The organism is Paenarthrobacter sp. NPDC089675 (assembly GCF_044749185.1).
GTDB lineage: Bacteria > Actinomycetota > Actinomycetes > Actinomycetales > Micrococcaceae > Arthrobacter.
This window is the reverse complement of sequence record NZ_JBIVHM010000011.1, coordinates 1-54,700: the sequence shown is the minus strand read 5'-3', so window position 1 is coordinate 54,700 and position 54,700 is coordinate 1. Positions and strand designations below refer to the sequence as shown.

The 54,700-nt window shown below is 63.6% G+C and carries 59 protein-coding genes (1 of these 59 cut by a window edge); 28 read left to right on the top strand and 31 right to left on the bottom strand.

The window, feature by feature from the left end:
- A protein-coding gene (locus tag ACIPY2_RS19335; RefSeq protein ID WP_400268018.1) for a phage holin family protein crosses the window boundary here: on the top strand, positions 1-324 show its 3' portion. Its footprint begins 105 nt before the window's first position; only the last 324 of its 429 coding nucleotides appear in the window; the start codon falls outside the window, past its left edge; its stop codon occupies positions 322-324.
- A gap of 54 nt (positions 325-378) precedes the next feature.
- On the opposite strand, the gene ACIPY2_RS19330 is transcribed toward ACIPY2_RS19335, so the two are convergent.
- Both ACIPY2_RS19330 and ACIPY2_RS19325 read right to left on the bottom strand, forming a co-directional pair.
- Entirely contained in the window at positions 379-1,800 is a 1,422-nt protein-coding gene (locus ACIPY2_RS19330; protein WP_400268017.1) for a hypothetical protein, read from the bottom strand.
- Entirely contained in the window at positions 1,800-2,111 is a 312-nt protein-coding gene (locus ACIPY2_RS19325; protein WP_400268016.1) for a hypothetical protein, read from the bottom strand. Before ACIPY2_RS19325 ends, ACIPY2_RS19330 begins: the two co-directional genes overlap by 1 nt.
- A gap of 170 nt (positions 2,112-2,281) precedes the next feature.
- Here ACIPY2_RS19325 and purB point away from each other — a divergent pair, with 170 nt between their 5' ends.
- The 4 genes from purB to ACIPY2_RS19305 all read left to right on the top strand — a co-directional run bounded on the left by purB (position 2,282) and on the right by ACIPY2_RS19305 (position 5,763).
- Positions 2,282-3,688, top strand: coding sequence for an adenylosuccinate lyase (gene purB / locus ACIPY2_RS19320; protein ID WP_400268015.1), 1,407 nt, complete (start codon positions 2,282-2,284; stop codon positions 3,686-3,688).
- Between the two features lie 229 nt (positions 3,689-3,917).
- The gene (locus ACIPY2_RS19315) at positions 3,918-4,574 is read left to right on the top strand and encodes a histidine phosphatase family protein (RefSeq protein WP_400268014.1); all 657 of its coding nucleotides are present in this window, start codon (positions 3,918-3,920) and stop codon (positions 4,572-4,574) included.
- Between the two features lie 191 nt (positions 4,575-4,765).
- Positions 4,766-5,269 (top strand): GNAT family N-acetyltransferase, encoded by a 504-nt coding sequence (locus ACIPY2_RS19310; RefSeq protein ID WP_400268013.1) that lies wholly within the window; start codon positions 4,766-4,768, stop codon positions 5,267-5,269.
- A gap of 59 nt (positions 5,270-5,328) precedes the next feature.
- Positions 5,329-5,763 (top strand): acyl-CoA thioesterase, encoded by a 435-nt coding sequence (locus ACIPY2_RS19305; protein WP_400268012.1) that lies wholly within the window; start codon positions 5,329-5,331, stop codon positions 5,761-5,763.
- A gap of 68 nt (positions 5,764-5,831) precedes the next feature.
- Here ACIPY2_RS19305 and ACIPY2_RS19300 read toward each other — a convergent pair whose 3' ends face one another.
- The 6 genes from ACIPY2_RS19300 to ACIPY2_RS19275 all read right to left on the bottom strand — a co-directional run bounded on the left by ACIPY2_RS19300 (position 5,832) and on the right by ACIPY2_RS19275 (position 10,981).
- Complete coding sequence (locus ACIPY2_RS19300) at positions 5,832-6,065, bottom strand: hypothetical protein (protein WP_400268011.1); 234 nt, start codon at positions 6,063-6,065, stop codon at positions 5,832-5,834.
- A 129-nt stretch (positions 6,066-6,194) separates the two neighbouring features.
- Positions 6,195-6,944: an SDR family oxidoreductase gene (locus ACIPY2_RS19295; protein ID WP_400268010.1), complete on the bottom strand. Its 750-nt coding sequence runs from the start codon at positions 6,942-6,944 to the stop codon at positions 6,195-6,197.
- Between the two features lie 101 nt (positions 6,945-7,045).
- Positions 7,046-8,386, bottom strand: coding sequence for an MFS transporter (locus ACIPY2_RS19290; RefSeq protein WP_400268009.1), 1,341 nt, complete (start codon positions 8,384-8,386; stop codon positions 7,046-7,048).
- A 57-nt stretch (positions 8,387-8,443) separates the two neighbouring features.
- Entirely contained in the window at positions 8,444-9,457 is a 1,014-nt protein-coding gene (locus ACIPY2_RS19285) for a biotin-dependent carboxyltransferase family protein (protein WP_400268008.1), read from the bottom strand.
- Entirely contained in the window at positions 9,454-10,191 is a 738-nt protein-coding gene (locus ACIPY2_RS19280; RefSeq protein WP_400268007.1) for an allophanate hydrolase subunit 1, read from the bottom strand. The genes ACIPY2_RS19285 and ACIPY2_RS19280 overlap by 4 nt, the downstream gene beginning before the upstream one ends.
- A 1-nt stretch (position 10,192) precedes the next feature.
- Complete coding sequence (locus ACIPY2_RS19275) at positions 10,193-10,981, bottom strand: LamB/YcsF family protein (RefSeq protein ID WP_400268006.1); 789 nt, start codon at positions 10,979-10,981, stop codon at positions 10,193-10,195.
- A gap of 333 nt (positions 10,982-11,314) precedes the next feature.
- Here ACIPY2_RS19275 and ACIPY2_RS19270 point away from each other — a divergent pair, with 333 nt between their 5' ends.
- Both ACIPY2_RS19270 and ACIPY2_RS19265 read left to right on the top strand, forming a co-directional pair.
- Positions 11,315-12,259, top strand: coding sequence for a LysR substrate-binding domain-containing protein (locus ACIPY2_RS19270; protein WP_400268005.1), 945 nt, complete (start codon positions 11,315-11,317; stop codon positions 12,257-12,259).
- Between the two features lie 125 nt (positions 12,260-12,384).
- The gene (locus ACIPY2_RS19265; RefSeq protein WP_400268004.1) at positions 12,385-12,606 is read left to right on the top strand and encodes a hypothetical protein; all 222 of its coding nucleotides are present in this window, start codon (positions 12,385-12,387) and stop codon (positions 12,604-12,606) included.
- A gap of 216 nt (positions 12,607-12,822) precedes the next feature.
- Here the strand turns inward: ACIPY2_RS19265 and ACIPY2_RS19260 are convergent, their stop codons facing one another.
- Positions 12,823-13,497, bottom strand: coding sequence for a 4-carboxy-4-hydroxy-2-oxoadipate aldolase/oxaloacetate decarboxylase (locus tag ACIPY2_RS19260; RefSeq protein ID WP_400268003.1), 675 nt, complete (start codon positions 13,495-13,497; stop codon positions 12,823-12,825).
- A gap of 13 nt (positions 13,498-13,510) precedes the next feature.
- Positions 13,511-14,719, bottom strand: coding sequence for an aspartate transaminase (locus tag ACIPY2_RS19255; RefSeq protein WP_400268002.1), 1,209 nt, complete (start codon positions 14,717-14,719; stop codon positions 13,511-13,513).
- Between the two features lie 287 nt (positions 14,720-15,006).
- Here ACIPY2_RS19255 and ACIPY2_RS19250 point away from each other — a divergent pair, with 287 nt between their 5' ends.
- Positions 15,007-15,519, top strand: coding sequence for a hypothetical protein (locus ACIPY2_RS19250; RefSeq protein ID WP_400268001.1), 513 nt, complete (start codon positions 15,007-15,009; stop codon positions 15,517-15,519).
- A gap of 166 nt (positions 15,520-15,685) precedes the next feature.
- On the opposite strand, the gene ACIPY2_RS19245 is transcribed toward ACIPY2_RS19250, so the two are convergent.
- The 6 genes from ACIPY2_RS19245 to ACIPY2_RS19220 are packed head-to-tail and all read right to left on the bottom strand — an operon-like array spanning position 15,686 to position 22,076.
- Positions 15,686-16,489, bottom strand: a complete 804-nt coding sequence (locus ACIPY2_RS19245; protein WP_400268000.1) for an HpcH/HpaI aldolase/citrate lyase family protein — start codon at positions 16,487-16,489, stop codon at positions 15,686-15,688.
- Positions 16,474-17,259, bottom strand: coding sequence for a 2-oxo-hept-4-ene-1,7-dioate hydratase (gene hpaH, locus ACIPY2_RS19240; RefSeq protein WP_400267999.1), 786 nt, complete (start codon positions 17,257-17,259; stop codon positions 16,474-16,476). Before hpaH ends, ACIPY2_RS19245 begins: the two co-directional genes overlap by 16 nt.
- Before the next feature lie 4 nt (positions 17,260-17,263).
- The gene (hpaD, locus tag ACIPY2_RS19235) at positions 17,264-18,355 is read right to left on the bottom strand and encodes a 3,4-dihydroxyphenylacetate 2,3-dioxygenase (RefSeq protein ID WP_347108852.1); all 1,092 of its coding nucleotides are present in this window, start codon (positions 18,353-18,355) and stop codon (positions 17,264-17,266) included.
- 25 nt (positions 18,356-18,380) lie between these two features.
- Positions 18,381-19,892: a 5-carboxymethyl-2-hydroxymuconate semialdehyde dehydrogenase gene (hpaE, locus tag ACIPY2_RS19230; RefSeq protein WP_400267998.1), complete on the bottom strand. Its 1,512-nt coding sequence runs from the start codon at positions 19,890-19,892 to the stop codon at positions 18,381-18,383.
- A gap of 26 nt (positions 19,893-19,918) precedes the next feature.
- Positions 19,919-20,587: a GntR family transcriptional regulator gene (locus ACIPY2_RS19225; protein WP_400267997.1), complete on the bottom strand. Its 669-nt coding sequence runs from the start codon at positions 20,585-20,587 to the stop codon at positions 19,919-19,921.
- The gene (locus tag ACIPY2_RS19220) at positions 20,580-22,076 is read right to left on the bottom strand and encodes a fumarylacetoacetate hydrolase family protein (RefSeq protein WP_400267996.1); all 1,497 of its coding nucleotides are present in this window, start codon (positions 22,074-22,076) and stop codon (positions 20,580-20,582) included. The genes ACIPY2_RS19225 and ACIPY2_RS19220 overlap by 8 nt, the downstream gene beginning before the upstream one ends.
- Before the next feature lie 251 nt (positions 22,077-22,327).
- Between ACIPY2_RS19220 and ACIPY2_RS19215 the strand changes: the two genes are divergently transcribed.
- Complete coding sequence (locus ACIPY2_RS19215; RefSeq protein WP_400267995.1) at positions 22,328-23,047, top strand: alpha/beta fold hydrolase; 720 nt, start codon at positions 22,328-22,330, stop codon at positions 23,045-23,047.
- 100 nt (positions 23,048-23,147) lie between these two features.
- On the opposite strand, the gene ACIPY2_RS19210 is transcribed toward ACIPY2_RS19215, so the two are convergent.
- Positions 23,148-23,564, bottom strand: a complete 417-nt coding sequence (locus ACIPY2_RS19210) for a hypothetical protein (protein WP_400267994.1) — start codon at positions 23,562-23,564, stop codon at positions 23,148-23,150.
- Between the two features lie 186 nt (positions 23,565-23,750).
- Between ACIPY2_RS19210 and ACIPY2_RS19205 the strand changes: the two genes are divergently transcribed.
- From ACIPY2_RS19205 to ACIPY2_RS19195, 3 genes are all read left to right on the top strand, one after another.
- The gene (locus ACIPY2_RS19205; RefSeq protein ID WP_400267993.1) at positions 23,751-23,936 is read left to right on the top strand and encodes a CsbD family protein; all 186 of its coding nucleotides are present in this window, start codon (positions 23,751-23,753) and stop codon (positions 23,934-23,936) included.
- A 325-nt stretch (positions 23,937-24,261) separates the two neighbouring features.
- The gene (locus tag ACIPY2_RS19200; protein WP_400267992.1) at positions 24,262-24,531 is read left to right on the top strand and encodes a GlsB/YeaQ/YmgE family stress response membrane protein; all 270 of its coding nucleotides are present in this window, start codon (positions 24,262-24,264) and stop codon (positions 24,529-24,531) included.
- A complete protein-coding gene (locus ACIPY2_RS19195) occupies positions 24,524-24,784 on the top strand; it encodes a hypothetical protein (RefSeq protein ID WP_400267991.1) in 261 nt (86 codons plus the stop codon). The genes ACIPY2_RS19200 and ACIPY2_RS19195 overlap by 8 nt, the downstream gene beginning before the upstream one ends.
- A gap of 81 nt (positions 24,785-24,865) precedes the next feature.
- On the opposite strand, the gene ACIPY2_RS19190 is transcribed toward ACIPY2_RS19195, so the two are convergent.
- From ACIPY2_RS19190 to ACIPY2_RS19170, 5 genes are all read right to left on the bottom strand, one after another.
- On the bottom strand, positions 24,866-25,420 hold the full coding sequence (locus tag ACIPY2_RS19190) for a cysteine hydrolase family protein (protein ID WP_400267990.1): 555 nt from the start codon (positions 25,418-25,420) through the stop codon (positions 24,866-24,868).
- Between the two features lie 49 nt (positions 25,421-25,469).
- Entirely contained in the window at positions 25,470-26,399 is a 930-nt protein-coding gene (locus ACIPY2_RS19185) for an SDR family oxidoreductase (RefSeq protein ID WP_400267989.1), read from the bottom strand.
- A 96-nt stretch (positions 26,400-26,495) separates the two neighbouring features.
- Entirely contained in the window at positions 26,496-27,329 is an 834-nt protein-coding gene (locus tag ACIPY2_RS19180; RefSeq protein ID WP_400267988.1) for a DUF1206 domain-containing protein, read from the bottom strand.
- 60 nt (positions 27,330-27,389) lie between these two features.
- On the bottom strand, positions 27,390-27,605 hold the full coding sequence (locus tag ACIPY2_RS19175; RefSeq protein WP_400267987.1) for a hypothetical protein: 216 nt from the start codon (positions 27,603-27,605) through the stop codon (positions 27,390-27,392).
- 331 nt (positions 27,606-27,936) lie between these two features.
- Positions 27,937-28,281, bottom strand: coding sequence for a GH32 C-terminal domain-containing protein (locus tag ACIPY2_RS19170; protein ID WP_400267986.1), 345 nt, complete (start codon positions 28,279-28,281; stop codon positions 27,937-27,939).
- A 354-nt stretch (positions 28,282-28,635) separates the two neighbouring features.
- Here ACIPY2_RS19170 and ACIPY2_RS19165 point away from each other — a divergent pair, with 354 nt between their 5' ends.
- From ACIPY2_RS19165 to ACIPY2_RS19135, 7 genes are all read left to right on the top strand, one after another.
- Positions 28,636-29,922: an ABC transporter substrate-binding protein gene (locus tag ACIPY2_RS19165; RefSeq protein ID WP_400267985.1), complete on the top strand. Its 1,287-nt coding sequence runs from the start codon at positions 28,636-28,638 to the stop codon at positions 29,920-29,922.
- Between the two features lie 99 nt (positions 29,923-30,021).
- The gene (locus tag ACIPY2_RS19160) at positions 30,022-30,909 is read left to right on the top strand and encodes a carbohydrate ABC transporter permease (RefSeq protein ID WP_400267984.1); all 888 of its coding nucleotides are present in this window, start codon (positions 30,022-30,024) and stop codon (positions 30,907-30,909) included.
- A 5-nt stretch (positions 30,910-30,914) separates the two neighbouring features.
- Positions 30,915-31,838, top strand: coding sequence for a carbohydrate ABC transporter permease (locus ACIPY2_RS19155; protein ID WP_400268071.1), 924 nt, complete (start codon positions 30,915-30,917; stop codon positions 31,836-31,838).
- 81 nt (positions 31,839-31,919) lie between these two features.
- A complete protein-coding gene (locus ACIPY2_RS19150) occupies positions 31,920-32,969 on the top strand; it encodes a LacI family DNA-binding transcriptional regulator (protein WP_400267983.1) in 1,050 nt (349 codons plus the stop codon).
- A gap of 41 nt (positions 32,970-33,010) precedes the next feature.
- On the top strand, positions 33,011-34,573 hold the full coding sequence (locus ACIPY2_RS19145; protein ID WP_400267982.1) for a glycoside hydrolase family 32 protein: 1,563 nt from the start codon (positions 33,011-33,013) through the stop codon (positions 34,571-34,573).
- Between the two features lie 11 nt (positions 34,574-34,584).
- Positions 34,585-35,535 carry a carbohydrate kinase gene (locus tag ACIPY2_RS19140; RefSeq protein WP_400267981.1) on the top strand — a complete coding sequence of 317 codons (951 nt, stop codon included), beginning with the start codon at positions 34,585-34,587 and terminating at the stop codon, positions 35,533-35,535.
- A gap of 59 nt (positions 35,536-35,594) precedes the next feature.
- On the top strand, positions 35,595-36,953 hold the full coding sequence (locus ACIPY2_RS19135; protein ID WP_400268070.1) for a NosD domain-containing protein: 1,359 nt from the start codon (positions 35,595-35,597) through the stop codon (positions 36,951-36,953).
- A 1-nt stretch (position 36,954) separates the two neighbouring features.
- On the opposite strand, the gene ACIPY2_RS19130 is transcribed toward ACIPY2_RS19135, so the two are convergent.
- Positions 36,955-37,416, bottom strand: coding sequence for a phage tail protein (locus ACIPY2_RS19130; protein WP_400267980.1), 462 nt, complete (start codon positions 37,414-37,416; stop codon positions 36,955-36,957).
- Positions 37,417-37,582: 166 nt separating this feature from the next.
- On the opposite strand from ACIPY2_RS19130, the gene ACIPY2_RS19125 reads away from it, so the two are divergent.
- Positions 37,583-38,812, top strand: a complete 1,230-nt coding sequence (locus ACIPY2_RS19125) for an ATP-binding protein (RefSeq protein ID WP_400267979.1) — start codon at positions 37,583-37,585, stop codon at positions 38,810-38,812.
- 335 nt (positions 38,813-39,147) lie between these two features.
- Here the strand turns inward: ACIPY2_RS19125 and ACIPY2_RS19120 are convergent, their stop codons facing one another.
- Together ACIPY2_RS19120 and ACIPY2_RS19115 are read right to left on the bottom strand one after the other, a co-directional pair.
- Entirely contained in the window at positions 39,148-40,563 is a 1,416-nt protein-coding gene (locus tag ACIPY2_RS19120; protein ID WP_400267978.1) for a protein kinase, read from the bottom strand.
- A 228-nt stretch (positions 40,564-40,791) separates the two neighbouring features.
- On the bottom strand, positions 40,792-41,436 hold the full coding sequence (locus ACIPY2_RS19115; protein ID WP_400267977.1) for a TetR family transcriptional regulator: 645 nt from the start codon (positions 41,434-41,436) through the stop codon (positions 40,792-40,794).
- A gap of 147 nt (positions 41,437-41,583) precedes the next feature.
- On the opposite strand from ACIPY2_RS19115, the gene ACIPY2_RS19110 reads away from it, so the two are divergent.
- Genes ACIPY2_RS19110 through ACIPY2_RS19100 form a run of 3 tightly spaced genes read left to right on the top strand, consistent with a single transcriptional unit; the run spans position 41,584 to position 45,838 of the window.
- On the top strand, positions 41,584-43,026 hold the full coding sequence (locus ACIPY2_RS19110; RefSeq protein ID WP_400267976.1) for a purine-cytosine permease family protein: 1,443 nt from the start codon (positions 41,584-41,586) through the stop codon (positions 43,024-43,026).
- Positions 43,023-44,213 carry a serine hydrolase domain-containing protein gene (locus tag ACIPY2_RS19105; protein WP_400267975.1) on the top strand — a complete coding sequence of 397 codons (1,191 nt, stop codon included), beginning with the start codon at positions 43,023-43,025 and terminating at the stop codon, positions 44,211-44,213. Before ACIPY2_RS19110 ends, ACIPY2_RS19105 begins: the two co-directional genes overlap by 4 nt.
- A complete protein-coding gene (locus ACIPY2_RS19100; RefSeq protein WP_400267974.1) occupies positions 44,210-45,838 on the top strand; it encodes an amidohydrolase in 1,629 nt (542 codons plus the stop codon). The genes ACIPY2_RS19105 and ACIPY2_RS19100 overlap by 4 nt, the downstream gene beginning before the upstream one ends.
- Here ACIPY2_RS19100 and ACIPY2_RS19095 read toward each other — a convergent pair.
- Both ACIPY2_RS19095 and ACIPY2_RS19090 read right to left on the bottom strand, forming a co-directional pair.
- Positions 45,835-46,569, bottom strand: coding sequence for an ANTAR domain-containing protein (locus ACIPY2_RS19095; protein ID WP_400267973.1), 735 nt, complete (start codon positions 46,567-46,569; stop codon positions 45,835-45,837). The two genes, ACIPY2_RS19100 and ACIPY2_RS19095, sit on opposite strands and share 4 nt — an antisense overlap.
- Before the next feature lie 198 nt (positions 46,570-46,767).
- Positions 46,768-47,046, bottom strand: a complete 279-nt coding sequence (locus ACIPY2_RS19090) for a hypothetical protein (protein WP_400267972.1) — start codon at positions 47,044-47,046, stop codon at positions 46,768-46,770.
- A 167-nt stretch (positions 47,047-47,213) separates the two neighbouring features.
- On the opposite strand from ACIPY2_RS19090, the gene ACIPY2_RS19085 reads away from it, so the two are divergent.
- A complete protein-coding gene (locus ACIPY2_RS19085; protein WP_400267971.1) occupies positions 47,214-47,807 on the top strand; it encodes a histidine phosphatase family protein in 594 nt (197 codons plus the stop codon).
- 108 nt (positions 47,808-47,915) lie between these two features.
- The gene (locus ACIPY2_RS19080; RefSeq protein WP_400267970.1) at positions 47,916-48,161 is read left to right on the top strand and encodes a hypothetical protein; all 246 of its coding nucleotides are present in this window, start codon (positions 47,916-47,918) and stop codon (positions 48,159-48,161) included.
- Positions 48,162-48,191: 30 nt separating this feature from the next.
- Here the strand turns inward: ACIPY2_RS19080 and ACIPY2_RS19075 are convergent, their stop codons facing one another.
- The 3 genes from ACIPY2_RS19075 to ACIPY2_RS19065 all read right to left on the bottom strand — a co-directional run bounded on the left by ACIPY2_RS19075 (position 48,192) and on the right by ACIPY2_RS19065 (position 49,877).
- A complete protein-coding gene (locus ACIPY2_RS19075; protein ID WP_400267969.1) occupies positions 48,192-48,476 on the bottom strand; it encodes a hypothetical protein in 285 nt (94 codons plus the stop codon).
- 73 nt (positions 48,477-48,549) lie between these two features.
- A complete protein-coding gene (locus tag ACIPY2_RS19070) occupies positions 48,550-48,780 on the bottom strand; it encodes a DUF6458 family protein (RefSeq protein WP_400267968.1) in 231 nt (76 codons plus the stop codon).
- A gap of 173 nt (positions 48,781-48,953) precedes the next feature.
- A complete protein-coding gene (locus ACIPY2_RS19065; protein ID WP_400267967.1) occupies positions 48,954-49,877 on the bottom strand; it encodes an SDR family oxidoreductase in 924 nt (307 codons plus the stop codon).
- A 130-nt stretch (positions 49,878-50,007) separates the two neighbouring features.
- Here ACIPY2_RS19065 and ACIPY2_RS19060 point away from each other — a divergent pair, with 130 nt between their 5' ends.
- On the top strand, positions 50,008-51,900 hold the full coding sequence (locus ACIPY2_RS19060) for a glycoside hydrolase family 15 protein (RefSeq protein ID WP_400268069.1): 1,893 nt from the start codon (positions 50,008-50,010) through the stop codon (positions 51,898-51,900).
- Between the two features lie 24 nt (positions 51,901-51,924).
- On the opposite strand, the gene ACIPY2_RS19055 is transcribed toward ACIPY2_RS19060, so the two are convergent.
- On the bottom strand, positions 51,925-52,143 hold the full coding sequence (locus tag ACIPY2_RS19055; RefSeq protein ID WP_400267966.1) for a hypothetical protein: 219 nt from the start codon (positions 52,141-52,143) through the stop codon (positions 51,925-51,927).
- A 138-nt stretch (positions 52,144-52,281) separates the two neighbouring features.
- Between ACIPY2_RS19055 and ACIPY2_RS19050 the strand changes: the two genes are divergently transcribed.
- Together ACIPY2_RS19050 and ACIPY2_RS19045 are read left to right on the top strand one after the other, a co-directional pair.
- Positions 52,282-53,682, top strand: coding sequence for a glutamate decarboxylase (locus ACIPY2_RS19050; protein WP_400267965.1), 1,401 nt, complete (start codon positions 52,282-52,284; stop codon positions 53,680-53,682).
- A 35-nt stretch (positions 53,683-53,717) separates the two neighbouring features.
- Positions 53,718-54,584 (top strand): class II glutamine amidotransferase, encoded by an 867-nt coding sequence (locus tag ACIPY2_RS19045; protein WP_400267964.1) that lies wholly within the window; start codon positions 53,718-53,720, stop codon positions 54,582-54,584.
- Positions 54,585-54,700: the final 116 nt, after the last annotated feature.

Genomic DNA, 54,700 nt, shown 5'->3' with positions numbered 1-54,700 from the left:
GCCACCAACGCCGGTTTCACGGAAAACGCAGATACCGTGGGCATCGTTCTCGCCTACCTTTTCATTGGACTGATTTTTGGCGTGGTCAATGCCTTCGTCAGGCCCCTGGTGAAGGTCCTGTCGTTGCCGGTGACCATCCTGACCCTGGGCCTCTTCACGATTGTGATCAACGCGGCAATGCTTTACCTCACTGCATGGCTCAGCAGCTTTACACCGGTACATCTGACTATTGATTCGTTTTTCTGGACTGCCATCCTGGCCGCCATCATCATCAGCATCGTCAGCATGGTGGCGGGCCTGATCCCAGGCGGACGCGGGCGTTAGGCCCTGGTCTTCCCCGCGCCCGTCCCCGTTCCTTTCCACGATGAACGGATCGGCTTATCGGGGACCCGCGGCAGATCTGGACTCAGGGATGTTCGGTTTGGTTTGGTGCAGGACCTTTTCCGGCATGGCCTCGCGAACTAGTTTGAAGCGGGTAACCGTAGCCGCACCACCCGCACCCACTGCACCGCTATATACCGCCGCCGATGCAAGCAACGACGGGTCCGTGCTCTGGGCAACCGCAGCGGCGCCTGTGGCATAGGTGTCCAACCTGTGTCCCGGACCCAGGCCCACGTCTTCGCCTGGCGGGGTGCTGGCTTCATTGGTCAGCGTCACCGTCACCCGGTCCTTTGTATCCGGGTTGATCTGGCCTTCTGCAGCCGGAACCCAGTCCTCATAGTGTTCAAGGTGCATGGCGCTGACCCCATCGGCCGAAGTAATGCTGCCAACCGGAGAGCCTGCAGTCAGAACGTACTTCAGGTCGAACTCCGAAAGGAAGGCTTTGTCCTGGCTCAGGTTCATGGCGTGTACTCCGCCTTGGCTATGGGAAACGGCCACCACCGTGGCGCCTCGTTCGGCCCCGGCCTCGTGCAATGCCTGCGTTATGGCTGGAGTGACGTCCTTGGAGTCGTACCCCAACGCTTCCGCGATCCCGGCCTCATCGAAAGGATTGCTTCCGCCGGCATTTTCTTTCTCAGGCTCTGTTCCGGGAATGAGTACCATCCAGGTGGAGGATCCCCCGTTGGGCAGCTCGATAATCTCGATCTCGCCGTGACCGCGGGCATGCACATCTTCCAACCGCGTCAGGCTCGCGGCCATGGAGGGATCTACTCTTTCCACCGTTTGCCCGACTTGTTCCGCCGTTACCGGTCGGGGTCGGAGCCGTTCGGCACCCGGTAGGGCCAGCAGCTCACGCAGTGCGGTGCCAGCGTCCGAACGTCCCTTGACCAGGCCGAACGGCACTGCAGCACCAGGCAGAATCCCTCGGCGGACGTTCATGACACTGGAGAGGAGCAGGCCGGAAAAGCTTTCTGTCAGGTTTCGAAGGCTTGGGATGTTGAGCTCGTCCATGCCGGACGCTTTCCAAGGGTCCAGACCTGTTCGGGTCATGACGGTGTTCCTGGCTTCCGTCGCCTCATAGTCGCGCTCGCTCGCTTTGACGTCTCCGCTGACTTCCACAAGGTCCCGGCGTACGCGTCCGATTTCCTTCCCGCTGTCGGCGACAGCGTTCATGGCGGCACAGCCGGCCGTGTACGAGTCGAACAGATAAGGCTCCAGATCGTCATGAACCCTGACCGCCTCGTCTTCTATTGCCATGAGTTGCCGGACCAGATCGTCAAGGATGGCGGCACCACATAGGAGTTCCTCGAATTGAAAGGCCATTCCGCCCACGCCGCCGCGGACGTGCAGGAAGCCGTCGGGAGCGGGTGGTTGTGGTTTCGGGGCTGATCCTGCGTCGACGGGAGCTGCATCCGACATCAGTAGCCCGCCCTACCTGAGACGCCGACGTCCTGGGAAAGCCTCAGCACGCTTGCTGCCGCACTGTCCAACGATTCACGTGCTCTCCTTAGGGCAGATCCGTGGACGGCAAGGGTAGTTCTGTACGCATTTCCGGCGGGCGATCGCCAGCCCTCCAGTTGCGCCTTGCGCAATGCCAAAAGAACGGAGTCCGCTTTGTCCACACAGTCCTTCATGCGCCAGGCGAGCCTCTGGACTTCGTGACCCCGCGAGGCGCACTCGGAAGGATCGAAAGTGGGTGGGGTGGCTGCAGGCATCAAGCCGACGCTCATGGTCCGTTAACTCCATTTGTTTGTGCTGCTGATCGGTAAGCCCGACGCTACGGAGCAACGCGACCGCCTCGAAAGCTGCCGTATTGGCTATGTGGAAAACCTTCGCTGCTTTCCACATAGCCCCCGTCACCGTCTCGGGCCCCCTTGCGGAACATGAAAGAATAGGCACCATGGCTGAATCCCCCCGCGTCTCCCTTGCTTCCGAACCCCTCGCCCTGGGCCCCCTCGACGGCCGCTACCGCGCCGCCGTCGCGCCCCTCGTTGACTATCTGTCCGAGGCGGCCCTGAACCGCGACCGCGTTCACGTGGAAGTTGAATGGTTGATCCACTTGACCAGCCAGTCTGTCCTGCCCGGAGCAGGACCCCTCTCCGAAGAACAGGTGGCAAAGCTGCGCGCCATCGTGACCGAATTCAATGCCGCCTCGGTCAACGAGCTTGCCGAGATCGAAGCTGTCACCGTTCACGATGTGAAGGCTGTGGAGTACTACATCGGCCGTCGCCTGCCTGCCATCGGCATTGAAAACCTCACCGCAATGGTTCACTTCGGCTGCACCTCCGAGGACATTAACAACCTCTCCTACGCCGTCGGAATTAAGGGCGCGGTCCAGGATGTGTGGCTGCCCAACGCCACCGCGTTGGTGGAGCAGATCCAGGCCATGGCTGAAGCCAACCGTACGGTGCCCATGCTGTCGCGCACCCACGGACAGCCGGCCACGCCCACAACCTTGGGCAAGGAACTGGCAGTCATAGCCCACCGCCTTAACCGTCAACTGGCCCGCATTGCCAAGACGGAATACCTCGGCAAGATCAACGGCGCCACCGGAACGTACGCAGCCCATGTTGCCTCCGTTCCGACCGCCGATTGGGAAGCCGTTGCCAAGTCCTTCGTCGAAGGCCTGGGTCTCACTTGGAACCCGCTCACCACACAGATTGAGAGCCACGACTGGCAGGCGGAGCTTTACGCCGACATCGCACGCTTCAACCGCATCCTCCACAACGTCTGCACCGACATCTGGAGCTACATCTCCATCGGCTACTTCCGCCAGATTCCGGTGGCCGGCGCAACGGGTTCCTCCACGATGCCGCACAAGGTGAACCCGATCCGTTTCGAGAACGCCGAAGCGAACCTGGAGATCTCCAACGGGCTCCTGGACACCCTGGCCGCCACGCTGGTCACCTCGCGGTGGCAGCGCGACCTCACCGATTCCTCTTCGCAGCGCAACATCGGCGTCGCATTCGGCCACTCGCTGCTGGCGATCTCCAACGTGGCAAAGGGCCTCAAAGCCCTCGACGTTGCCGAGGACGTGCTCGCCGGTGACCTCGACACCAACTGGGAAGTCCTTGGCGAAGCTATTCAGATGGTGATGCGCGCCGAAGCCATTGCCGGCGTCGAAGGCATGGAAAACCCCTACGAGCGGCTCAAGGACCTTACGCGCGGCCAGCGTGTTGATGCGGCCCGCATGCAGGAATTCGTCCAGAGCCTTGGGCTCTCCGGCGAAGCGGAAGCCCGCCTGCTGGCACTTACGCCGGGCAAATACACGGGTATCGCGGACAAACTGGTGGACCACCTTCGGTAACCCGAAAGCGATGACGACGGCGGCGGGCCGGGCTGGGTGGCCTGCCCGCCGTCGTTGCTTTAAGGCAGGCGCAGGAGTTCCCAAGGCAAGCGCAAACCGACGTGGGCCGTCGACGCTGAGTGTCGGACGCGGGGCTAGGCTGGGTTACGGAATTGCGTTCCTTCCCGCTGCTTTGTGAAACGACGGGCTGGAGCAAACAACCCGGCTACAAGTGAGGAGCGGAGCAGCCATGAAGATCCTGTTGATCAGGCACGGACAAACCCCAGGCAACGTAGCAGGCGAGTTGGATACGGCGTTCCCGGGGCCGGGTCTGACTGAGTTGGGTGAACGTCAGGCCGCCGCCCTGCCGGAAGCCCTCAAGGACGAGTCGGTTGAAGCCCTCTACACTTCCACGTTGCTCCGGACCCAGCGGACGGTGCTCCCCTTGGCCAAGGCAACAGGGCTGGAACCGACCATCCTGGACGGCGTCCACGAGATCGAGGCTGGGACGCTGGAGAAGAAGACAGACCACGAATCCCACATGCGCTACATGGGGACGGTGTTCGCCTGGAGCAGCGGCGACCTCGATGTCCGCATGCCGGGTGCTTTTACCGGCCACGACTTCTTTGCACGATTCGATTCCTCGATCGAAAAGGTTGCGGCGGCAGGCCACAGTACTGCGGCCATCATCAGTCACGGTGCCGCGATCCGTTGCTGGGCAGGCCGCAGGGCTGAGGACATAGATACTGTCTTCGCGGAGACGCACCAGCTGCCTAATACGGGGATCGTGGCCCTCGAAGGTGACCCCGGTAATGGGTGGCGGGTGCTGCACTGGGACCAGATCCCCGTGGGCGGCCTCGCCTTGGCGGACCAGACGGCAGAAGACCCCACCGGCGAAGCGCTCTGACCCTTCAACAAGCACGCGTTGTGGGGCCCGCACTGCGCGGCATAGCCCGGGAATGGCATGTAAAGCGGGCCCCGCAAGGCGTCCTCAGCAGTTCTCCCGAAGCTTACGCGCAGGAAACACGCCGGTAACCGCTGGTTCCTAGGATTAATTCGCATCAACACCTCAGCGAAAAGCAGCGAAGTGAGGCACACATGCAAACGAATCCCCGGCTCAACATCCGGCAGGTCACTTGGGCGAACCCCGTGGGAGCAGACCTTCGCGCGGCACAGCAGGCAGAGCTGGATTCACGCTTCGGAACCACAGATCACGAACCCGGTCCACCACCATCGGAGGCCGACACTGCGGTGTTCGTTGTGGCGTACGAGAAATGCTCGGGACAGCCCCTCGGGTGCGGCGGCCTCCGAATGCTCGATGAAAACACAGCCGAAATCAAGCGCCTCTACGTTGTTCCCTACGCCAGGGGCTCAAAGGTGGCAAGCTCCATCCTGGCGGCGCTCGAGGCCCAGGCCCACTCCCACGGATTCACTGTAATCGCGGCAGAAGCGGGCTCGGCACAGTCAGACGGGCGCAGCTTCTATCAAAGTGCAGGTTTCGCGGAGGTCCCGAACTTCGGCCCTTACATCGGCGTGAACGGTTCGTACTGCTACTCCAAGCGGATCGATTCCCACAGCGCCTCCCACACGGCCATGGCTTGAGCGGACGCTGCCGGACGCAACATCCGGCAAGCGCCCGTACACTTCGATAATCTCGGCATATGGAAAAAGCAGACATCACCTTCCGCACGCGCAAATGGGTGCGGCCCGAGGACCTCAACGCCAATGGCACCCTCTTCGGTGGCAGCCTGCTGAAGTGGATCGATGAAGAGGCAGCGATCTACGCCATCCTCCAGTTGGGCAACGGCCGCGCTGTCACCAAGTACATCTCGGAGATCAACTTTGTCAGTTCCGCCGTCCAGGGCGACCTGATCGAGATGGGCCTGACGGCCAAGAGGTTCGGCCGGACATCGCTGACCATGCGTGCTGAAGTTCGGAACATGATCACCCGCCAGAGCATCTTGACCATCGAGGAGATCGTGTTCGTGAACCTCGGTGCTGACGGTCGTCCGGAGCCTCATGGCTATACCGAAATTACGTATGACCGCGACCGCATTCCCAACCACCACCTGACCAAGACCCTCGAGCAGGACTGAACGACCCGCCGTCGTAGGTTAAAACCCGCACGAGCCGGCGGCCCGCTGGGCGGGCATCGCCGAGCACTCTACTGCAGGTAGCGGAAGACGGTCCAGGTCTGGGCGTTCAGGCAGCAGTCGGCCTGGTGCCGTGCGCTGAAGGTGGCCTTCCGGGCGTTGCCCGCGGAGCGGAAGATCGCCTTTCCTCCGCAGGCCAGGCAAACGAACTTTTGTCGGCGGGATTCCTGCCGGATGTTGTCCAGGTTGTCAAAGTCCTCTGCGTCCCAGTCTTTGCGGTCAGCGAGGCACAGTGCCCTTCTCATCGACGTGGCTTTCTTTCACAAGGCTCTTTAAGACGGGTGCCGGCGGCCGCGGGAGCGCGGCCGCCAGCCTGTGTTTTCCGGCGACGGGAGTGATGCCGCCGGAACTTGTGGTGCCTTCCGGGGAAGGCGTCAGCGCCGGTCGAAGACGAGGCCGCCAGGGACTTGGAAGGTGGGCATGAGTTCGAGCATGCCGACGTTGACGTGGCGGGGGGTTTCGATGGCGTAGTCCAGGGCGTTGACGATGTCGTCCGTTGTCAGGGACTCGTAGCCTTCGTAGTAGGTTTTCCAGGCTTCTTCCATGGCCTCGGGCGTGCCGCCCATGTTGCGGCCGAAGATTTCGGTTTCCACCCGGCCCGGGCAGATCTCGGTGACGCGGATGCGTTTGCCCACGGTGTCGTTGCGCAGTTGCCGGGAGATTTGGTGCACGGCGGCTTTGGTGGCGTGGTAGACCGTGTGGCCGTAGAAGTTGTACACCCCGGCGATGGAACTGATGTTGATCACGTGGCCGAGGTCGCGTTCCACCATGCCCGGAAGGACCAGGCGGGTCAGCTGCAACAGGCCCCGCAGGTTCACGTCGACGAGTTCGTCAATGTCGGCTTCGGAGGAGTCCAGGATGTTCCCGGGACGGGACACCCCGGCGCAGTTGACCAGGACATCCACCTTGAGTTCATTCACGACGGCGGTCAGCGCGGCGGTGTCGGTCAGGTCCACCACGTGCGGGACTGCGCCGGTCCGGTCGGCCAGTTCGGCGAGGCGTTCGGCGTTGCGGGCCACGGCATGGACCGTCAGTCCCCGCTTGGCCAGGCGCTCGGCAATTGCGGCACCCATCCCGGTCGAAGCGCCGGTAACAAGGGCGGTGGTGTAATCGGAAAAGGACATCGGTTCTCCAAAGTTCGGGGAAGGGGCGGACGCCATCGAGGAAGGCGCCCGCCGGGGATAGGGCCGTCTTGCAGCCCTATCCGACGGAAAGAGGGCTGCGCTTAGGCGTCCCGCAGCGGTTCGTGGGCGCGGTCCTTGACCGTGCTGACTGCGATGAGGGTGCCCAGGGCCGTTATGACTGCGTAGAACGCCGGCATGTAGATGTTGTTGGTGCTGCTGATCAGCCAGGTCATGAGGAGCGGGGCAGTCCCGCCGAAGAGTGCGGAGGAGATGTTGTAGCCCACGCCGTAAGCGGAGTAGCGGACACGGGTGGGAAACAGTTCCACCAGCAGGATGTGGATCACTGCGGTGTGTCCGGCGAAGATGACTGCCATGATGCACGCACCCAGGATGGCAAGGCCCATCTGGCCCGTGGCGATCAAGGCGTAGGACGGGATTCCCAGCACTGCCATGCCGATCGCCGAGCCGGCGATGACCTTCTTGCGGCCCAGCCTGTCGGAGAGTGCACCCATGAACGGAATAGCGACGCAGATAACCACGAGGCTGCAGGCGGTAACCAACAGTGCCTCGCCAATCGTGAAGTTCAGCTGCTTGCCCTTGAGGAACGTGGGCATGTACGAGAAGAGGACGTAGTAGCCGGATCCGTTCATGAGCGGGATGAAGAGGGCCAGGAGCATGGCGCGGCGGTGAACCGGACTGGCCAGGGCTTCCTTGAGCGGGTTCTTGGAGAGCCCGCCCTCTTCTTTGAGCTTTTCGAAGTTGGGGGTGTCGCTGATGGCTTTCCGGATGTACCAGCCAATGATGCCCATGGGGATGGCGACCAGGAACGGGATGCGCCACGCGAAGGAGCCGAACCCACCGCCGTCGATTGCTGCCTGGGTGAGCCACGGAGACATGGAGTAGGCCACCAGGGTACCGGTGAGCAATGCTGCGAAGGATGCAATCTGGGCGTAAGAGGTGATGATGCCCCGTTTGCCTTCAGGGGCGTGCTCCGCGAGGAAGGTCATTGCACCGGCAGCCTCGCCACCCACGGAGAAGCCTTGGACCAGGCGGAGGAGGACCAGCAGGATGGGAGCCGCGATTCCAATCGCTGCGTACGGCGGCAGCAGGCCGATCCCGGCGGTGGCCACGCTGATCAGCATGATCACAAAGACCAGTAGCTTCTGCCTGCCGATCCTGTCACCCAGGTAGCCGCAGACCACGGCACCGAGAGGGCGGACAAAGAAAGAGACTGCATAGCCGGCGAACACGAACAACAGGGCGTTGTCCGGGTTTCCGGGAGCCAGGAAGACGAGCGCCAACGTTCCTGCCATGAAGGCGAAAATGCCGTTGTCGTACAGTTCCACGAAGATGCCCACACAACCCGCGGTGACAACCTTGCGGGTTTGGCGGCCCGTGAGCCGCTCATGCTGCGTTGGCGCAGCGTTGGTGCTTGCGGTCATGACTTTTCCTTACTGGGATGAGCGTAGCAACGCCTACGAGTTAAACAACAGGTTCTTTCAGCCGCATGCCGCAACCGGGAGGTCCTGCCATTGGGGGCGGCATCCGATGCCGAGGAGTCCGAAGACGATGTTGACGGTTTCGCGGAGGGTTTCAAGCTGGGCCCGCGAGCGCCGATGGGCTGCAGTCGCTTCTGCCACTGTGGTTTTGCGGAAACGGACCTTGTCCCCCGGCCTGGCTTGGGCCAGGACATCCAGTCCGGTGCTGGTTACCACTGCCAGGACCGGGTATCCGGCAGTTACGCCGCGCCCCCGGTGCAGTACCAGCAGTTCCTCCCTTGAGGGAACTTCGACGGCGCCCACTGGCACACCCCGGGAAAGGACCTCACCGCTGGAGGTTCTTTCGGGTAGTTCCCCGCCGAGTCGCAGTCCGATGTGGTTGCTGCGTCCGCTGACGGTGTACTCGGAGGTGAAAAGCAGTTGACCGGACTCGCCGAACTCGGCCACATCCGGCCCGTCGGTAACGTCGACCAACAAGTCCGAACCCATGGTGGGCTTCTCAAGGCCCAGCCTGAAAAGCGGAAGGTCGAAGTACGGCTGGCGTACCGGACCGACGCTCCTGCGGGTGAGAAGGGTGGATCCTTCCTTGAGTTGAAGACCGAAGCCCACCACGGTGTCCGGAGCTGCACTGCCGAGCAGGGTCTCGGCCTCGACTGAACCATGGATGGCAAGGTAGGCGCGGAGGCCCCGGTTGATTCCCCGGATGGAGACCGATTCACCCGCTCGGACCGAAACCGGCTCCCACTGGCTGGACGGCCGGCCACCCACCGTGAGGGTGAGCGGAGCACCCGTTACGGCAATCAGGATGTCCGTGGTGGCCTTGAGCCGGAAGTCGAGGGCAGTGATTTCGATCAGCGGCTCGTTTTCCAGGTTCCCGGCCAGGATGTTGGCGGCCCTGGCGGAGTATTGGTCGAGCGCGCCGTTGACGGGAAGTCCGAAGCGGGGGCCACGGAACCGGCCCAAGTCCGTAACCACGGAGTTGCCTGGCTGCTGGATGAAAATATCGCCCGTCATGGCTGGACCTCTGATACCAGCGGCATGAGTTCCTTCCCCGCCAAGGAATCGAATTCATCGGCGTCGATCCTGCGGAAGCGGAGGATGTCCCCTGGCTTGTACGGGACCAGGGGCTCACGCCGGATGTTGAGGACGGAGAAAGGGGTCCGTCCGATGACGCACCATCCTCCGGGCGCCACCGCAGGAGCAATCACGGCTTGGCGGCCGGCGACCGAGACAGCACCTGCGGGGACACTTAGGCGTGGGTCCTTCAGGCGGGGAACAGGCTTGGGAAAGGCCGGGCCGTCCATCATGGGGGAGCCTGCGGGCGCTCCCAAGCAGCGGATGGTGTAGGTCTTTTCGGTATGGAGCCGGATGACATCCTCGGTGGAGATGCCTTGGTGCTCAGCAACTTTCTCCAGATCGGGGCCGAACCCACCGCCGTACACCACAGGAACGTCGAACTCCCGCGGGGCGGTTGTGGCCCCTGCGGAGCGGCCCAGCTCACTCAGGCCAAGCTTAACGAAGGCGCGCATCTGGCCAGCCGAAACCATCACGGGATCGAATTCCACCAGCACGGAATCGTAGGTGGGGACGGCCGTGTGCAGGCCCTCGGCACCACAGCTTTCCAGCCAATCAGCCAGGCGATGGACGGTCAGCCAGTTGTCTTCGCTGGCCTCGGAGATGGCGACTACACGGAGCGCGGAGTCACCTGATTCATGGATTTCAGTAGGGGCTAACGTGAGCGTGGACATTCTAAGCGGCCTTTTTCCGGGCATCGATGACCTCGGCCAGCGGAGCTATTTGGACGCCGGCGGAAATGAGTTCGGAACGGATCAGGCGGGCGAGCTCGACGGCGCCCGGGTTGTCACCGTGCAGGAGGACGGTATCGACGTCGATATCCATGTCCACGCCGTTGGCGCAGCGGAGCTTCCCGTCGACCACCATGCGGAGGGTACGGTCGACAATTTCCGCAGGGTCGTGCAGTACGGCGCCGGGCTGGCTGCGCGGAACCAACGTGCCATCCTCCTGATAGGCGCGATCCACAATCCCCACGATCGCTACGTCCAGCCCGGCCTCCCGTGAAGCCGTGGCCAGTTCGCCTTCCTGGGCCACGACAATCAGCTCGCGGTCCACGCGGGCTGCGGCTTCGGCTACTGCCTTTGCGTAGTCGGGGCGGACAGCAACGAGGTTTCCGAGCCGTCCGTGGGGTGCGATGTGGGCGACTTTGGTGCCCTGGAAAGCCGCGAAGCCGGTAAGGGCTCCCAACTGGTACAGGACATCGTTCTGGACCTCGCCGGCCGTGAGGCCCATGTCCCGACGCCCGAAGCCGCGGAGATCGGGGAAGCTGGGGTGGGCTCCGATGCCCACGCCGCGGCGGGCGCACTCAGCAACGGTGGCGGCCATGATGTCCGGATCGCCGGCGTGGAACCCGCAAGCGATATTTGCACTCGAGACGATTTCAAGGAGTTCCGAATCGTCGCCAATGGTGTAGGCGCCAAATCCCTCTCCGAGATCCGCCACAAGATCAATCATCGGGTTCACGTGGTTCTCTTTCCGTGGTTATACATTCAGGACCGGGACACTGAAATTCGTAATAAAAAGGCAGAAGTTAATTCCCGGATAACGGCGTTCGCTGCAGGAATTCCAAAGCGTCGCCTGAAGTTCTTTCCAAAAGTCTCGCATCGGTCAACCACCCGACACAAAGACCTAATAGCTATACCGTGATAGGACTCCGTTATGACCTGCGCCACCGGACGCTGTGGCACGGCTCGCATGAGTCCGGTGCGTACAGGTGCGTCTATATTTGATCATCGGGACTTGCCACCCACCGGGCTCTCCTGCCCTGCTCTTGTGGTCCCCAAGGAAGGTTGATCCATGGACACGCGGAAGCTCTCGTACTTCGTCCAAATCGTTGATTCCGGAAGCATCACCAAAGCTGCTGCCGCGCTCCATGTTGCCCAACCGGCCTTGAGCCAACAGGTTTCCGCGCTCGAAAACGACCTCAAGCAACGTCTCCTCATCCGCAGCAAGCAGGGCGTCGAACCCACAGCCGCAGGGCACACCTTGTACCGGCACGCGCAGTCGATCCTGCGCCTGGTTGAACAGGCACGGCAGGATGTCGCCACCTCGGGGGCCGCACCTTCGGGACGTGTATCCATAGCCATAGCCCCTTACAGCATGGCCTCGAGCCTGACGCCCCAAATCATCAGTGAAGTGGGCCGGCGCTACCCGGACATCGTGGTCCACCTGACGGAGATTTTCGGCGGCGTACTGAGCGAAGCCATCAAGAACGGGCGCCTGGACATGGCCCTCATCTACGAACCCGGAAAGATCCGTGGCGTGCAGTTCACCACCATGATCGTGGAAGACCTGCACCTTGTGGTCCACCCCGACGTGGACGTCAACCACGGAAGCCAGACCATCACCCTGGCCGAGGCAAGCACGGTGGGCTTGTTCCTTCCGGAAAAGAACCACACCCTCCGCCAGCTGATCGAAAAAGCGCTGGCAGACCAGGGGCTGCCCCTGAAACTGGTGGGAGAAGTGGAGTCCGTACCTTCGCTGACCAGGCTGATCCGAGCCAACCTCGGCGGTACCGTCCTGCCCAAGTCGGCGGCCGACGCACTGTTCCCGGACCAGGACTTCAAGGTGCTGAGGATCGTGGAGCCGGCGCTCCAGAGCAAGATCGCCCTCTGCACCCCGGACCACGAGCCCCTCTCCGAAGCCGCCTCCGCCGTGCTCCTGGTGGTCAAGGAAATGCTGCACCAGCAACTGATCACCAAGTACGGGGCGGACCCGGTCCAGTTGCCCGGACATCCATAACAAAGTCTTATCCGGACAGACAGCTTTGGTCTTATTCAAGGCCGTTTTAGTTCCCTAATATCGAATTAACAGGAAATTCGATATACAGCCCAAGGAAACGCGGGCCGGTTCAAAGGACAAAAACGGTGAAAAAGATCAGCACCTCCGGATGGGTTTCAAATCCAACCCGCGGAACGGTCAGCGCACGTACCGGCTTCCACTGCCCCAGGAATGGCTTTTGGCGTCCCGTGGGCGGTATTGGCGAACCCCTCTTCGTGTTTGAAGGAAGCCTGATGCCGGCACACGCCGGTAACAGCATCGAATGGCACCTGGTGGACACTCGGCCGGGTCATTCGGGACTCGACTGAACCCCAACGGCGGAAGCCCCGCAAACTTACGGCATCACCGAAACCCGGCCCGCCGCCGTCGTACGTAAACCCAGCACCCAAGGCGCCATGCCACCGGACCCACCGGCCCAGGCAAGGGGCCTTTTATTGTGCCTGCGTCCCACCAACAGAATGCAACGCCGAAAGGGCCGGCCACCGCCTCGTGAATGAGACGGCGACCGGCCCCCGGATCGGAACCTAGTCCTCCACCAGGAGGCCCTTCTCCTTGAGCTTCTCGGTGAGGCCACACAGCTCGATGGTGTTGCCGCCGTCGTGGTAGAGCTTGATGAGTTCGCGCTCGTGGTCGTCGCGGGCCTGGGACAGCGCGATGACTTCCTCAGCTTCTTCGCGACGGACGACCACCACGCCATCGGCGTCGCCGCGGAGGATGTCGCCCGGGTAGATGATTTCGTCGCCGAAGACGATCGGGTGGTTGATCGGGCCGAGGGTTTCCTTGACGGTGCCCTTGATGGACACGCTGCCGGAGAACACGGGCAGGCCCAGTTCAATCAGGTCCTGGGTGTCGCGGACGCCGGAGTCGGTCACCATGGCGGCGATGCCCTTGGCCTTCATGGCGTTGCCCAGGACGTCGCCGAACGTGCCGGCTTCGGCCATTTCCTGCGCGCCGACCAGGACGACGTCGCCGGCCTGGGCGTAGTGGATGGCCACCTGAAGCATGAGGTTGTCCTGCGGGGCGCAGGCGACGGTCACGGCCGGGCCACAGAAGGACATGGAGCGGTCGATCGGCTTGATCTTGGAGCTCAGTGCACCGCGGCGGCCCTGTGCCTCGTGGATGGTGGCGGAGGAAAACTTGCCGAGGCGCGCGACAACGTCCGCGTCCGGGCGCTCGAATTTGGTTTTGACGTGGATCATGGCGTGTTCCTTCTCAGTTCAGTGCGTTGACGGCGTCGCGGATGGAATCCACGCCCGCGTTGATGGTCTCCAGCGAGGTCGCGAAGGAGATCCGGAAATAGGGGCCCAAGCCATAGGCCGAACCCTGGATGACGGCCACGCGTGCGGCGTCGAGCAGGTAAAGCGTGAAGTCCTGGTCGTTCTGGATCACTTGGCCGTCCGGCGACGTCTTACCGATCACGCCGGAGCAGTTGACGTAGGCGTAGAACGCGCCTTCCGCCGGGGCGACCGACAGGCCACTGATGGAGTTCAAACCCTCGACGGCGGCATCGCGGCGCTTCCGGTAAACCTCCACACTGTCGCGGACGAAGGACTGGTCGCCGTTGAGGGCGGCCGCGGCGGCTGCCTGGCTGATCGACGACGGGCAGGAGGACGTCTGGGACTGGAGCTTGTTCATGGCAGCAATCAGAGGTGCGGGTCCGACGCCATAGCCGAGCCGCCAGCCGGTCATCGCGTACGCCTTGGACACACCGTTGACCAGCAGGATGCGGTCCTTCAGCTTGGGCGCAGCAGTCACGAGGCTGGTGACGCGGCCTTCGCCGAAATAGACCTCGTCATAGATTTCGTCGGTGAGGACGAAGACGTGCGGGTTCTCTTCGAGGACGGCAGCGAGGGCTTGGAGTTCTTCACGGGAGTACACCGCCCCGGTGGGGTTGGAGGGTGCGTTGAGGATCAGCCACTTGGTCTTTGGAGTGATGGCTTGCTCGAGAGCCTCGGGGGCGAGCTTGAAGCCTGTTTCCTCGCCGCAAGGGACGATTACGGGAGTGCCGTCATTCGCCAGGACCATGTCCGGGTAGGACACCCAGTAAGGTGCCGGGACGATCACTTCATCGCCCTCATTGAGCGAGGCCATGAGGGCGACGTAGAGGACCTGCTTGGCTCCGCCGCCGATGGTCAGCTGGTTGCCTTCGTAGCGCTGGCCGGGATCGCGCTCGAGCTTCTTCAGGATCGCGTCCTGCAGCTCAGGGGTGCCCGTGACCGAGGTGTACTTGGTCTCACCGTTCCTGATAGCGGCGATTGCTGCTTCTTTGATGTGGTCCGGGGTGTCGAAGTCCGGCTCGCCGACAGTCAGGTCGATGATCGGGATGCCTTCAGCTTTCAGTTCGCGGACGCGGGCGGCCGCGGCGACACTGGCTGAGGCCTTGATACGGGTGACCCTCGACGCCGGCAGGAACTCGGACATGTCTCCTCCAGGAAAGTGGAACTCGGGACGCGCGGATTCGCGGATCCCTTTGTTCGAGACTAGGTACGTCCGGGGTGCTCTGGATAAGACCTAATGTGCGTGGATTCATAAGGGGGCCTTATGACGCATGGCTTGCTCAGCCTGGATGGCCGCTTCTTGAAGCTGTTCGGATACCTATCCATGCCGTTTGCTTATGGGCTCACGCGCTATTGGTATTTCCACGCACGGGTGAACGATGCCTAGATTCGAGTGGTCAGCAGCACCTGTCCGAAATCGAAGGGGAGCCATTGCAAACCCGGTCAGCAGCCACCGGCAGGTACACGTACCGGGCCAATTCCCCTTCCCGTCCCGCCGCTGCATCAGACCGAGAGCACGCCAAACTGGTTCAGGCCCTCGGGATCCACCGGCAGCTCTTGACCCATGCAGCCAGTTCCATCAGGACGCTGACTGCGGCAAGGAACGACCTGATCGCCCAGGCAGTCGAGGACGGGTTGCCGTTGGCTACCATCGCTGCCGTCACCGGCGAAAACCTCCGGACCGTCCGAACCATTGCGCTCGCTTATGACGACCTCCAGCTGAGCGGACTCCCCCGCCAGGCCCAACTCGACGCACTGAAGGCCAAGAGCCGGGACTTGAAAGCAGCCGAAAAACATCGGGAGCAAATTGCTGTACGGCGGGAAGCACTGATCGTCATGGCCTTGCGAAGCCAGGTCTGCGATGACCTTGAGCTTGCTTCCCTGACCGGCCTGACGCCGGACCACATCCGCCGCTCCACCCGGGGTATCGCCCGCCCGGTCTAACGACCGTTGTCCCCCGGCGGGTGCAGGCCTGGCGCGGGCATGAGGCACGCGAGTTCACGGAATGGTACATGGCCCGGAAATAGTCAGCGGTGGAACCCAAGCAAGTGACGGCTGCCGCCCTTCTGAGCGCTGGGAATGACCTCATCTGCGGACTCAGTTGGGTAGGTCAGTAGCTGTCGCGCTCCGCCGTCTCCGACGCCGGGATGAAGATCTTCGCGAAACCCTCTGACGCGCGGGCGAGCACGGCGACGTCCGCACCGACCAGCACGAAAGAGGCTCCGGCGTCGAGGTACGCACGGGCGGTGTCCGGGTTGAAGGCGTTGACGCCGGCGGGCTTGCCTGCCGCTTTGGCGGCCTCCAGGCAATGCTCGACGACGGCCCTCACCAGCGGATTTTCCTGCTGTCCCAGCAAGCCCATGGAAGCGGCCAGGTCCGAGGGCCCAAGGAAGATGCCGTCCACGCCGTCGACCGCGAGGATCTCCTCCACGGCCGACGCGGCGGCTTCGGACTCGATCTGGACGGTGAGGCTGATGGTTTGCGAGGCCGTTGCGAGGTAGTCGGGGACCCTGTTCCAGCGCGAAGCGCGGGCCAGGGCTGATCCGACCCCGCGCACACCCAGCGGCGGATAGCGTACAGAGGCCACCGCGGCCGCGGCCTCGAAGGCCGAGTTGACCATGGGGATCAGCAGGTTCTGCACGCCGAGATCGAGGTATTGCTTAATAACCACGGTGTCATTGACGGGTGGCCGGACCATGACCTGCAAGGGGTAGCCGCTGACGGCGTGGAGCTGGGAGAGGATGGATTCGAGTCCGTTGGGGCTGTGCTCGGCGTCGATCAGGAGCCAGTCCAGGCCGGAACCGGCACAAATCTCCGCGACCAACGGGCTGCCGGAGCACACCCACATCCCGGCCAAGGGCCGGTCCCCCTCCCTGAGCGCCGTGTAGAAGGTTGGGGTCAGTTGAAGTGGCATGTGACAACTCCCAACGGTCCGTAGTCAGCGTGGACGGTATCACCTTTGTACACCCAAAGGGGCCGGGTGAACGAGCCCGCCAGGATGATATCTCCGGCCTTCATCGAGTCCCCGTGCGCGGCGATTTTGTTGGCCAGCCAGTGCACCCCGTTTGCCGGGTGGTCGAGGACGCCGGCGGCCACACCGGTCTCCTCGACGGTCTGGTTTTTGTACAGGATCGCCGAGACCCAGCGGAGGTCGACGGCGTCCGGCTTCACGGGCCGGCCGCCGATCACCATGGCCCCCATCGCGGCGTTGTCCGAGATGGTGTCCACGATGGTCCGGCCCTCCATTTCGATCCTGGAATCCAGGATCTCGAGGGCCGGAACCACGTAGTCCGTGGCGTTGAGGACATCGAAAATGGTGCAACCCGGGCCTTTGAGCGAGTCCTTAAGGACGAACGCCAACTCCACCTCAACCCGCGGATGGGTGTACCGGTCCCAGTCCACGGAGCAACCGGTTTCGAAGACCATGTCATCGAAGATCGCGCCGTAGTCCGGCTCGGTGATGCCCGTGGCTGCCTGCATGGCCTTGGACGTGAGCCCGATCTTCCGCCCCACCAACGTGCGGCCGGCTTCCTCGTTACGCTGGCGCCACAACTGTTGCACGGCGTAGGAATCCTCCACCGTCATCTCCGGGTAGCGGGCGGTCAGGCGCGGAACCGGCTTACGGTTCCGGCCGGCTTCTACGAGCTCGTCGGCAATAGCTTCGATCGTCTTCGCGTCCAGCATGGTTTTAGACCTGCGCTCCCAATTTGAAACCCTCTGCTGAATTGCCCTCGGTGGGGCGGGTGTAGGAGAAGCCGTCGGCGCCGACAGTCACGGCCATTTCGGACTTCTCTTCGCGTTCGATCACCGGCTGCGGGTTGCCGTCGAGGTCCAGGACGAGGGAGGCCTCGGTGTACCAGGACGGGACGACCGGGTTGCCCCACCAGTCACGGCGCTGGTTGTCGTGCACGTCCCAGGTGATGGTGGGGTTGTCCGGGTCGCCGGTGTAGTAGTCCTGGGTGTAGATCTCGATGCGGTGCCCGTCCGGGTCCAGGATGTAGAGGTAGAAGGCGTTGGAGACACCGTGGCGGCCGGGCCCGCGTTCGATGCGGTCGCTGATCCGAAGGGCGCCCATCTTGTCGCAGATCTGGATGATGTTGTGCTTCTCGTGGGTGGCGAAGGCGACGTGGTGCATGCGGGGTCCGTTGCCACCGGTCAGCGCGGTGTCGTGCACGGTCTGCTTGCGGTGCATCCACGCGGCGTAAGTGACGCCGTCGGAGTCCTTGATGTCTTCGGAGACGCGGAAGCCGAGGTCTTCGAGGTACTTGCGGCCGCGCGGGACGTCCGGGGTGACCTGGTTGAAGTGGTCCAGGCGGACCAGCTCACCGGCGGAGTAGAGGTCGTAGCGCTGAGTGAGGCGTTCGACGTGTTCCACGTCGTAGAAGAACTCGTACGGGAAGCCCAGCGGGTCCTCGACGCGGACGGAATCGCCCACGCCCTTGGTGAAGCCTTCCTTCCGGCGCTCGACGCGGCAGCCGAGTTCGCGGTAGTAGGCCTCGGCGGCGTCCACCTCGGCCGGGGACTTCACCCGGTACGCGAAGGCGGCGACGGCGGCTACCGGGCCCTTGCGCAGGACCAGGTTGTGGTGGATGAACTCCTCCAGGGACCGCAGGTAGATCGCGTTCTCGTCCTCTTCGGTCACGTGCAGGCCCAGGACGTCGACGTAGAACTCGCGGGACTTGGCCAGGTCCGTGACCACGATGTCCATGTACGCGCACCGGACGATGTCCGGGGCCGGGACCGTGGGAGTCGGGATGGGGCCGGTGAACGGGTTGCTCATGATGGTCTCTCTTCGTTGAAAGGGGTTAGGCGCCGAATTTGGGAGTGTGCACGGAGCCGAGGGTGATGTGCACGGCCTGCTGGTCGGTGTAGAAGTCGATCGAGCGGTAGCCGCCCTCGTGGCCCAGGCCGGAGGCCTTGACGCCGCCGAACGGGGTGCGCAGGTCGCGCACGTTGTGGCTGTTGAGCCACACCATGCCGGCCTCGACGTTCTGGGAGAAGTTATGGGCCCGGGTCAGGTTCTGGGTCCAGATGTAGGCCGCCAGGCCGTACTTGGTGTTGTTCGCCAAGGCGAGGGCTTCGTCGTCGTTCTCGAACGGAGTGATCGCCACGACGGGACCGAAGATTTCCTCCTGGAAGATCCGCGCGTCGGGCGCGACGTCGGCAAACACCGTGGGTGCGATGTAGTTGCCTTCGGGGAGGTGGTCGGGTCGGCCACCGCCGGCGAGCAGGCGACCTTCGGACTTGCCGATCTCCACGTAGGAAGCGACCTTGGCATAGTGCTCGGGGTGGACGAGTGCACCAACTTGCGTCTTGGGATCGTGGGGATCGCCCACCACGATGTTCTTGGCCCGGGCGGCGTACTTCTCGCAGAATTCGTCATAGATGGCGCGTTCCACGAGGATCCGCGAACCGGCCGTGCAGCGTTCGCCGTTGAGGGAGAACACGCCGAACAGGGCCGAATCGATAGCAGCATCCAGGTCGGCGTCGGCGAACACGACGCACGGGGACTTGCCGCCGAGCTCCATGGACAGGCCCTTGAGGTTGGCAGCAGCGTTGCGGAAGATCGTCTGGCCCGTGGTGGTCTCGCCGGTGAAGGAAATCAGCGGAACATCAGGGTGCTTCACCAGCGCATCGCCGGCTTCCTCACCCAGGCCGTTGACCAGGTTGAACACGCCATCGGGGAGGCCGGCATCCTTGAAGATCGTGGCCCACAGCGAGGCGGAGAGCGGCGTGAATTCGGCTGGCTTGAGGACCACGGTGTTGCCGGTGGCCAGCGCCGGTGCGAGCTTCCAGGACTCAAGCATGAACGGGGTGTTCCACGGTGTGATCAAGCCCGCGACGCCGATCGGCTTGCGGTTGACGTAGTTGATCTGGGAACCCGGCACCTTCATGGCGTCGTCGAACTGGGCCACGATCAGGTCCGCGAAGAAGCGGAAGTTCTCGGCGGCGCGGAGGGCCTGGCCCTTGGCCTGGGTGATCGGCAGGCCGGTATCGAAGGTTTCGAGTTCGGCAAGGCGGCTTTCCTGGGCCTCGACCGCGTCGGCGATCTTGTTAAGGACACGTGCACGCTCGCGGGGCTTCATCTTCGGCCAGGGACCGTTCACGAACGCTTCGCGTGCTGCGGCGACGGCGAGGTCGATATCTTCCTTCTGGCCCGCAGCAGCCGTTGCGTAGTTCTGGTTGGACACCGGGTCCAGGACGTCGAAGGTCTTCCCCGAGACGGAGTCAACAAACTCGCCGTTGATGAAGTGCTGGATGTGCGTGGGCAGATCCTCGGGGACGTAATGCTTGGTGGTTTCTACTGAGGTAGTCATCGTTGTCTTCCTTTTCATCCAAAGCTTTAGTTGGTGGTTGCGAGGTACGCGTCCAGGGTGGCGGCGCGGTGTTGGCGGGCTGCTTTTTCGATGGTGTCGGCGTCGGCTCCGGACTCGATGAGCTGGAGCAGGGCCTCGTGTTCGCGCACGGATTCCTGGGCCCGGCCAGGGACAAAGCGGAACGTGGACGACCGCAGCGAGGCCAGCCTGTTCCAGCCCCGATGGACCAGGTCAAGAATGTGTGGGTTGGGGCAGTGTTCAAAGAGGACGCTGTGGAAGTCCTGGTTCAAGGCAGTGAACCGGACGGGATCGAAGTGTTCCAGGCACTCGCGCATCTCCGCATTGACGGCGCGTGCCCGGGCGATAGTGGCCGGATCGATCAACGGCGCGGACAACGCCGTGGCCGCGCCCTCCACGATGCTCAGGGTCTGCATCGTGTAGAGGTACTCGGTGGGATCGATCCCGGAGACGGTGGCTCCAACGTTGCGTTCGAACTTCACCAGCCCTTCGGCCTCGAGGCGGCGAATCGCTTCGCGGACCGGCACCACGCTGAAGCCAAGGTCCTCGGCGATCTTGGCGAGCACCAGCCGGTAGCCCGGCGTGTAGGTGCCCTCCACGATCCGGGCTTTGACGGCTTCATAGGCCTGCTGGGACTTGCTTTGGACGGCGTGATTCCCGACGGCGGTTTCAGTCACCGTGTGCTCCTTCCGTGGCTTCCCATGCTTTGTACCGGGCCTGCCATTCGGCGTTCATCGGGTAGAGCCCGTCCACGCTGTTGCCTTCCTGGACCATCTGGAAAATGAACATCTCTTCCTTCTCCTGGGCGATGCAGTCGTCCACGAGTTCCTCGGCGATGGCTGGCGGAATCACCAGGATGCCGTCGGAATCGGCCACAATGACGTCCCCCGGCTGCACGGTGGCACCGCCGCAGGCAATGGTGATGTCCGTGTCCCACGGAATGTGCCGGCGTCCCAGCACCGCAGGGTGCGGGTTGGCGAAATAGGTGGGCATCTCCAGGTCCGCCACGGCCGAGAAATCGCGGACACCGCCGTCGGTGATGATCGCGGCGGCACCCCGAACCTGGGCGCGGAGGGCCAGTATGTCTCCCACGGTGCCGGTCCCCTTTTCCCCGCGGGCTTCCATGACCAGGACTTCGCCCTCGTTGACGGAATCGATCGCGCGTTTCTGGGCGTTGAAGCCGCCACCGTGGGTCTTGAAGAGGTCCTCGCGGTTGGGCACGTAGCGCAGAGTCCGGGCCAGGCCCACCACCTTGCGGTCCGGGCGGGTGGCCTGCAAGCCGTCGATGCTCACGTTGTTCAGCCCGCGCTTGCGCAACTGCGACGACAGGGTCGCCGTGGCCACGGATTCGAGCTTGGCTTTCAGTTCCGGGGACAGGCCGGCGGAATCCGGCGCCAGTCCCGCAGCTTCCCGCGAACCGTAGGCCTCTTCCCGTTGGGTGTCGTCGGTCTTGGGTTGGGCACCAAAGTCAGCGAACGGCGTCGTACCTTCCGTCACCTTGGTGGTGAGGCGGCCGGTGCTGAACTCACCGCTGGTGACTTCGATTTCGACGACGTCTCCCGGCTTGGCGACGGAAGCGCCGGCCGGGGTGCCCGTGAGGATGATGTCGCCTTCTTCCAAGGTCAGCAGCTGGGAGAGGTCCGCGACCAGTTGCGCGAACGGAAAGAGCAGGTCCTCCGTGGTGTCGTCCTGCACGAGTTCGCCGTTATGCCAGGTGCGTATCCGCAGCTGCGTGGGATTCACGGCATCGGCCGGGATCAGCGCCGGGCCAACGGGAGTGAAACCGTCGCCGCCCTTGGAACGGACGTTCGAGCCCTTGTCCGCATAGCGGAGGTCGTACACGCCGAGGTCATTGGACGCAGTAACCCACGCGACGTGGCTCCACGCATCCTCCAAACCGACGCGGCGGGCGGCCTTGCCGATGACCAGCGCGATTTCCCCCTCGTAGCCGAGGAGTTCGCAGCCTGCCGGACGTTCTACTGCGCCTGGGGCTTCGGCCGGGCCCAACGCCAAGGACGAGGGTGGCTTCAAGAAGTACGAAGGCTGCGCGGGAGTGCGCCCGCGCTGGGCAGCACGGCTCGGGTAATTGATGTGGACCGCAATCACCTTGCGCGTCCGGTCCAGGACATCCTGCCCCAGCTCCTGCGTCCGGAACTCCACTGTCACGAACCGCTCCCTCCTGAAGAAACCCCGATATCTGATCGACCAGCTATCGAGTACGAAATCGTATACGAAAACTATGGCGCCTGAAATGGAGCCCGTCAACCCCTTTTTTACGGAGGTGTCAGATTCTGCCGAATCATTCAGGTTTGCCTGCCGCGGCGACCGCGTATTTACAGGGTTTCCGGTCGGTCCGAACGGAATGATGCCGCAAAAAATGGGTTCATCTTGTCAGTGGGCTCCCGTAGGGTACCGGCATGGACATCATCCTGGTACCTGGTTTCTGGTTGGACGCTTCGTCATGGGAGGAGGTGACGCCGGCCTTGGTGGCTGCCGGTCACACGGTCCACCCACTCACTCTCCCCGGGCTGGAATCACGGGAGACTTCGCGCACGGGGATCGGCCTCCGGACACACATCGACGCCGTAATCGAAAAGGTGGACTCGCTGGAGGGCAAGGTGTTCCTGGTGGGCCACTCCGGAGGCGGGGCCATTATCCACGGCGTGGTCGATTCCCGGCCGGATCGGGTTGCCCGCGCGATTTACGTGGACAGCGGACCACTGGGAGAAGGTGGCGTCATCAACGACGAGCTTCCCGACGACGGCGACGATATCCCGCTGCCGCCCTGGGAAGGGTTCGAGGACGCCGACCTTGTGGACCTTACGGACGAGCTGCGGGAGAAGTTCCGCGCACGTGCCATCCCGGAACCCAGGGGCGTCGCCTACGATCAGCAGCACCTCCACGACGTGCGGCGATACGACATTCCGGCCACAGTCATCGCCTGCGAATTCCCGTCATCCATGCTCAACCAGATGATGGACGCCGGGCACCCCTTCACGGAGGAGCTGGCCCGGATCCGCGACGTGGAACTTGTGGACCTGCCCACTGGGCACTGGCCCCAGTTCACCAAGCCGGCCGAACTGTCCGCGGCGATCCTGAAGGCGGTCGAGCGCACGGATCAGGGCCGCCCCGCATAACTTGCGGTCCGGCTAAAGGTGCGGTCCGGCTATAAAGATGCGGTCCGGCGTCGAGCATTAAAGCCCGACGCCGGACCGCACCTGATTGAACCCGCTCGCGTCAGGCTTTGGGCGGCGTGTTGGTGGCCGGGCCTTCCGGCGCCGCGCCGCCTTCGCTCGTCCAGTCGCTGCCGGTGGTGTCATCGTGGGCCGGGTCGGAGATGACGTCGCCCTTCACGGTTGGCACGGTTGCGGGACGATCGGCGGAGCCCTGCCCGTTCTTGGAATCCAGGATGCCCGGAAGTACGGCCTCGGCCTTTTCCAGGAGCTTCTTTCCGGCAGCAAAAAGATTCTCGAGGATGTCCGGCACCGATTCCTGGACGGCCTCAGTGGCTTGATGGATGTTCTCCTGGACGTCCGGGTTCTTCAGGACCTTCTCTGATCCGCCCCGGATCCGCCGGTAGACCTCAGGCCAGGACTTGGAGCCCCAGACATAACCAACAGCAACGCCCGCAGCGAACAATACTTTCCCTTTCACAGGGATCACTCCTTTCGAGGTGCTATTTCCTACGACACTAGTACCCCGCACATCGCACTGCTACCCCAACTTTTTACGGTTGTTGTTAGGGCGCATTTGCCCAATCGGAACAATGGACTAAACTTTAATGCCAACCAGCGGAAAACCGCAGGCAAGAACAACATCGCGACCCGAGGAGTGAAAACCATGGGACTGGATGACAAGATCAAGAATGCTGCCGAAAACGTGGGCGGGAAAGCCAAGGAAAAGACCGGCGAAGCTACTGGGGACAGGGACCTCCAGGCGGAGGGCGCCGGCGATCAGGCCTCGGCCAACGTGAAGCAGGCGGGCGAGAAGGTGAAGGACGCCGCGAAGGACGTCTTCGACAAGTAGCGGAAATCCGCGCTTGACCTCCCCGTTGCCGCTCTCGGCTGAGCGGTCGGCGAGCAGCCTTGGCAAAAATAGTCAGGTTACTTGCTGTTGCCCCTCGGGCCGGCTAGCGTTGCAAGTGTAGTACATAGGTCGAGCCGGTCGGCAGGAGTGCTTCTGGCTGCATTTAACAATTTCATCGTAATTGTGAAACCACTCCAATCCCCCCAATTTTCCGGGCACTGAGGAGCTGACCCTCGGTGCCCGGAAGCCACATTTTGATACCCGATGAACTGAACCGCTTCACCGAGTTCATGGATTTTCCATCAACAAGAAAGTAGGAGCAAAAATGGGTTTCTTTGGTTTTCTTTTGCTCGGCCTTTTGGCTGGTGCCATCGCTAAACTTATTCTGCCCGGCCGCCAGGGCGGAGGCTGGCTAGTGACAATGCTGCTCGGCGTAGTAGGCGCACTCTTGGGCGGCTGGATCGGCGGCCTCATCTTCGGGGAAGGACTCACCCAGTTCTTCGCCATCCGGACCTGGCTGTTGGCAATCGGCGGTTCGATCATCGTGCTCCTCATCTGGGGCCTCGTCACCAACCGCAGGGCGCACCATGGCTAACGAATCAACGCCAAATACCAACCAGGACGATCTTGAGGGTCAGTACGCCGAAGGCGATTATGGCGATGCCGGAGCATCCCCTGAGGCCCTGAAGGACGATGCGGGCGGAGACTACACCGCTGGCGATTACGCCGAGAAGACCGTTCCATCCTCGGAAGCGGAACTCGATGAACACAATACGGAGGACACCCCGCCGGACCGGCCTTTCTCATCCGAGCCGGATGACGAGGCAGCAGGCACGGGGAATCCGTAGCAGCTGAACAGCAGCAAAGTGCCCCCGAAGCTCCGGCTTCAGGGGCACTTCCGTGTCCGGCTACATGCGGGCGGAACCGGGTCAAGCCGCCTGGAAGAGCTCCAGGACCTCGTCCAGGGGCAGCACCCGTTGCCGGTATTCGCGCACCAGAACCCGGAGGACGCCCTCGGCGGCCTCCGGGTTCTCCGTTGCCATGGCATCTGCCGCATAGATGACGCGGATGTTGTGGGCGAACGCGTCTGCAGCTGTCTGGGCGATGCAGTTATGGGCCGAAACGCCGGCCAGGATTACGGTGTCCACCTCCCAGTTTCGGAGCCGCATCCCGAGGTCGGTGCCCATGAAGGCGCTGTCGCGGGTCTTGGCCATTTTGGGGTGGTCAGTGGTGACCAGTCCCGGCACGAATTCGGCCTGCTCACTGCCCCTGAAAATGAAACCCTGGTCGTCGTCCAGCATGTTCAGGCTCCACGTGGATTTGTCCCGTTCATGCTCGGTTCCGATAAGAAGGACCTTGGCCCCAGCCTCCCGCGCCGCGCTGGTCAGTGAGTTGCACGCAGCAACCACCTCGTCGCGCCGCCGTCGCAGGACAGGCTCCTCAAAGAAGGCATTCTGCATGTCAATAACCAGTACTGCGATCATGCGCGGGCTGTAACCTTTCTAGCTTCGACCAGCAAATTCGACCAGGAGGTCAGAGTCCCTTTCCACCCGTCACGGGAAGGACTGCACCGGAAATGTAGGAGCCTTCGTCCGAGGCCAGCAGCACGTAGGCGGGTGCCAGCTCTGCGGGCTGTCCCGCGCGTCCCAACGGCGTGTCCTGCCCGAACGATGGAACTTTGTCCGGCCATTCGGTGGCAGGAATGAGCGGGGTCCAGATGGGACCGGGCGCCACGGCATTGACACGGATGCCCTTGGGTCCGAGTTCCTGCGCCATGGCCTTGGTGAAGGCGACTTGGGCGGCTTTGGTCATCGCGTAGTCCACCAACTGCGCTGAAGGATTGAAAGCCTGGATGGAGGAGGTGACGATGATCGAGGCGCCCGGCCGGAGGTGCGGTATCGCCGCCTGGGTTGTCCAGATCTGCGAGTAGAGGTTGGTCTTGAAAACCCGGTCGAACTCCTCGGTGGGGATCGTTTCCAAACCCTCGCGGTTCTTCTGGTACCCGGCATTGAGAACCAGGATGTCCAAACCTCCCAGCTCCTGCACTGTACGCTCCACGATCTCCGCCGCGAAGCCTTGCTCGCGTGAATCGCCGGGCAACAAGAGGGCGCGGGCGCCGCACTCGCGGATCCATTCCGCCGTCGAACGTGCGTCTTCCTCTTCCTCCGGAAGGTAGCTGATGGCAACCTGGGCACCTTCACGGGCGTAGGCAATAGCCACAGCCGCACCGATGCCGGAGTCACCGCCGGTGATCAACGCCGTCTTGCCTTCAAGCCGACCGTGGCCTACATAACTGGATTCCCCGTGGTCCGGTTGGGGATCCAGGGGTTTGGTGAGACCGGGCTGCTTCTGTTCCTGCTGCGGAAATTCCCCGGAGTGGTAGCCTCCCCGGGGATCCTTGGGTGCCGAAGTGAGCCGGTGGTCCTGCGCGTTTTCGGAATGGTTCGAGTCGTCCTGGGCCATGGCCCGTCCCCCTTTTCAGAGTCTGATTCCAGGTCAATGCGGCGCGCTGCGCCTCATTGTGGCTGTACCCCGGAAACCGCTCCGTCAAACCTCCGGCTAGGTCCGCATGGTCTTGGCTTTGACCATCAAGAACAAGCCGTAAGCGATCAGGCCAATTGCCACCGCCGCCAGGAGATAGGGGCCGTAGGGCTGCTCCTTCAACGCTTTCAGGCTGCCGTCCAGCCCCGTTGATTGCTCGGGCCGCGCCGTGACAGTTGCAATGACCACCAGCAGTCCCACCAAGAGCAGGGCGATTCCCTTGGCCACATACCCCACGGTGCCCACGCCCACTTGGAATTTGCGGGCCGGCTCACTGGGCGAGAGGACCAGGTCCTTCTTGAACGAGCGCGTGAATCCCCGCACCGCGAACACGATCCCGGTGATCATGATGGCAGCACCCACCGCAATGAGCAGGGCTACTCCGAACGGGGCCTGCATGAGGGTGGCCGTGCCGTCGCTGGTGGATTCCCGGCTGTTCTTGGCCTTGCCGACCGCGAACGACGCGATGGTCAGAGCCAATCCGGCGAAAACAACGGCCTGCCCGGCCTCTGAAAGACGCTTGGAAACCTTGGGGTGCTTTTGCCGACGGTGGCCGAAGATCGCGTTGGTCAGTTGCCAGAGGGCCAGTGCGGCGCACGCAGCGAAACAAACCCACAGGAGCAAGGGCCCGAACGGCTGCGACGCCAACTGGGCGACTGCTCCCGATACGTCCGCCTCTCCACCGCTTCCGAAGGCCAACTGTGCTGCGATGACGCCAATGAGCACGTGGAGGATGCCGCTGACGGCAAAACCCGAACGGGCGGCAATCTCAAAGGGACGCGAGTTGGAAGCGTCCTCGGCCGCATCCGCCGCCTTCTTCATCTCTTCTTTGATGGCAAGCCTCCTGATCATTCATCGCGTGGACACCATCGTGCCACTGGAAGCACCGCAATGCCACGGAGGGCAGGCTACCTAGAAGCCGCAGACCGACTGGGGCCAGATGCTCCTCAGCCCTACGCCCAACGGGTTGAACTGCTCGCGGACGGATCCCACCGCGTGGTTCTGGCCGGGAACCTCGCCCGGGTGGTGAAAGGCCTCGGCGGTGCCTGCAGGGTGGGTCCCGAGCGAATCGGCCGCAGCGTGCGCCGCGCCGGAGTTCGAGGACGGGAGGATGATCTGGTCCGGCATGTCAACGGTCCTTCCTGAAGGTTCTCATCAGCTCCTTTGACTGACAGTTCAACCATCTGGCCGGGCCCTCAAGAACGACGCCGGGTCATCTCAAGATTCGCTCAAGATTGGCGGTGCCCTCATCCAGGGGCGGGTGAGGGCACCCCATTGAGCGTGGATCCGCGATGGCCCCGCGCCCGGAGCCACCTTCATCTCCCGCGGCGAGCCATTGCGGTTCCCGGTCCGCGCGGACGACCTCGCCTTTACCGCGTAGCGGCTTTGGACGTACGACGGCGGCCGGCCGGCTTCCCGCGCAGGAGCCAACCAGCCGCCGTCGTTATTTAACCCAGGCCTACCACATCGCTTTGTTCAGCGGCGTGACGGTGAGGCTCTCCAGATGCGCTGTGCCCCCTTCCGAGAAAAGGGATATGGACGTGGCACCCGCCGCCGGGAAAACCTGGTCCGTCAGGGTCGCGAGCCCGTCCTGGGCGAACACTTCCACGGAAGCCCTGTCCACGTAGAGCCGCAGTTTGAGTTTTCCGTTGACCAGCTGAACAGGCACGTCATCAACCGACGCGAAGGCAGGGTGGAAGTTTTCGTTGCCTGAGTTGGTCCGATCGACGAAGAGGCGGCCGGAGGCTGGTGCGTATCCGACCTTTGCTGACTCCGTCCCGTTGCCCAGGACCTTCAAGCCCAAGTGGTGGTCTTGGCTTAGGGCCGGCCGGGACCGGGTTGTCCTCGAACGGCGGAGGCAGCAGCGGAGGCAGGAGCGCCCACGGACAATGAGGGCGCCCCGCCAACGCAGTGCCAAACCGATGCCAAACCAGCCAAAATTGCCAAAACGATTTGCCGAGTGGCGCCGATCACTCTAGGGCCGCAAAATCCCCGCCGTCAAGAGGGGAAACTTTTTTCGGAAACGCGTTGACAGATCCGCGGCAACACCCCTAATGTCGTTGCCAAGTCGTTTTGGCAAAACGATTTTTCAAAAGCCAAAAGCACTCCCCGATCATCTCTCTGCAATTTCCGTTCAAGAGAAAGTGAGTCGACAGAGATGTCCACTCGAAACACCATCTCCAAGCTCGTCACCCTCGGCGGGCTGTGCACCGCCGTCGCACTCGTTGCCACCGGTTGTGGCGCCGGCGGTCCCGCACCCTCATCCGGCGGCTCCGGCGGATCAAGCACCGTCAACGTCTTGGTGGAAGCCGGCGGCCACGCCGAACTCACAGGCGTAGCCGAACAATGCAAGAAGGACGCCGGCGTGGACGTGAACTTCGTGGAACTCCCCTACGACGGCATGTTCAACCGCCTCTCCAGCGAGTTCTCCTCCGGAAACGTCTCCTTTGACGTAGCAGCCCTGGACTCCGTCTGGCTCCCCAGCTTCAAGGACGCCGTCCAGCCCATCGACGAACTCTTCACCGACGAAGCCAAGAAGGACATCTTCCCGGCCCTGGTGAAGGAAGCCAACGTGGACGGCCACTTCATCGGCATGCCCGCCTGGACCAACGCCGAGATCATCCTCTACCGCAAGGACCTGTTCGAGGACGCCAAGAACAAGGCTGACTTCCAAGCGAAGTACGGTTACGAGCTCGCTGCCCCCAAGACCTGGAAGCAGTACCAGGACATCAGCGAATTCTTCACCAAGGACGGCATGTTCGGCACGGACGTCAAGGGCGCCGTGGAAACCGAATGGTTGGCACACGTCCTCCAGGCCGGCTCGCCCATGGTCCTGGACAAGGACAACAATGTGGTCATCGACAACGCCGCCCACAAGCAGGCACTCGACTTCTACGTGAGCCTCGCCAAGGACGCCCCCAGCGGGGCTGCACAGGTTGACTGGGCTGCCGCGCAGAACCTGTTCAACCAGGGCAAGACCGCAATGACCCGCTTCTGGGCCCACGCCTACCGCCAGATCCCTGCCGATTCCCCGGTGGCCGGAAAGGTTGGCGCTGCGGCAATGATCGGTGGCAGCGCCGGCGTCGCGGGCGTGCCGGGACCGTGGTACCTCTCCGTTCCCAAGGCAACCAAGAACACCGAGGCCGCCAAGAAGTTCGTCAAGTGCGCCTATGACTATAACGACAAGGGAATTGAATCCAAGCTAGGCCTGGCCTCGCGGATCAGCGCCTTCCAGAAGTACCAGGACCAGCCCGGTTACGAGAGCTTCAAGCCGCTGATCGAGACCCTCAACGGCCAGGCCACGGCAACCCGCCCGGCAACGGCGAAGTGGCAGCAGATCGTGGACACCGTCCTGATTCCGCTGTTGCAGAAGGCAGTGGCCGGCGGCGACACCGCGGCGCTCCTGGCCGACGCCAAGAAGCAGATCCAGGACCTCCTGAAATAAGACTCCGCGGCCGGCACCGTCAGTACCCCAAGGGCAGTGCCGGCCGCGGCACCACGCAGTAGAAACAAGCAGCAATAACAACCAGCAGAAAAGAAAACCGTGCGTATCTCCGATCGCCGCTTCGCCCTCTTCCTGATGACGCCGGCGGCCCTGTTCCTGGCCGTATTCGTCGCCTACCCGCTGTTCCGCCTTGTGGCCGACAGCTTCTTCAAGATCTCCCCGATCGCAGGTGGACCCCGCGACTTCGTGGGCTTCCAAAACTACGTCACGGCCTTCACGTCCGAGGCATTCACGAGTGCCGGTTGGCGGACCCTCGCCTACACGGTGGTGGTGGTGACCCTCGAGTTCGCGCTGGGCCTCGGAATGGCCTTGCTGTTCACCACGCTGGGCAAGAAATCCCAGATCTGGCGGACCGTCTTCCTGTACCCGCTGATGATCGCCCCGATCGTGGCCGGGTTGCTGTGGAAGTTCCTGATGATCGACAACTTCGGCCTGATCGGAACCCTCCTCCACCAGGCAGGCATCCTCTCCGATCCGAACCAGATCGGTTGGTTGTCCGACCCCAAGATCGTTCTGTTCTCGGTGGCTATCCCGGACATCTGGCTCACCACCTCCTTCATGTGCCTCGTGCTCTTCGCCGGACTGCAGAACATCCCCGGCGACCTCATCGAGGCAGCCCGGTTGGACGGCGCACGTGCCCCGGCACTCCTGTTCCGGATCATCATCCCGCTGCTGCGTCCCGTGATCGCGGTGGCCCTGGTGGTCCGCGGGATCGACGCCGCAAGGGCCTTCGACACCATCCTCATCCAAACCAACGGCGGCCCCCAGTCGGCCTCCGAAACCATGAGCCTGCTGATCTACCGGACCATGATCCGCTTCGGCGATCCGGGCCTCGCGAGCGCCATGGGCACCATCTACCTGATCGCGATGCTCGCCGTCGCCTTCTTCGCGGTGGCCACCATTTGGCGGCCAGGAAAGGACAGCTGATGACCATGGTGACCGTACCAACCAAAGCCAGCACGCCGCCGTCGGACGTCTCCACTCCGCAGGTGCTGCGGAAGCGCCGCGGGGTCAACCGCGAAGGCCTCGAAGCGGGCCGCCGCAGCACCAGGACCATCCTGTGGATCCTGTTGGCCGCAGCCATGATCCTGTACGGCTTCCCGTTCCTGTATTTGCTGTTCACGTCGTTCAAGACACCGATCGACACCATCGCCGTGCCGCCGACCATCCTCCCGAAGGAGTGGACGCTGGAGAACTACGTGAACGCGTTGGGCCGGGGCGGCGTGGTGGCTTCCTTCATCAACAGCCTCCAGACGGCCGTCATCAGCACCCTGCTTTCGTTGGTCCTCGCAGTGCCGGCCGCGTATGGCATCACCCGGTACAAGACACCGAGCGGCCGGGTGTTCATCATGGGCGCGTTGGTGACCCGCATGGTTCCGCCGGTGGCGATCGGCATCCCCTTGGCGTCCATGATGTCCTCGGTGGGCCTGGCCGATACGCCGATCGCCCTCTCGATCGCGCACACCACCATCTCGTTGCCGCTCTCCATCTGGCTGATGTCCAGCTTTTTCGAGGCCGTTCCCCGCGACCTGGAAGAAGCCGCAACCGTTGATGGGTGCAGCCGTCTTGGGGCCCTGTGGCGGGTGGTCATCCCGGTGGTGTCCGGCGGCATCGCAGTGACCGCGATCTTCGCCTTCCTGGCTTCCTGGAATGAATTCCTGTTCGCGCTGCTGATGACGGCCATCCGGTCGCAGACCACCCCGGTGGTAATTGCGAACTTCCAGACCCAGTTCGGACTGGACTGGGGATCGATGACAGCCCTTGCGGCGGTGTACTCGATCCCGGTGATCCTCCTGACCCTGTTGCTGCAGCGCAAGATCGTGGCGGGCATGACGCTCGGCGCGGTCAAGGGCTGACGCGGCCTGTAACACCAGCAACGAAGTAGCCTACTGATAGCCCCTCAAGGGCATCACCGACCATAAGGACGTGGCAGACAGATGAGCAGCAAGAACGTGGGCATCAAGGACGTGGCCGTGGCCGCCGGTGTCTCCGTCACCACCGTCTCCCACGTCCTCAACGAGGTTTCCTATGCGAGGGTCAGCCCTGAGACCCGGGACAAGGTCCGTTCAGCTGCCGAACAGCTCGGCTACGGTCCCAACCGCCTTGCCCAGGCGCTTCGAACGCAGCGGACCGGGATGCTGGGACTGGTCAGTGAAGAGATCGCCACCACCCCGCATGCAGGCCGGATCATCCTCGGCGCGGACGAGGCCGCCAAGGCCCGCGGGTACAACCTCATGATCATCAACACTCCCGGTTCGGCCAGCCTCGAATCCCGGCAAGCCGACGTCCAAGCGCTCTTGGAGCGGCGGGTGGACGGCATCCTCTACGCCACGATGTATCACCGCAACGTGGAGCTGCCGGCCAACCTCGGCAGCGTCCCGTCAGTGCTGGTGGACTCCGTGGCGACCGATGGCAACATCACGGCCGTCATCCCGGACGAAGACGGCGGCGCCAGGGCCGCCGTCGGCGCGCTCCTGGAAGCCGGGCACACCCGTGTTGGCTTCATCAACAACACCGACGACGTCCCCGCCACCCGCGAGCGCCTCCACGCCTTCCGGGCAACGCTCAACGAAGCAGGGCTCGACGGCGATGCGGCACCGGTGGAGTCCGAGGTTTCGGAAGTGGACGGCGGCTATGCCGCAGCGCGTCGGATCCTCTCCCCCGAGGACCCGGCCGATGTGCCCACGGCCCTGTTCTGCTACAACGACCGGATGGCCATGGGCGCCTACCGGGCCGCCGCCGAACTGGGACTCAGGATCCCTGAAGACCTATCGGTGGTGGGCTTCGATGACCAGGAGCTCATCGCCGCCAACCTCTACCCGGGCCTCACCACGGTCGCCCTCCCGCATTACGAGATGGGTGCCTGGGCCGCAGAGAACCTGATCGACGCAATCGAGGGCAAGACCGATCTTGGCCTCATGGCCCTGCACCCGACCATCCTGGGCTGCCCCTTGGTACGCCGCGACTCGATCGCTGCGCCACGGTAAACAGCCCTTCCCTTTCCAACTTCCAGCTAGGAACGCCACACATGTCCACTCGCCTTGATGCCGCACGCCCGGAGACAGCTCCGGACGCAACCCCCGGGTTCCGGCCAGCCATCCACTTCACGGCAAAGGACACCTGGCTCAACGACCCCAACGGCCTGGTCTTCCACAATGGCGTGTACCACCTGTTCTTCCAGAACAACCCTTACGGCAATGTCTGGGGCAACATGTCCTGGGGGCACGCCACGTCGCCGGATCTCCTCCACTGGACCGAGCACCCCGTTGCAATCCCGTGCGATGAACGTGAGGACATCTTCTCCGGCAGCGTTGTTGTGGACCAGTCCAATACCTCGGGCTTCGGCACCCTCGATTCGCCCGCACTCGTGGCCGTCTACACCAGCGCGTTCAAGGACGGGACCGAGCACAGCGGGACGCAGGCCCAGTCGTTGGCTTACAGCACCGACAACGGCATGACCTGGCAAAAGTACGCCGGGAACCCCGTGCTGACCCGGGGCTCCGCCCATTTCCGGGACCCGAAAGTCTTCCGTTACGAAGGTGCGCAAGGCGCATGCTGGGTGATGGTCGCCGTCGAAGCCCAACACCAGAGGGTTGTCCTCTACCGCTCCGACGACCTCAAGTCCTGGGAGTTCCTCAGCGATTTTGGCCCGGCCAACGCCGACGCCGGTGAGTGGGAATGCCCGGACCTCTTCCCGCTTCCCCTGGACGGAAACCCGGACCACGCCAAGTGGGTTTTGATCGTCAACGTGAACCCCGGCGCGGTGGCCGGAGGTTCGGGGGGCCAGTACTTCGTGGGGACGTTCGACGGCGTGAGCTTCGTTCCGGACGACGGTTCCCTCGTGGCGCCTGCCGGGCTTTCTTCCCTTCCGGATCCCGGGGCCCGGGCCGAAGCACTTCAGCATTGCCTATGGCTGGACTGGGGGCGTGATTGCTACGCCTCCGTCTCGTTCAGCAATGTCCCTGGCGGACGGCGGATCATCATCGGCTGGATGAACAACTGGGATTACGCCAACGAGGTCCCGACTTCTCCGTGGCGGTCTGCCATGACGCTTGCCCGGGAACTCCGTTTGGTGTCCGTGAACGGCTTGGCCAGGCTGGTCCAGGCTCCCGTACTGACCGGTCGTGATTCCGCCGACCGCCTTTTGGAAGCAGGTCCCGTCGAGCTGGACGGCACATCTTTCCGGTTGCCGGATGCCGAAACCGGCCGGGCACAGGTGATCGAGGCGGAGATCAAACCCGGCTCCGGGCGGATCGCGTTCCGGTTGTTCAGCAACGCCGACTCCAGCCAAGCCACGGTCCTGGCCTACGATCCTGCCAAGTCGCGGCTCATGCTGGACCGCCGGAAGTCCGGTGATACAGCTTTCAACGCGAAATTCGCATCTGTTGAATCCGCACCCGTTGTCCTTGACGAGGGCGTGCTGAAGTTGGTCATTGTGGTGGATCATTCCTCGGTGGAAGTGTTCGCCCAGGACGGCAAGGTGCTCCTGACGGACCTGGTCTTTCCCGATGACGGCAGCAGCGGGAACTGGCTGGACGTCCAGGACGGCCCCGCCACTGTGCAGAAGCTCGTCATCTCATCACTCGCCTAAGGAGGACCGGAATGTATAACCCCAAGCAAACCAAGACGGACAGCAGCCCGGGCCACGATGTAGTGGTTGTGGGCGAGGCCCTGGTGGACGTCGTCGTCTCGGCGGGGGGCTCCGTTGAGCACCCAGGCGGGTCGCCGGCAAACGTGGCCTACGGACTGGGCCGGCTCGGCGTAGCCACGGCGTTGCTGACCTCGATCGGCGATGACCACCATGCCTCGGCCATCGAGCAGCACCTCTCCAGCGCCGGCGTGCCCCTCCTTCCCGGCTCCAAGGGATCGGGCCGGACAGCCACGGCTACCGCTACCTTGGCCGGGGACGGCTCCGCCCACTACGACTTCGACATCCATTGGGATCTCCCCCGAATCGCGCCGGCAACGCTGCCCAGGATCCTGCACACCGGATCGATAGCCACCTTCCTGGCTCCGGGAGCAGCAGCGGTGAAGGAACTCCTGGAGCAATCGCACGATCGATGCCTGGTGACCTACGACCCCAATATCCGCCCCGCCTTGTTGGGCAGCAAGGGCGAGGCCAGGACCACCTTCGAGGAACTCGTCCCCCTCACCGACGTGGTCAAGCTCAGCGATGAGGACGCCCTCTGGCTTTACCCGGACCGGCAACTGGAAGACATCGCGCAGCAAATCCTGGGGCTCGGCCCGGGGCTGGTGGCCATCACCATGGGATCCCGGGGTTCCTTGCTCTCCACCGGGAAGGACCCCGTTCTTATCCCCCCGGTCCCCTCGGCGGTGGCAGATACCATCGGCGCGGGAGACTCCTACATGGCAGCCTTGATTTACGGCCTCCTCAACCGCAGTGGCGACGGGCTGCCGCCGTCGGACTTGGACGCTTTGGGGCGATTGGCCTCCAAAGCCGCTGCCATCACGGTACGGCGTGCCGGAGCCAACCCGCCGACGCTGCAGGAACTGCATGCTGAGCTGCCTGAGCATCAGGCATTGGCCCAATGACACACCAAGGACCCGCCATGCAGACTTTCCAGACCCACTACCCCGAGGGAATCCACGCCATGTCCAGCACCAACTACTACGACGTCACTGCCTGGCCGGTAGGCAACGCCTCCGAGGACGTCGGCGAGGTCATCAACAGCATCATCGCCGACGTCAAGGATCGGCAAAACAGCACTGACACGAACGACGGCGGCAAGCCGGGTGCGGTGATCTACCTTCCGCCCGGTGACTATCGGCTGAAGACACAAGTGTTGATCGACATCAGCTTCCTCAAGATCCAAGGCTCGGGCCACGGCTTCACGTCATCGAGCATCCGCTTCAACGTGCCGCGGGAAGAATGGCCCGATCTGCACGAGCTGTGGCCTGGAGGCAGCCGTGTCCTGGTGGACCTGCCGGTCGGCGCCGGTGAGGATGCCCAAGCAGCGGCGTTTCTGGTGGAACGCGAAGGCAGTCCACGGATCAGTTCCGTGGAATTCTCCAACTTCTGCATCGACGGGCTGCACTTCACGCCGGACGGTTCCAAGCTGCCCGCTGAGAACACCTACGTCAACGGCAAAACCGGCATACATGTTGCGAGCGCCAACGACTCGTTCCGCGTCAACGGCATGGGATTCATCTACCTTGAGCACGCCCTCACCATCCACAAAGCCGACGCGCTCTCCATCCATGACAACTTCATTGCCGAATGTGGAAACTGCATCGAACTCCGCGGATGGGGACAGGCCTCCAAGATCACGGACAACCTGATCGGTGCAGGATTCAAGGGCCACTCGCTCTACGCGGAGAACCACGGCGGACTGCTGGTCACCGCCAACAACGTTTTCCCCCGTGGTTCCGGAAGCGTCCGTCTTGAAGGGGTCACGCGTTCAAGCGTGACCAACAACCGCTTGCACTCCTTCTACCCGGGGATGGTGGTGCTTGCCGCGAACAGTTCCGAAAACCTGGTGGCCACCAACCACTTCCTCCGCGATCACGAGCCGTGGACACCGTTCTTCGGGATCGATAACGGCCTGAACGACGATTATGGCTTGGTCAGCGTCACTGGCAGTGACAACTCGATCCTCTCCAACCACTTCTCGCTGATCATCGACTCGGGCAAGATCCAGCCACCGGGAGCCACACCCGTGGCCATCCGCTTGGTGAAGGGAGCCGGCAACTTCGTTTCCACCAACCATGTGGTGGCCAAGGATGTCCGCGCCACCTCGAGCGAATCCTGCTTTGAAGCGCAGGTGGATGCTTTGCTGGAGACGCGGACCACGGACACCCTTGAAGTCACGACTGTCATGGTCGATCCCGGCTCGGCGCGGAACACCATCCTGGACTCGGGCAGTGACAGCCAAGTCATCGCGGACAGGGCCAGCAATGCGCTCAGGACGACGCCCACCGTGGGTGTTCAACCGGCGGACCCGAAGGGCTGATTCAGTACTCGCCCTTCAGCACAAAGAACGAGCCCCGGATCTCCCCTGCCAGCTTGGACTTCTGGCGGGCGAACTTGAAGTTGGAAGCCAATTCCTCCGGGACCTCCATGCCCTGTGAAAGCTTGAAGCCGACGGCGCGCTTGGAGCCCTCTTCGAGGCCGTAGAGGACGTTGATGGACAATCCGGATTCGTAGAAGACATACGTCCAACGCGTGCCCTCGACCTCGAAAGACGTCACTTCCAGCGGCTTGGACTGAATGACGAGGTCACGCTCTTTGAGCACCCGGTTCACGTAGTCCACGATCTCCGGGGAGTCCTCGGCAGGTTCCACGGTGAACACGTGATCGTACTTGTTCTTGAAGTACCGGGCTTCGTTCGCCCGGAGCCCGGCCAACGCCTCAGCCACCGGGGATGATTCGAGCCCAACGGTTGAAACGTTCTGGAAGTCTACGGTGTGCGGCATCTGGCCCCTCCTGGTTTGTGATTTTCGTTGTTGGCTTCACCCTACGTCCACGGCGGGTGGCCCGGCTTCTTGGATCCTGCTCGACTTCCCGCTGTGACAAAAAACCTGCTTTCACCTGCGGGTATCATCGGCAGGGAATCCTTAAGAAGCTTGGGGGACTACCTAAATGACGCGTGCACAAGGGCAGCTCGCTTTTACCGAAGAAGACAGCCGGGACATCGCCTTGCGCGAGTACGGCCTGGACCCCTCCTTCGATTCGCCGCTGCTGCCCAATGCCGCAGTGTTGAGCTCCCTGCAGAACCTCGTGCGCCTCGCCACCGAGCTTTGTGGCGCACCGTTCGGCGTGGTCAACATCATCAGCGCCGAGTACCAGCACCAGATCGGCGCGTGGGGTGTGGAACCGGGGATCTGCTCGCGCGAGGACTCGATGTGTGCCAAGGTGTTCCTCTCCCGTGAGAAGACCGTGGTTGCAGACGCTTCATTGGATCCCCGCTTCGCGGACAACCCATTTGTCACCGGGGAGATCGGCAAAGTCCGTTTCTACGCGTCCGTTCCGTTGCAGACGGATTCGGGGTTCGTTCCTGGCACACTCTGCGTTTTCTCCGACATGCCCAAGGAACTCCGGCCCGAACAGGTCGGGATGCTCGAGGTACTGGCCAAACAAGCGGTGGAGCTACTGGAGCTCCAGCACCGGACAACCCAGTTGGACCGCACCTACGCCGAGCTGAAGGAAAGCAACGCCAAGCTCGCTGGTTTCGCGGGCCGTGTCAGTCACGACCTTCGCATCCCGCTCACCACCATCCTGGGCTATGTGGAACTCGTGGAAGACGATCCCGACGTCCAACCCGGAACCGTTGCGGCAAAGTACCTGGACAAGATCGGCGCCAGCGGACGGCGCATGCTCGCCATGCTCGAGGATGTGCTGAGCTATTCGCGGGTGGGCGGTGGAATCCAGCCCACGTATGTGTCACTGAAGGAGGCCGCCGGAGAGGTGGTCCGCGACCTCGGCATCGAGAATGACGGCCTGGTGGAAGTCCATGACGTCACCGTGTACGCGGACCCCGGCCAGCTCCGCACGCTCCTGCAAAACCTGCTGACGAACGCCATGAACTACCGCAGCCCGGATCGCGAACTCCACGTCCGCATCAGCGGCGTTTCCAATTACCATGGCGCCACGATCCACGTGGCGGACAACGGCAAGGGCATCGCGCCCGAGGACCGCGCGAAGGTGTTGGAACCGCTCGTCCGGCTCCGGCGACCCGGCGACGGTGCCGGCACCGGACTGGGGCTCTCCACGTGCAGCACCATCGCGAAAGCGCACGGTGGCGAGCTCACGCTCTTCGAAACACCGGGCGGGGGGCTCACCGTGGCCGTCACCTTCCCGGCGGGTTCTTAGCTACAAACCCCGACGGCGACCTGCCGGTCATCCTTACCTTCCCGGCGCCTTCCCTACCCACCGACGGCGACCTGCCGCCGTCGCACTTGAACGTCGCACTTGAATCCCGGAGGTTGCCGGGCGGCGTCTCTGGGTAACGCCACCCGGTCCCCCGGCGGAGCCCAATGTATGCCGCAGCCCAACCCACGGGGGTCCTGGCCGGGCATTCGTGCGGTCCCGCCGTAATTAGTAAAGATGCTTATCATCCCTGGCACACGAGTAGTCGGTACTCGTGTTTTGGGTATTTCCGGCGGACCACTACCCGGTCCGTGAGCAGAACCGCCGTAGATGGCCGCTCAATCCCCGCGGTTGCCCTTCCCGTTCTCGGACCCCTTCGGATTCTTTCCGTCACCCTTCGAAGCAGGCTTGTCCTGGCCCGGACCCTTTACCGCATTACGTGTGGAGGCCGGAGCGTTCTGTGCCGGCGCCGGTTGTGCCGGGAGGCTGACCGGGACGGGCTGCTGTACGGGATCGGGTGCGGTTGCCACCTCTGCCGCGGGCACCACTTCCGCGGGGACAGCCTCCACTGGATCGGCCGGAACACTTGGCCGGTGGTCATTCACGGAGACGCTGGTCTCCGCAGGCTTGGTGGGTTCCGCGGAGGTTCCCTCCAAGGAGCCTCCGTGGAGGAACAGTGCGATGGCTACCGGGATGCCTGCGGCGGCTGCGGCAACTCCTCCAAGGACCTTGCGGCGCTTCCCGGAGGATGCCAGCCTGACCGGGGATGCGGGCTTAGCCAGGGATGCGGGCTTAGCCGGGGCAGCAACAGCCGTGCGAGCTGACCGTCGACCGGACGATATGCGCGGAGAACGCGACGGAACCGGCGGCAAGATCGCGGTCCGGCCGGCAGCGAGCTTGCGGCGCGGGCTGTTGAGCGCGGCTTCCACGTCGGCAGCCTTGGGCCGCTGCTCCGGGTCCATGTCCGTCATTGCTTCAAGGAGGCTTGCCATGCGGGCCGGCACTTCCGCGGGAATGTAGGGGCGTCGATGCAAACGGGCTGCGGCTGTTTCCACGGGCGTTCCAGGGTACTCGGCTTTGCCGGTGAGGCACTCCAGGAGCACCAGCCCGAGGGAGTAGATGTCACTGGCCGGGGTCAGGTGGAGCCCTTGCGCCTGCTCCGGGCTAAGGTACTGGGCAGTGCCCACAGTGAACCCGGTTGCCGTCAGCCTGTCATCGGACATGACCAAGGCCACCCCGAAGTCAGCCAGTTTCACGGAGCGCCCGGAGCCGGGCTCTTCAGAGACCAGGATGTTGGCCGGCTTGATGTCCCGGTGGATGACGCCTTTGCAGTGGACCTGGGCCAGCGCGCCGGCAAGCCGGGCACCGATCACGGCAGTCTCCGCCGGGGAAAGGGGGCCTTCTGCCAAGGTTGCCCGGAGGTCGCGTCCCTCGGCGAGTTCCATGACCAGGTAGGCCCGCTCTTCGTCGTCGCGGGTATCAACCCCGGCGTCGAAGGCCCGGACCAAGCCAGGGTGCTCGAAGGCCGCCAGCAGCCGCATTTCGGTCTGCTGGCGAGCCCGGAACGAGTCGTCTCCGGAGCCGGGCAGGAAGAGCTTGACGGCTACTTCCCGGCCAAGCTTCAGGTCCGTCGCACGGTACACCGTGGACATGGCACCCCTGCCCAGCACGGGACCCAGCCGGTAGCGATCATCAATGACCCCGCCCTTGGTACCCGGTCCGCGGAAGTCCACGGCCTCGTCTTTGTTGCCCACCAATTGTCACGCCCTTCAGGCGTCCCTGGGTGCTGGACCCAACCACTGTCCGCCGCTGCCAGGCAACGCCGTCGATCAAACTTTCACGATAGTTGCGGGGCACTTGTTAGGCGGTGCCTCGCAACTCGAGCACTCCTGCTTGAGAACAGCATCATCCGGTTTACCAGATTAGTCATCAGGATACTTACTACTTATCGAAAGGGGCAACCCGAGGTTCCGATGTGAAGATTATGAAGCTTCGCGGGTCCGGTCAACTGCCGCGCGCAAGCTGCCGTCGGTGACGCCGAGCGACCACTCGGCAACATCGGTAACGAAGCGCGTAAAAGCTTCATAGTCGAACGCACCCAAATTGTTGACGTAGGCGCCTACGCCATCCACCGCCACCAGGATCCGGATGCAAGCATCAAGCGGGTCCGCCACGAAAAAATCACCGGACGCGACGCCGTCGTCAATCAGCTCCGTGAGGCGGGTGCGGTCGAGGTACTCCTGGGCCTGGAGGGCCTGGGACAGCGGGGGGCTGAACCGGCTCATATGGCGGGCGTTCAGCCATAGGCGCGAAAGTCCATGGGCGGATTCGCCCTCCACCCTCGCAATCAGGTGGGCCATCCGCCCAAGCGGGCTTCCCTCGGCAGGGAACAGCTCCTCACGCTCCTCGGAGACGGCGCGGACAAAGGCTTCGATGACCAGGTCTTCGGCGGCGGGGAAGTAGTGGCTGATCAAGCCCGGCCGGACACCAAGCCGCTCGGCAACAGCCCTAAGAGTGATGCGCTCCAGCCCCTCCGCGAGCGCAATCCGTGATGCCTCGGCGAGGATCTCTTCACGGCGCTCCTGCGGGAGTTTGCGAATGCGCTGCGGGGCAGGACTTGACACCATGCCGAACAGTCTATTGGATTAGTGACCAATATCGCATTGGTCTACCGACCAATAAGATGTCGACCCACCAACTTTCCCCAATCCTCCGCGCCACCGGCCACAGCGACGTAGCCGGCCCGCACCAAACCTCCCCCGACAGGACCAGCCATGACCAAACAAGCGAGCCACCCGGAAACCAGAGGCATCGAACTCATCCACACCTCCCAGAGACGGGGCAGCGCCCGCGACCTGTTCCCCGTCTGGGCTGCACCGAACGTCAGCGTCCTGAACTTCACGGTGGGCGCTTCGTTGATCCTGCTGGGGCTTGAACTTTGGCAGGCCCTCCTCGTGATCATCGCCGGAAGCCTTCCCTGGATCTTCACCGGGATCGTCGCGATCAGCGGGCCGGCCGCGGGCACGTCGGGATCCGTGATCACCCGGGCCATCTTCGGGATCAGGGGCAACCGGCTGATGGTTGCCTTCTTCGGCTGGTTCATTTCCGCGGTCTTCCTGGCCCTCAACTGGCTTGCTTCCTCCTTCATGGGTGCCGAGCTCCTGGGCCGGCTCGGCTTTGACGATCCCGTGGCAGGTCCCATCCTGGTGACCTTGGTGGTGGCTGCGGTCACGGTGCTCGTGGCGGTCTTCGGGCACGGATTGATCCTCCGGACCTACCCCTACGTGGCGCTGGTCTTGCTGATCATCTTCCTGCTGGTGACCGCGTTCGTCCTGCCGCACGTCGACTGGAGCTACTCGGCCGCGGCCTCGGCCGGCGGAGCGCTGGAAGGGGCTCCCCTGTGGTCGGCAATGAGCATCGGATTCGCGATCCTGGCGTCCACTCCCTTGTCCTACTCCAACAGCCCGGACATGGCCCGCTACCTGCCCGCCACCACCAAGCCCTCCCGCATCATCGCCGCCACGGCCCTCGGCGGAGCGCTCCCCTGCATTCTCTTCACGGCGGTGGGCGCCCTTCTGGCCACCGGAATCGAACCGGCCGCGATGGACCTCGGCATCCAATCCGCGTTGCTCGCAATGTTGCCGGCGTGGCTTGGCCCCGTGTTTGTCCTGGGCGTCATCATCAACACGATCTCCCTGAACGGCATGACGACGTACACCGCCAGCATGGCTTTCCAGTCGATCGGTGTCCCCATCCGGCGCATCCCTTCGGCGATCGTCGTCGGCGCCATCGGCACGGCACTGACCATCTACCTGGTGATGTCCACGAGCCTCCTGGACGCGGTCAACCTCATGCTGCAACTGCTGGTCCTCATTTCCGGACCCACCATGGCTATCTTCGCCACGGACGTGATCCGGCGACGCAACGACTACAACGGCTCCGAGCTCTTCGACGAACGCCCCGGCGGCCGCTTCTGGTACAGCCACGGGTGGAACCTTGCCGGGCTCGCTGCCGTGGTGGCCGGTGCCGCCGTCGCATCCCTGTTCCTCACCAGCGGCCCCTGGACGGGACCGATCGCCGCCGCCATGGGAAACATCGACCTCTCAGTCCCGGTTTCCATGGCCGTCACGTCCGCCCTGTATCTCGCATTCAACAAAGCCACACCCTCCGCCGGCGGCAGCCAGGCCGAGGCCACCATCGAAGGAGTCCGCGCATGACCACCACGGAGATCCCCGTTCCTCCCGCCGGGCCGCAGGCCCCTCTGGCGCCGCGTCCCACACCTGATAGGTGGCAGGAACCGCCTTACAACCGTTGGGCGTTCGCGAACCTGGGCGAGTTGATCCCGACGGCGGCAATCCCCCGCCGCTACCGGCCCGCCCCTGCCGAAGCCAGCAACAATCCGGGCGCCCTGGGCTGCCGGCTGCCAGGGCTGGCGGAACGACTTGAGGCGGCGTACACGGACGCCTTCCTGGTGCTCCAGGACAACGAGGTGGTTGCCGACTACTACCGCGCCGGCCTCCCCCCCGACCAACCACACCTGGTGATGAGCGTGTCCAAGTCCTTGTGCGGACTCGTCGTCGGGGCCTTGGTGGGCGAGGGCTCGATCGTTACTGACGCGCCGGTCCTGGAGTATCTCCCCGAGCTGGCAGGAACAGCGTACGCAGGCTCCGTCACGGTCCAGCACGTCCTGGACATGGTGGTCCACGTGGACTACAACGAGGACTACCTCGACCCCGCCAGCGAGGTCCAAACCCATGACCGCTCATCGGGCTGGCGCGGACGGCACGACGGCGACCCCGCCAGTACCCGCGAATTCCTCACCACCCTCACAGGGAACGGGCAGCCAGGCACCTTTCAGTACTGCTCGGCGAACACCGACGTCCTGGCCTGGATCGTGGAACGGGCGTCCGGCCTGCGCTACACCGAGGCCCTGTCCAAATACTTGTGGTCCAAGCTCGGCGCTGAACACGACGCAACCATCACCGTGGATCCGGAGGGCTTCGGCTTCGCCAACGGCGGCGTCTCCTGCACGGCACGCGACCTCGCGCGGGTCGGCCAGCTAATGCTCGACGGCGGCAAAGGTCCAGGCGGCAGCGTGGTTTCCACCGAGTGGGTCCGCAGCATCTTCGCCGGCGGCGATCCGCAGGCCATGGCAGGCTCCCCCTTTACCCAGGTCCATCCCGGCGGTTCCTACACCCGGCAGTGGTGGTGCACGGGCAGCGAACGCGGCATCATCACCGGAATCGGCATCCACGGCCAGTACCTGTGGGTCGATCCGACAGCCCGGGCAGTCATAGTGCAGCTCTCCACCTGGCCCGAACCCGACTCCGAGCACTTCCACCGGCAGCAGAACCAGTTGCTCCTGGACATCAGCCACTCACTCACCGAGGACACCCCCGCATGACAACCCAGCTCTACACGAACGCACGCATCTTCACGTCGGACACCCGCCGCTGGGCCGGTGCCATGATCGTGCAGGACCAGCGCATCCTCTACGTCGGCGATCCGGACACGGCCGAACGGCTGGCACCGGACGCCGAAACGATCGATCTTCACAACCGGCTCGTGGTTCCCGGATTCGTGGACGGCCATGCCCACGTGATCGGCACCGGGGAGGCGCTTGGCCAAGTCAGCTTGTGGGGAGCGGGCTCGGTGGAAGAGATCCAACGGCGCATCAAGGAATGGGATACCGGGCACCCCGACGCTCCGCGGGTCCTCGCCACAGGCTGGCTCCACGGCGCCATCCCGGGTGGCGTCCCGGATGCGCGAATGCTGGACGCCGTGGTCCAGGACAAGCCCGCGTATGCCTTCGCCTACGACTTCCACTCGGCCTGGGTGAACTCTGCGGCACTCGCGGAACTCGGCATCACCGATGAGACCGCGAACCCCTTGGGCGGAACCATCAGGCGGGATGCCGCAGGCCACGCCACGGGCTACTTGGACGAGAATGCCTTCTACCACCTTGTCCTGCCATTCCTGGATTCCGTGGCCGGAGAGGACCAGCACAGCACCAGCATCGCTGCCGTTCAGCAGGCGTACCGCGAAACCGGCGTGACCACCGCCTGCGACATGGGCTTCAATGAGACGGACCTTGCCACTTTCGAGCACGCGGAAAAGGAAGGCACGCTCACCAGCCGCCTCATCGCCTACTGGCGCGTGGACAATACCGGTTCGCTGCAGGACAACCTGGCCCAAGTACAGCGGGCGGCCCGGCTCGCCGTCGAGCACTCCTCCCCCTACCTGCGCGTGGTGGGCATCAAGGTCATTATCGACGGAACCATTGACGGCTGTACGGCGGTCCTTGGGCAGCCCTACGCAGACGGCTCCAACCCCGAACCCATCTGGGGCTTGGCGGACCTGCGCCCGGTGGTGGCGGCAGCGGATGCGGCCGGGTTGAAGGTGGCCATGCACGCAATCGGCGACGAAGCGGTCCGGATCGCGATCGACGCGGTCGAGCACGCGGTCTCGGTCAACGGGCCGAGGGAGCGACGCCACCGGATTGAGCACCTTGAGCTGGTGGACAAGGCCGACGTCGAACGCCTCGCCTCGCTGGGCATCACCGCAAGCATGCAACCGGTCCATGCCGATCCGGCAATCAGTGAAAACTGGTGCGCCAAGCTGGACGACTACCGCGTGGAGCGGGGATTCCCGTGGCCGTGGATTACCGGGGCGGGTGCCCGGCTGGCGTTTGGCACCGACTCTCCCACCTCGCCGCACGCGCCCCTGCCGAACATGTATGTTGCCACCACGCGGGCGTCCGCACTTGAGCCGGGTTCGGCCGACACCAATGTCCGGGAGTTCGCCCTGCCGCTTGTCGATTCGATCGAGCACGCAACCAAGGATCCGGCGTGGGCCTGCGGAGCGGAGCACGAGCTGGGGCGCTTGGAGGCCGGACTGTTCGCCGACTTCGTGGTGCTGGATACGGACATCTTCACTGCGGAGCCCGGAGCCCTCCTGGACGCGAGGGTGCTGCGGACCGTGGTGGGCGGCACAACGGTGTACGACGCCGAAGCGACGGCACGCGCCTAGTCCTCGAAGAACGTGGTGACCGCCTCGCCGCTGCGCCCTCGCACGATGCCGGCGGCGATGTCGTGGACCTTCTGGTTGCGGTGCTGGGACGCCTTGAGAAGGAAGGCGAAGGCATCCGACTGGGTGCAATTGTTCTGCGCCATGATCATCCCGCAGGCGAGGTCGATCACCGTGCGCCGTTCCATGGCCGCCCTCAGGTCTTCGGCCAGCAGGTCCGCAGTGGCAATCCGAAGAGCCAGCCGGAGTGCCTGGGCGGCCATGTCAGCGAAGACGGCGGCTTCCTCGGTAACCTCCTGAGTGAAGAGTCCCGGTTCCACGGTGAAGAAGTTCAGGGCCGCCCACGCATCCTCTCCGAGTTGCAACGGGACACCGAGCACTCCCTTGGCTCCCGCGGCTTCCAGGCTCTTTGCGTACTCAGGCCAGCGTCCGTCATTGTGGACATCCGCTACCAGGATCATCTGGTTGGTGGTTAAAGCGTGGACGCACGGGCCGTCCCCCAAAGCCTGCTCGATGCCGTCCAGGATGATTGACTCGTCGCTGCTTCCGGCGATGGTAACTGCCCGCTTGCGGCGCCTGAGGGTCACGGCACAATGAGTGCTTGCTCCGCTCGCCCGGGACAGGGCCGCGGCGGCATATCGGGTCATTCCATCCAGAAAAACCTTGATGTCCTCCGCCCCCGCGATGAGTTGGTGGAGCCTCTGAAAATCCTCATTCTGTTCTTCAGCTTCCACGTTTCAATGCTAGCGAGACAGGTCATGAAACGGCAGGGGGTCGCCTAGCCAGCCGGGTTGGCACCGTCTTCGCCGGTGATTTCATGGCTGTAGGCAGCCCGCAGACCGCCCAAGCTACACTTGAGCTGCTCGCTCAGGCTTGCCACGCTCTCCCTAGCTAACAGGCCAAGGCTCCACATTTTAATGCGCAGTGCGTCCCTACAGGGACCAACAGGCGTCGTTGTGCATGACATAGTCGCGTGCCGCAGGCCCCTGCATTCGCAGGCCGGTGTACGCCCCGTGATGCCTGCGCCGCCGCAGCCTGCCCTGGCGCTTGCACGCCGAGCTGAAAGATTCCTCGGGCTCGGGGCGCGTGCTGTTGATATGGCACCAGCTCACATACAGACCGTAGAGGGATTCGGCATCCAAAGCGTCGGCGGTGTCATCCTCGAAGACAAGGGACTCCTGAATGAAATGGGTGAGATCGTCGCGGGTCATGGCCGTCCTTGGGCGGATTGGAATCGGTGCCGGACTGCATCAGCGATGACACTTCCAATGTTAGGCTTCCGGGACCTTTCAATCCATGGTTCATTGCAGGTACCACACGGCCCTTCATGAATGCATGTGGCGGAGGGAACTGCGGCGTCCGGGGCAGGCAGGGCAGAATGGAAAGCATGACCCTCACGACCTTTGCCCTCGTCCGCCATGGCCAGACCGACTGGAACGCCGAGCGCAGGTTGCAGGGCACCACGGACATCCCCTTGAACGAGACGGGCCGGGCGCAGGCCCGCGATGCTGTTGCCACCCTGTCCGGCCATGAGTGGGACACCATCGTTTCGTCTCCGCTGGGCCGCGCCGCGGAGACCGCGGACATCATCGCCGAAGGCCTGGGGCTCACCGTCGCGCGGAGGGTACCGGAGTTGATCGAGCGGAGCTTCGGCCCCGCCGAGGGGCTGCAGGCCGGCCCGGAACTGGAGGCCTTGCGCGTACCCGGCGGCTTCAGGGGCGGCGAAAGCGATGAGGACGCCGCAGCACGCGGACTGGCTGCGCTTGAGGATCTGGCCGGGGAGTTCGCCGGCAAACGCGTGCTGGTTGTCAGCCACGGCACGCTCATCCGGCTGGCCCTCAGCAGCGCAATCGGACGCACGCTGGACAGTGTCCACAACGCCGTGCTGAACCTTGCGCATCACCACGTGGTGGACGGTTGGCGCGTGGAGTATTACAACGGCGAACTCCTGACGGCGGACGTCGAGGGCTGATCTCCCAGGAAACAGTTCGCCAGCTTATTGACATGCCCCATGCGGGTTTCTATATGCTCGTAACAGTCAAGAAGTTGGCCTTCCGCGACCCAGCGCCTGGAGGTCTCCATGGCACCCCTAGTGGCCGACTTCCCCGTCGGCAGTCCGGAAGGCTGCGCCCCGGGTGCGAAGACCACCATCACAGCGGTGGTCACCTTGGCCGCGGATACCTGGTTTGAACTTCGCGTTCAGCAGATGCCCGGCCTCGTGGTTTATGCCACGAGCCTGGAACGCGCGCAGGATGCCGTCGTTGAGGCTGTCGTCAAGGCTACCGGGCAGGCTCCGGGAGAGCTTTGCGTCCACATTCAATGGTGAGGCTCGGCCGGCCCCATTGAGGGGCGGGCGCTATTTGGCGGCGAGCCGGGTCCGCAACTGTTCGGTGTAGTCCGCGTAGGCCGCGGCAATTTCTTCGAGGTCCACCGTCAGCGGGAAGTCGATAACCGGTTGGTGCTCGGCAAGGTAGGTGGTGGTTTCCTCAACCACGGCCTGCTGGTCGAACCCGCCCAGGCCCGCTTCTTCAAGGAAGTCGGGGTTCACCCGAACCACCGATTCCCCGGTCTGCCCCTCGGATGCCCAGCGCACCAAGTACTCGTCCTGGTTGACAAGCTCAATATCGAATGACTTCTCCATAAGAGCAGCCTACGCGGTCAAAACGCACGACGGCGGGGCTGCCGCCGTCGTGCGTTTTGTGCGTCCGGAACCGCTAAACCTCCGGGCGCCGTTCCACGATGGTGTCCGGGGCGGTGCGGCGCTCCACCACGGTGTGCCGCGTCCGGCTGGACATGATGATGGAAATGATGAGGCCAAGAACGCCCACCACCATCAGGATGTAGCCGATAAGTACTTGATCGATGAAGGGGATCAGCCCGGGTGTCAGTGCAAAGGCAAGGATCGCTCCGATTGCGACCAGTGCTATGGAAGAACCTATTCTCATGACATGCTCCTCTCGCTTCCGTCCGGCCACAGGGGTACATCCAGCCGACCCGGTATAGTCAGCCTACTTAGCAATTGGCGGCTTCGCTAGATTTTGTGCCCGCGATTGTTCCCGGGGCGCGGTTTGGGGCTTGGCCTGCGGTTTGGGGCGCGGCCCGTGCCCTGGCGCGAACGTCAGTGCCCGTACTTTGCCGCGAAGCGCGCAATCGCGTCCTCGGGCGTGGGGACTGCCCCGAAGACTTCTTCCTGGCGCCCGGTATCGGCAACGTACTTACCCGTCTCAAACCAGGCCGACATACTCGCCATGTCCGCCACCAAAGGCGCAAAACGCGAGGTTGCCTTGCCTGCAACCTGAAGGACCGGCGTCGGAATCGACATCACGCTGATGTCCTTGCCGCCGTCGTTGGAACCATTCCTGAGTTCACGGTGACGGGACAGCAACGACGCCGCCTCGAGCATGCTGACCGGCCTGGTCCAGCCGATATCGATCCGTTCGCCATCCCTGATGTCGGCATCGACCGCGGCCGCCAGATACGCAGCCAGGTCGGCCGTCAGGACAAACGTCAGCGGGGTTTCCTTGGAGCCGAACCACATGATGCGGCCTTTCTGGAACGGGTCGCCGCGCATGCCCGCTATCTGGTCGAAGAAGGCGCCCGGACGCAACGCAACGAAGGGCACGCCAAGTTGCTCCAGCTTGTCCTCCGCAAGCTTCTTATGCCAGAAATGCGGGACCTGGGGTGTTTGGTCGCTGGTGAGGATGCTGATCAGCACAAAGCGGCGGACCCCGGCCTGCTTGGCCGCGACAGCCAGGTTGCTGTTGCCGAAAGTATCGATCGCGTCCGCGTTGCGGTCGTTCCGTGTGTAACCGGCCGCAGTGGAAACCACGGCGTCGACGCCCGCCATCGCGTCGGTAAGCGAACCGGCGTCGAGCATGTCACCCCTCACGACTTCCACGCCCTTCGCCGCCAGATTGGAAGCATCCGATTTAGGCCGCACCAGCGCCCTGACCCGCTTACCGCGCTTGAGTAGTTCGGCCACCACCTGGCCGCCCAGATAGCCGGTGGCACCAACAACAAGAACCGGTTTTTCTCCAGCCATGGCTCCTCCTGGAAATGACGCTGGATTGTGGTTGCAGAACAGTGGTAGCACGGTGTGCTGCGCTCGCTCTACCCCTTGGAAGCGGGTACGGTCAGGATCAGTCATGCCAACCGAAGAAGGAGCTGCATCCATGGCCAGGATCGAGGACTACGCACTCATTGGCGACCTGCACACGGCGGCACTGGTGGGACGGAACGGTTCCATCGACTGGATGTGCCTCCCACGCTTCGACTCCCCGGCCTGCTTCGCTGCCCTGTTGGCCGATTCCGAGGCCGGACGCTGGCTCATAGCCCCCGCAAACGTCGATCCGGCCAACGGAGGCAACTCCACCCGGCGCCAGTACCGCGAGGACACCCTGGTCCTGGACACCGAGTGGGAAGTGGAAGGCGGAAGTGTCCGCGTCACCGACTTCATGCCCGTCCGCGATGACGCCGTGGACCTCGTGCGCATCGTGGAGGGCCTCAGCGGGGAGGTGTCCATGAAGATGGAACTCGTTCTCCGGTTCGATTACGGCAGGGTTGTCCCATGGGTCCGCAAGCATGGCGAGGGCATCAGCGCGGTGGCCGGCCCCGACTCCGCCTACCTCACGACGCATGCCCCACTCGAGGGGCGGGACAACCGCACCATCAGCGAGTTCACCGTCCGCGAGGGCCAGCGGGTGCCGTTCGTGCTGCGTTGGGCGCCGAGCCACGAGCCGGAGCCCCGCCGGATCGACCCTGCGCGCGCCCTCGCCAACACCAGCTCATTCTGGCGGGAATGGATTGGCCGCAGCGAGATCGACGGCAAGTACAAAGAAGCGGTGGAGCGCTCCCTCATCACCCTCAAAGCACTGACCTATGCACCCACCGGCGGCATCGTGGCAGCAGCCACAACATCCTTACCGGAACAGATTGGCGGGCCCCGCAATTGGGACTACCGGTACTGCTGGTTGCGCGATGCCACACTGACCCTGCAATCCCTGCTCGCCGCCGGCTACACCGAGGAAGCGGGTGCGTGGCGGGACTGGCTGCTGCGCGCCATCGCCGGCGACCCGGCGGACCTGCAGATCGTTTACGGGCTCGACGGCGCGAGGCGGCTACCCGAAATGGACCTCCCTTGGCTGCGGGGTTACGAGAATTCGGCGCCTGTCCGCATCGGCAATGCGGCCGCTCCGCAGCTGCAGCTGGATGTGTGGGGCGAAGTGCTGGACGGCCTCTCGCTGACGCGCGCTGCTTCCCCCACAGGGACCACGGACAATTCCTGGGATATCCAGGTGGCCCTGATGGAATACCTAGAGGGCGCCTGGGACCAGCCGGACAACGGGCTCTGGGAGGTACGGGGCCCGCGGAGGCATTTCACGCATTCAAAGGTCATGGCCTGGGTGGCGGCAGACCGCATGGTCAAAGCCGTCAGGGAGTCCGGCCTGCCCGGACCCGGAGACCGCTGGGCCAACCTTCGATCCACCATCCACCAAGAGGTCATGGCCAAGGGGTTCGACGAGGACCTCAACAGTTTCGTCCAGTCCTACGGCAGCAAGGAACTGGACGCGAGCCTGCTCCTGATCCCAAGGGTGGGTTTCCTGCCGCCGGACCATCCCCGGGTTGTGGGGACGGTTGACGCCATCCAGGACCGGCTCACCGAAGATGGCCTGGTTCTCCGGTACCGGACCGAATCCGGCCACGATGGACTGCCCGGGGATGAGGGAGTGTTCCTGGCGTGCTCCTTCTGGATGGTGGATGCGTTGCTGGGAATCGGACGCACCGACGAGGCCACAGCCTTGTTCGAGCGGCTGCTGTCCCTCCGGAACGATGTGGGCCTGCTCAGCGAAGAATGGGATCCCCGGACCCGGAGGCAACTGGGAAATACCCCACAAGCGTTCAGCCACTTCCCCCTGATCCACTGCGCGCTCCAGCTGCAGCACGGTGAAACCCACCACAGCGACACGCCCCTCCATGACGGAGGGCGCGGTGGCTCAGGTGGCGGGCGGATTTCGGAGAACCCCTCGCCCGCGCCGGGCGGCCAAGCAGCCCCGGACAGCCAATAGGTACGCAACCGCTAGGTCCGCGGCTCAGCTCTCCGTTTTCTGCTGGTCCGGATCCGGGGACTCGGCGCGATGCTTGGCTTCCTCCAAGTGCTGGTCAAGCTTCCGCTCCGCTTCCCGCCGACGCTGCCCCACGGTGCGCATCTGCTGGGTGGTGGGTGAGCCGCCGTCGTTATCCTGCCACTGACCACTGTCCCCCGGGACTGGCCCCGAGGTCCCGGGCTTGCCGTTCTGTTCCTGTCCCATAGGGAAATCGTCCCATTCCCTGCCCCGATCCGATACCCCGTCAAGCTTGGGTGCGGCCGCTGCCCCGGGTAGCGTGAGCCACAGCCGCTGCCACGGGTAGCGTGAGCCACAGACCAAGGCGATTCCAAGGAGCTGACCATGAGCAGAGCCCACCGGACACCGAACGATGCCGCCACTACCGCCGTCGAACTGAACCCCCTGTTCAGCAGGCCCGGCGAGTCCTCCCTCTTCCCGCGTTTCACCCTCCCCGATGGCGAGTCGCTGCCGGGAACCGCGTATCAGGTGGTGCACGACGAAGCCATGCTGGACGGCAATTCCAGGCTCAACCTGGCAACGTTCGTGGGTACTTGGATGGAGCCGGAAGCATCGAAGCTCTACGCGGAAACCGTAGACAAGAACATGATCGACAAGGACGAGTATCCGCAGACCGCCGAGATCGAGACGCGATGTTGGCGGATGCTCGCCGGGCTGTGGAACGCGCCGGACCCCGCGAAGGCCATGGGAACCTCCACCATCGGATCGTCTGAGGCGTGCATGCTCGGGGGGCTGGCGTTGAAGCGCCGCTGGCAGCATGCGCGCAAAGCTGCGGGGCTGGGGACCGAGAAGCCCAACCTGGTGCTGAGTTCGGCAGTCCAGGTGTGCTGGGAAAAGTTCTGCAACTACTGGGATGTCGAGCCCCGGTTTGTTCCCGTGTCCAAGGAACATCCAATGCTGGACGGCCATGAGCTGGACCAATACGTGGACGAGAACACGATAGGTGTGGTGGCGATCATGGGTGTCACGTACACAGGAATCTATGAGCCGGTGGATGCCATATCGGCCGCACTCGACGAGATCCAGGAGCGCCGGGGCCTTGATATCCCCATCCACGTGGACGGGGCTTCCGGGGCCATGGTGGCACCCTTCCTGCAGCCGGAAACTGTGTGGGATTTCAGGCTTCCGCGGGTCGCGTCCATCAACACGTCCGGGCATAAATACGGACTCGTGTATCCGGGACTTGGCTGGGTCCTCTGGCGCGATGCCGAGGCACTCCCCCAGGACCTGGTCTTCCACGTCAGCTATCTTGGCGGCGATATGCCCACGTTCGCCCTGAACTTCTCCCGACCCGGCGCACAGGTCCTGCTCCAGTATTACCTGTTCCTGCGCCTGGGCTTCGAGGGATTCAAGTCCGTGCAAGCCACGTCGAGGGATGTCGCCTTGTATCTTTCCGGCGAAATCGGGGCCATGGAGGCCTTCACTCTTTGGAGCGATGGATCGGACATCCCCGTCTTCGCGTGGCAGCTTACGGAGGGCCACACCAAGAACTGGAACCTGCACCACCTTTCGGAGCGACTCCGGATGAACGGCTGGCTGGTCCCTGCCTACCCGCTGCCCGAGGGCTTGGATGACGTGACTGTACAGAGGATCGTGGTCCGCAACGGCTTCACCCGCGACCTGGCCTCGAGCTTCCTGGCAGACCTGAAGAAGGAAGTGGCGTACCTGGACCGCCTGACCGCGCCCATGCCCGCCGATGGGCAGTCCGCGGCATTCCACCACTGACGTTCCGTTCAGTGCCGAACTAACTAAGGGGAACTATGTGCCGGCTTTTCGGGCTGCATGCCGGTTCGGAACCCGTCCGGGCGACTTTTTGGCTGCTCGACGCCCCCGACAGCCTCTCGGTCCAGAGCCACCGCGAACCGGATGGAGCCGGCATCGGCACCTTCAGTTCGGATGGCACTCCGAAGGTAGCCAAGCGCCCGCTGGCGGCGTGGGAAGACCATGCATTCGCACGGGAAGCTCGGGTGGTAAAGAGCACTACATTCCTGGCCCACGTCCGGTACGCCAGCACGGGAGCCCTGACGGTGGCTAATACACACCCCTTCGAGCAGGACGGACGCCTGTTCGCGCACAACGGCGCGTTCGCCGGGCTGGCGTTGTTGGACCAGCGCCTTGTAGGGCTCGGGGTCCGCGAGCTGGTCCGGGGGCAGACCGATAGCGAAAGGCTGTTCGCGCTCATTACGGCGGAAACGCGCCGCGCCAACGGCGATGTCACTGCGGGAATCAGGGCTGCCGTGGGCTGGGTCGCCGGAGAACTCCCAGTCTTCAGCCTCAACTTCATCCTGACTACCGCAACGGATATCTGGGCCCTCCGCTACCCGGCGACCCACGAGTTACACGTCCTCCGACGGGACCCCGCGACTCCGGCCCCCGCCGCACCTTTGGATGCCCGCAGCAAACGGATCCACTCCCGGAGCACGGAACTGGCCCGTTCCCCGCACGTCCTGTTCGCCACCGAGCCCATGGACAACAACCCTTCCTGGCGCCCCATGGCGTCCGGCGAACTGGTGCACGTGGGGCCGGATCTTTCGGCTACTTCAACGTTTCCCTTTCCCGAATCCGTGGCACACCAACTCACCCTGCAGGACCTTGATCCGGCGGCTGCGGAATCGCAAAAGCCCTGAGCCACCCCGGTCCCCGTGGCTGGGTTTTCCACATAGGGGTGTTTGTTGGGTTACGGGCGTTGGCTGGCGTGACAGGGTTGATTCATGGGATTTGGCGGGCAGGTGATAGCGGAGCG

Bases quoted from the DNA above. Each gene is read 5' to 3' on its own strand.
- ACIPY2_RS19135 (WP_400268070.1), top strand. From the start codon at position 35,595: ATGTCCAGCACCAACTACTACGACGTCACTGCCTGGCCGGTAGGCAAC.
- ACIPY2_RS19285 (WP_400268008.1), bottom strand. From the start codon at position 9,457: ATGACGGGCGATATTTTCATCCAGCAGCCAGGCAACTCCGTGGTTACG.
- ACIPY2_RS19260 (WP_400268003.1), bottom strand. From the start codon at position 13,497: ATGATCCACGTCAAAACCAAATTCGAGCGCCCGGACGCGGACGTTGTC.
- ACIPY2_RS19325 (WP_400268016.1), bottom strand. From the start codon at position 2,111: ATGAGCGTCGGCTTGATGCCTGCAGCCACCCCACCCACTTTCGATCCT.
- ACIPY2_RS19180 (WP_400267988.1), bottom strand. From the start codon at position 27,329: ATGATCAGGAGGCTTGCCATCAAAGAAGAGATGAAGAAGGCGGCGGAT.
- ACIPY2_RS19310 (WP_400268013.1), top strand. From the start codon at position 4,766: ATGCAAACGAATCCCCGGCTCAACATCCGGCAGGTCACTTGGGCGAAC.
- ACIPY2_RS19055 (WP_400267966.1), bottom strand. From the start codon at position 52,143: ATGGGACAGGAACAGAACGGCAAGCCCGGGACCTCGGGGCCAGTCCCG.
- ACIPY2_RS19045 (WP_400267964.1), top strand. From the start codon at position 53,718: ATGTGCCGGCTTTTCGGGCTGCATGCCGGTTCGGAACCCGTCCGGGCG.
- ACIPY2_RS19130 (WP_400267980.1), bottom strand. From the start codon at position 37,416: ATGCCGCACACCGTAGACTTCCAGAACGTTTCAACCGTTGGGCTCGAA.
- hpaE (WP_400267998.1), bottom strand. From the start codon at position 19,892: ATGACTACCTCAGTAGAAACCACCAAGCATTACGTCCCCGAGGATCTG.
- ACIPY2_RS19115 (WP_400267977.1), bottom strand. From the start codon at position 41,436: ATGGTGTCAAGTCCTGCCCCGCAGCGCATTCGCAAACTCCCGCAGGAG.
- ACIPY2_RS19200 (WP_400267992.1), top strand. From the start codon at position 24,262: ATGGGTTTCTTTGGTTTTCTTTTGCTCGGCCTTTTGGCTGGTGCCATC.
- ACIPY2_RS19070 (WP_400267968.1), bottom strand. From the start codon at position 48,780: ATGAGAATAGGTTCTTCCATAGCACTGGTCGCAATCGGAGCGATCCTT.
- ACIPY2_RS19085 (WP_400267971.1), top strand. From the start codon at position 47,214: ATGGAAAGCATGACCCTCACGACCTTTGCCCTCGTCCGCCATGGCCAG.
- ACIPY2_RS19185 (WP_400267989.1), bottom strand. From the start codon at position 26,399: ATGGCCCAGGACGACTCGAACCATTCCGAAAACGCGCAGGACCACCGG.
- ACIPY2_RS19080 (WP_400267970.1), top strand. From the start codon at position 47,916: ATGGCACCCCTAGTGGCCGACTTCCCCGTCGGCAGTCCGGAAGGCTGC.
- ACIPY2_RS19300 (WP_400268011.1), bottom strand. From the start codon at position 6,065: ATGAGAAGGGCACTGTGCCTCGCTGACCGCAAAGACTGGGACGCAGAG.
- ACIPY2_RS19155 (WP_400268071.1), top strand. From the start codon at position 30,915: ATGGTGACCGTACCAACCAAAGCCAGCACGCCGCCGTCGGACGTCTCC.
- ACIPY2_RS19145 (WP_400267982.1), top strand. From the start codon at position 33,011: ATGTCCACTCGCCTTGATGCCGCACGCCCGGAGACAGCTCCGGACGCA.
- ACIPY2_RS19290 (WP_400268009.1), bottom strand. From the start codon at position 8,386: ATGACCGCAAGCACCAACGCTGCGCCAACGCAGCATGAGCGGCTCACG.
- ACIPY2_RS19090 (WP_400267972.1), bottom strand. From the start codon at position 47,046: ATGACCCGCGACGATCTCACCCATTTCATTCAGGAGTCCCTTGTCTTC.
- ACIPY2_RS19280 (WP_400268007.1), bottom strand. From the start codon at position 10,191: ATGTCCACGCTCACGTTAGCCCCTACTGAAATCCATGAATCAGGTGAC.
- ACIPY2_RS19165 (WP_400267985.1), top strand. From the start codon at position 28,636: ATGTCCACTCGAAACACCATCTCCAAGCTCGTCACCCTCGGCGGGCTG.
- ACIPY2_RS19205 (WP_400267993.1), top strand. From the start codon at position 23,751: ATGGGACTGGATGACAAGATCAAGAATGCTGCCGAAAACGTGGGCGGG.
- ACIPY2_RS19295 (WP_400268010.1), bottom strand. From the start codon at position 6,944: ATGTCCTTTTCCGATTACACCACCGCCCTTGTTACCGGCGCTTCGACC.
- ACIPY2_RS19125 (WP_400267979.1), top strand. From the start codon at position 37,583: ATGACGCGTGCACAAGGGCAGCTCGCTTTTACCGAAGAAGACAGCCGG.
- hpaH (WP_400267999.1), bottom strand. From the start codon at position 17,259: ATGCTGGACGCGAAGACGATCGAAGCTATTGCCGACGAGCTCGTAGAA.
- ACIPY2_RS19050 (WP_400267965.1), top strand. From the start codon at position 52,282: ATGAGCAGAGCCCACCGGACACCGAACGATGCCGCCACTACCGCCGTC.
- ACIPY2_RS19175 (WP_400267987.1), bottom strand. From the start codon at position 27,605: ATGCCGGACCAGATCATCCTCCCGTCCTCGAACTCCGGCGCGGCGCAC.
- ACIPY2_RS19140 (WP_400267981.1), top strand. From the start codon at position 34,585: ATGTATAACCCCAAGCAAACCAAGACGGACAGCAGCCCGGGCCACGAT.
- ACIPY2_RS19110 (WP_400267976.1), top strand. From the start codon at position 41,584: ATGACCAAACAAGCGAGCCACCCGGAAACCAGAGGCATCGAACTCATC.
- purB (WP_400268015.1), top strand. From the start codon at position 2,282: ATGGCTGAATCCCCCCGCGTCTCCCTTGCTTCCGAACCCCTCGCCCTG.
- ACIPY2_RS19270 (WP_400268005.1), top strand. From the start codon at position 11,315: ATGGACACGCGGAAGCTCTCGTACTTCGTCCAAATCGTTGATTCCGGA.
- ACIPY2_RS19255 (WP_400268002.1), bottom strand. From the start codon at position 14,719: ATGTCCGAGTTCCTGCCGGCGTCGAGGGTCACCCGTATCAAGGCCTCA.
- ACIPY2_RS19330 (WP_400268017.1), bottom strand. From the start codon at position 1,800: ATGTCGGATGCAGCTCCCGTCGACGCAGGATCAGCCCCGAAACCACAA.
- ACIPY2_RS19150 (WP_400267983.1), top strand. From the start codon at position 31,920: ATGAGCAGCAAGAACGTGGGCATCAAGGACGTGGCCGTGGCCGCCGGT.
- ACIPY2_RS19305 (WP_400268012.1), top strand. From the start codon at position 5,329: ATGGAAAAAGCAGACATCACCTTCCGCACGCGCAAATGGGTGCGGCCC.
- ACIPY2_RS19105 (WP_400267975.1), top strand. From the start codon at position 43,023: ATGACCACCACGGAGATCCCCGTTCCTCCCGCCGGGCCGCAGGCCCCT.
- ACIPY2_RS19215 (WP_400267995.1), top strand. From the start codon at position 22,328: ATGGACATCATCCTGGTACCTGGTTTCTGGTTGGACGCTTCGTCATGG.
- ACIPY2_RS19315 (WP_400268014.1), top strand. From the start codon at position 3,918: ATGAAGATCCTGTTGATCAGGCACGGACAAACCCCAGGCAACGTAGCA.
- ACIPY2_RS19190 (WP_400267990.1), bottom strand. From the start codon at position 25,420: ATGATCGCAGTACTGGTTATTGACATGCAGAATGCCTTCTTTGAGGAG.
- hpaD (WP_347108852.1), bottom strand. From the start codon at position 18,355: ATGAGCAACCCGTTCACCGGCCCCATCCCGACTCCCACGGTCCCGGCC.
- ACIPY2_RS19245 (WP_400268000.1), bottom strand. From the start codon at position 16,489: ATGCCACTTCAACTGACCCCAACCTTCTACACGGCGCTCAGGGAGGGG.
- ACIPY2_RS19060 (WP_400268069.1), top strand. From the start codon at position 50,008: ATGGCCAGGATCGAGGACTACGCACTCATTGGCGACCTGCACACGGCG.
- ACIPY2_RS19100 (WP_400267974.1), top strand. From the start codon at position 44,210: ATGACAACCCAGCTCTACACGAACGCACGCATCTTCACGTCGGACACC.
- ACIPY2_RS19195 (WP_400267991.1), top strand. From the start codon at position 24,524: ATGGCTAACGAATCAACGCCAAATACCAACCAGGACGATCTTGAGGGT.
- ACIPY2_RS19065 (WP_400267967.1), bottom strand. From the start codon at position 49,877: ATGGCTGGAGAAAAACCGGTTCTTGTTGTTGGTGCCACCGGCTATCTG.
- ACIPY2_RS19075 (WP_400267969.1), bottom strand. From the start codon at position 48,476: ATGGAGAAGTCATTCGATATTGAGCTTGTCAACCAGGACGAGTACTTG.